The organism is Mycolicibacterium sp. XJ1819 (genome assembly GCF_053483675.1).
On record NZ_JBEFST010000016.1, the window covers coordinates 57,672 to 113,794 of the forward strand.

The 56,123-nt window shown below is 67.8% G+C and carries 59 protein-coding genes, 1 pseudogene and 2 riboswitches (2 of these 62 cut by a window edge); of the genes and pseudogenes, 18 read left to right on the forward strand and 42 right to left on the reverse strand.

What is annotated here, in order from left to right; all coding sequences use genetic code 11:
• The 18 genes from gcvP to ABQE89_RS18405 form a co-directional block, all read right to left on the reverse strand.
• Window positions 1-2,354 carry the 5' portion of an aminomethyl-transferring glycine dehydrogenase gene (gene gcvP, locus ABQE89_RS18320; RefSeq protein WP_448419160.1) on the reverse strand. 493 nt of this gene lie to the left of the window's left edge, so 2,354 of the gene's 2,847 nt are visible here — the first part of the coding sequence; the start codon lies at window positions 2,352-2,354; its stop codon lies beyond the left edge, outside the window.
• 51 nt (window positions 2,355-2,405) lie between these two features.
• Window positions 2,406-2,518: riboswitch (glycine riboswitch) on the reverse strand.
• Window positions 2,519-2,617, reverse strand: a riboswitch (glycine riboswitch).
• A gap of 41 nt (window positions 2,618-2,658) precedes the next feature.
• Window positions 2,659-3,282 (reverse strand): MerR family transcriptional regulator, encoded by a 624-nt coding sequence (locus ABQE89_RS18325; protein ID WP_448419162.1) that lies wholly within the window; start codon window positions 3,280-3,282, stop codon window positions 2,659-2,661.
• Window positions 3,283-3,507: 225 nt separating this feature from the next.
• A complete protein-coding gene (locus ABQE89_RS18330) occupies window positions 3,508-4,002 on the reverse strand; it encodes a bifunctional nuclease family protein (RefSeq protein ID WP_448419164.1) in 495 nt (164 codons plus the stop codon).
• A 60-nt stretch (window positions 4,003-4,062) separates the two neighbouring features.
• Complete coding sequence (ftsR, locus tag ABQE89_RS18335) at window positions 4,063-4,824, reverse strand: transcriptional regulator FtsR (protein ID WP_448419166.1); 762 nt, start codon at window positions 4,822-4,824, stop codon at window positions 4,063-4,065.
• Window positions 4,825-4,849: 25 nt separating this feature from the next.
• The gene (gene garA / locus ABQE89_RS18340) at window positions 4,850-5,329 is read right to left on the reverse strand and encodes a glycogen accumulation regulator GarA (RefSeq protein ID WP_448419168.1); all 480 of its coding nucleotides are present in this window, start codon (window positions 5,327-5,329) and stop codon (window positions 4,850-4,852) included.
• 153 nt (window positions 5,330-5,482) lie between these two features.
• On the reverse strand, window positions 5,483-5,878 hold the full coding sequence (gcvH, locus tag ABQE89_RS18345; protein ID WP_448419170.1) for a glycine cleavage system protein GcvH: 396 nt from the start codon (window positions 5,876-5,878) through the stop codon (window positions 5,483-5,485).
• Between the two features lie 22 nt (window positions 5,879-5,900).
• A complete protein-coding gene (locus tag ABQE89_RS18350) occupies window positions 5,901-6,734 on the reverse strand; it encodes a DUF881 domain-containing protein (protein ID WP_448419172.1) in 834 nt (277 codons plus the stop codon).
• Between the two features lie 3 nt (window positions 6,735-6,737).
• Window positions 6,738-7,070, reverse strand: a complete 333-nt coding sequence (locus ABQE89_RS18355) for a small basic family protein (protein WP_448419174.1) — start codon at window positions 7,068-7,070, stop codon at window positions 6,738-6,740.
• Window positions 7,071-7,081: 11 nt separating this feature from the next.
• Entirely contained in the window at window positions 7,082-7,981 is a 900-nt protein-coding gene (locus tag ABQE89_RS18360) for a DUF881 domain-containing protein (protein WP_448419176.1), read from the reverse strand.
• On the reverse strand, window positions 7,978-8,559 hold the full coding sequence (locus ABQE89_RS18365; protein WP_448419178.1) for a CDP-alcohol phosphatidyltransferase family protein: 582 nt from the start codon (window positions 8,557-8,559) through the stop codon (window positions 7,978-7,980). The genes ABQE89_RS18360 and ABQE89_RS18365 overlap by 4 nt, the downstream gene beginning before the upstream one ends.
• Before the next feature lie 9 nt (window positions 8,560-8,568).
• Complete coding sequence (gene secA2 / locus ABQE89_RS18370) at window positions 8,569-10,905, reverse strand: accessory Sec system translocase SecA2 (protein ID WP_448419180.1); 2,337 nt, start codon at window positions 10,903-10,905, stop codon at window positions 8,569-8,571.
• A gap of 142 nt (window positions 10,906-11,047) precedes the next feature.
• On the reverse strand, window positions 11,048-12,472 hold the full coding sequence (locus ABQE89_RS18375; protein ID WP_448419182.1) for a class I adenylate-forming enzyme family protein: 1,425 nt from the start codon (window positions 12,470-12,472) through the stop codon (window positions 11,048-11,050).
• On the reverse strand, window positions 12,469-13,092 hold the full coding sequence (locus ABQE89_RS18380; RefSeq protein WP_448419184.1) for a thiamine pyrophosphate-dependent enzyme: 624 nt from the start codon (window positions 13,090-13,092) through the stop codon (window positions 12,469-12,471). The genes ABQE89_RS18375 and ABQE89_RS18380 overlap by 4 nt, the downstream gene beginning before the upstream one ends.
• 170 nt (window positions 13,093-13,262) lie before the next feature.
• A complete protein-coding gene (locus ABQE89_RS18385) occupies window positions 13,263-14,387 on the reverse strand; it encodes a thiamine pyrophosphate-binding protein (protein ID WP_448419186.1) in 1,125 nt (374 codons plus the stop codon).
• Window positions 14,336-14,566, reverse strand: coding sequence for a 4Fe-4S dicluster domain-containing protein (locus ABQE89_RS18390; protein ID WP_448419188.1), 231 nt, complete (start codon window positions 14,564-14,566; stop codon window positions 14,336-14,338). The genes ABQE89_RS18385 and ABQE89_RS18390 overlap by 52 nt, the downstream gene beginning before the upstream one ends.
• On the reverse strand, window positions 14,563-15,156 hold the full coding sequence (locus ABQE89_RS18395) for a 2-oxoacid:ferredoxin oxidoreductase subunit gamma family protein (RefSeq protein WP_448419190.1): 594 nt from the start codon (window positions 15,154-15,156) through the stop codon (window positions 14,563-14,565). The genes ABQE89_RS18390 and ABQE89_RS18395 overlap by 4 nt, the downstream gene beginning before the upstream one ends.
• A 164-nt stretch (window positions 15,157-15,320) precedes the next feature.
• Window positions 15,321-15,974, reverse strand: coding sequence for a TetR/AcrR family transcriptional regulator (locus tag ABQE89_RS18400; protein ID WP_448419192.1), 654 nt, complete (start codon window positions 15,972-15,974; stop codon window positions 15,321-15,323).
• A 90-nt stretch (window positions 15,975-16,064) separates the two neighbouring features.
• Window positions 16,065-16,898 (reverse strand): sugar phosphate isomerase/epimerase family protein, encoded by an 834-nt coding sequence (locus tag ABQE89_RS18405; RefSeq protein WP_448419194.1) that lies wholly within the window; start codon window positions 16,896-16,898, stop codon window positions 16,065-16,067.
• A gap of 202 nt (window positions 16,899-17,100) precedes the next feature.
• On the opposite strand from ABQE89_RS18405, the gene ABQE89_RS18410 reads away from it, so the two are divergent.
• Window positions 17,101-19,014: an ABC transporter ATP-binding protein/permease gene (locus ABQE89_RS18410; RefSeq protein ID WP_448419346.1), complete on the forward strand. Its 1,914-nt coding sequence runs from the start codon at window positions 17,101-17,103 to the stop codon at window positions 19,012-19,014.
• A 71-nt stretch (window positions 19,015-19,085) separates the two neighbouring features.
• Here the strand turns inward: ABQE89_RS18410 and ABQE89_RS18415 are convergent, their stop codons facing one another.
• From ABQE89_RS18415 to ABQE89_RS18445, 7 genes are all read right to left on the reverse strand, one after another.
• A complete protein-coding gene (locus tag ABQE89_RS18415) occupies window positions 19,086-20,579 on the reverse strand; it encodes an FAD-binding protein (RefSeq protein WP_448419196.1) in 1,494 nt (497 codons plus the stop codon).
• A gap of 105 nt (window positions 20,580-20,684) precedes the next feature.
• Window positions 20,685-21,329 (reverse strand): SRPBCC family protein, encoded by a 645-nt coding sequence (locus ABQE89_RS18420; RefSeq protein ID WP_448419198.1) that lies wholly within the window; start codon window positions 21,327-21,329, stop codon window positions 20,685-20,687.
• Entirely contained in the window at window positions 21,326-21,664 is a 339-nt protein-coding gene (locus ABQE89_RS18425; RefSeq protein WP_448419200.1) for an ArsR/SmtB family transcription factor, read from the reverse strand. The genes ABQE89_RS18420 and ABQE89_RS18425 overlap by 4 nt, the downstream gene beginning before the upstream one ends.
• Before the next feature lie 39 nt (window positions 21,665-21,703).
• Window positions 21,704-22,408, reverse strand: a complete 705-nt coding sequence (locus ABQE89_RS18430) for an Rv1815 family serine proteinase (RefSeq protein WP_448419202.1) — start codon at window positions 22,406-22,408, stop codon at window positions 21,704-21,706.
• A 270-nt stretch (window positions 22,409-22,678) separates the two neighbouring features.
• Window positions 22,679-23,563, reverse strand: a complete 885-nt coding sequence (locus ABQE89_RS18435) for a sterol desaturase family protein (protein WP_448419348.1) — start codon at window positions 23,561-23,563, stop codon at window positions 22,679-22,681.
• A 103-nt stretch (window positions 23,564-23,666) separates the two neighbouring features.
• Window positions 23,667-25,220 (reverse strand): carboxylesterase/lipase family protein, encoded by a 1,554-nt coding sequence (locus ABQE89_RS18440; protein WP_448419204.1) that lies wholly within the window; start codon window positions 25,218-25,220, stop codon window positions 23,667-23,669.
• Window positions 25,217-25,861: a vWA domain-containing protein gene (locus ABQE89_RS18445; RefSeq protein ID WP_448419206.1), complete on the reverse strand. Its 645-nt coding sequence runs from the start codon at window positions 25,859-25,861 to the stop codon at window positions 25,217-25,219. Before ABQE89_RS18445 ends, ABQE89_RS18440 begins: the two co-directional genes overlap by 4 nt.
• 99 nt (window positions 25,862-25,960) lie before the next feature.
• Here ABQE89_RS18445 and ABQE89_RS18450 point away from each other — a divergent pair, with 99 nt between their 5' ends.
• Window positions 25,961-26,299: a DMT family transporter gene (locus tag ABQE89_RS18450; protein ID WP_448419208.1), complete on the forward strand. Its 339-nt coding sequence runs from the start codon at window positions 25,961-25,963 to the stop codon at window positions 26,297-26,299.
• Complete coding sequence (locus ABQE89_RS18455; RefSeq protein ID WP_448419210.1) at window positions 26,299-26,622, forward strand: DMT family transporter; 324 nt, start codon at window positions 26,299-26,301, stop codon at window positions 26,620-26,622. Before ABQE89_RS18450 ends, ABQE89_RS18455 begins: the two co-directional genes overlap by 1 nt.
• On the opposite strand, the gene ABQE89_RS18460 is transcribed toward ABQE89_RS18455, so the two are convergent.
• Complete coding sequence (locus tag ABQE89_RS18460) at window positions 26,591-27,784, reverse strand: MFS transporter (RefSeq protein ID WP_448419212.1); 1,194 nt, start codon at window positions 27,782-27,784, stop codon at window positions 26,591-26,593. The two genes, ABQE89_RS18455 and ABQE89_RS18460, sit on opposite strands and share 32 nt — an antisense overlap.
• 54 nt (window positions 27,785-27,838) lie before the next feature.
• Between ABQE89_RS18460 and malQ the strand changes: the two genes are divergently transcribed.
• The gene (gene malQ, locus ABQE89_RS18465) at window positions 27,839-29,968 is read left to right on the forward strand and encodes a 4-alpha-glucanotransferase (RefSeq protein WP_448419214.1); all 2,130 of its coding nucleotides are present in this window, start codon (window positions 27,839-27,841) and stop codon (window positions 29,966-29,968) included.
• Between the two features lie 79 nt (window positions 29,969-30,047).
• Window positions 30,048-30,455 (forward strand): hypothetical protein, encoded by a 408-nt coding sequence (locus tag ABQE89_RS18470; RefSeq protein WP_448419216.1) that lies wholly within the window; start codon window positions 30,048-30,050, stop codon window positions 30,453-30,455.
• Between the two features lie 4 nt (window positions 30,456-30,459).
• Here the strand turns inward: ABQE89_RS18470 and ABQE89_RS18475 are convergent, their stop codons facing one another.
• Both ABQE89_RS18475 and ABQE89_RS18480 read right to left on the reverse strand, forming a co-directional pair.
• Complete coding sequence (locus tag ABQE89_RS18475) at window positions 30,460-30,894, reverse strand: SRPBCC family protein (protein WP_448419218.1); 435 nt, start codon at window positions 30,892-30,894, stop codon at window positions 30,460-30,462.
• 3 nt (window positions 30,895-30,897) lie between these two features.
• Window positions 30,898-31,743 (reverse strand): lysophospholipid acyltransferase family protein, encoded by an 846-nt coding sequence (locus ABQE89_RS18480; protein WP_448419350.1) that lies wholly within the window; start codon window positions 31,741-31,743, stop codon window positions 30,898-30,900.
• Window positions 31,744-31,835: 92 nt separating this feature from the next.
• On the opposite strand from ABQE89_RS18480, the gene ABQE89_RS18485 reads away from it, so the two are divergent.
• The 5 genes and pseudogenes from ABQE89_RS18485 to ABQE89_RS18505 form a co-directional block, all read left to right on the forward strand.
• A complete protein-coding gene (locus ABQE89_RS18485; RefSeq protein ID WP_448419220.1) occupies window positions 31,836-32,753 on the forward strand; it encodes a metal-dependent hydrolase in 918 nt (305 codons plus the stop codon).
• Window positions 32,753-33,859, forward strand: a complete 1,107-nt coding sequence (locus tag ABQE89_RS18490; protein WP_448419222.1) for a PDR/VanB family oxidoreductase — start codon at window positions 32,753-32,755, stop codon at window positions 33,857-33,859. The genes ABQE89_RS18485 and ABQE89_RS18490 overlap by 1 nt, the downstream gene beginning before the upstream one ends.
• Before the next feature lie 22 nt (window positions 33,860-33,881).
• Window positions 33,882-35,261: a serine/threonine-protein kinase gene (locus ABQE89_RS18495; protein ID WP_448419224.1), complete on the forward strand. Its 1,380-nt coding sequence runs from the start codon at window positions 33,882-33,884 to the stop codon at window positions 35,259-35,261.
• Window positions 35,258-36,133: an LLM class F420-dependent oxidoreductase gene (locus ABQE89_RS18500; protein WP_448419226.1), complete on the forward strand. Its 876-nt coding sequence runs from the start codon at window positions 35,258-35,260 to the stop codon at window positions 36,131-36,133. The genes ABQE89_RS18495 and ABQE89_RS18500 overlap by 4 nt, the downstream gene beginning before the upstream one ends.
• A pseudogene (locus ABQE89_RS18505) lies at window positions 36,130-36,522 on the forward strand (nuclear transport factor 2 family protein); the annotation flags it as partial. The gene ABQE89_RS18500 and the pseudogene ABQE89_RS18505, both read left to right, overlap by 4 nt.
• 22 nt (window positions 36,523-36,544) lie before the next feature.
• On the opposite strand, the gene ABQE89_RS18510 reads toward ABQE89_RS18505, so the two are convergent.
• From ABQE89_RS18510 to ABQE89_RS18520, 3 genes are read right to left on the reverse strand one after another with little or no spacing between them, the layout of a single operon-like run.
• Window positions 36,545-37,036, reverse strand: a complete 492-nt coding sequence (locus tag ABQE89_RS18510) for an NUDIX hydrolase (protein WP_448419228.1) — start codon at window positions 37,034-37,036, stop codon at window positions 36,545-36,547.
• 12 nt (window positions 37,037-37,048) lie between these two features.
• Entirely contained in the window at window positions 37,049-37,240 is a 192-nt protein-coding gene (locus ABQE89_RS18515) for a hypothetical protein (RefSeq protein WP_448419230.1), read from the reverse strand.
• 33 nt (window positions 37,241-37,273) lie between these two features.
• Window positions 37,274-38,584 carry an NAD(P)/FAD-dependent oxidoreductase gene (locus tag ABQE89_RS18520; protein WP_448419232.1) on the reverse strand — a complete coding sequence of 437 codons (1,311 nt, stop codon included), beginning with the start codon at window positions 38,582-38,584 and terminating at the stop codon, window positions 37,274-37,276.
• A 125-nt stretch (window positions 38,585-38,709) separates the two neighbouring features.
• Between ABQE89_RS18520 and ABQE89_RS18525 the strand changes: the two genes are divergently transcribed.
• Together ABQE89_RS18525 and ABQE89_RS18530 are read left to right on the forward strand one after the other, a co-directional pair.
• Window positions 38,710-39,516: a hypothetical protein gene (locus tag ABQE89_RS18525; protein WP_448419234.1), complete on the forward strand. Its 807-nt coding sequence runs from the start codon at window positions 38,710-38,712 to the stop codon at window positions 39,514-39,516.
• Between the two features lie 154 nt (window positions 39,517-39,670).
• On the forward strand, window positions 39,671-39,979 hold the full coding sequence (locus ABQE89_RS18530; RefSeq protein ID WP_448419236.1) for a hypothetical protein: 309 nt from the start codon (window positions 39,671-39,673) through the stop codon (window positions 39,977-39,979).
• 67 nt (window positions 39,980-40,046) lie between these two features.
• Here the strand turns inward: ABQE89_RS18530 and ABQE89_RS18535 are convergent, their stop codons facing one another.
• The 4 genes from ABQE89_RS18535 to ABQE89_RS18550 all read right to left on the reverse strand — a co-directional run bounded on the left by ABQE89_RS18535 (window position 40,047) and on the right by ABQE89_RS18550 (window position 42,102).
• Entirely contained in the window at window positions 40,047-40,415 is a 369-nt protein-coding gene (locus tag ABQE89_RS18535) for a DUF732 domain-containing protein (RefSeq protein ID WP_448419238.1), read from the reverse strand.
• Window positions 40,416-40,444: 29 nt separating this feature from the next.
• Window positions 40,445-41,008, reverse strand: coding sequence for a hypothetical protein (locus tag ABQE89_RS18540; protein WP_448419240.1), 564 nt, complete (start codon window positions 41,006-41,008; stop codon window positions 40,445-40,447).
• 69 nt (window positions 41,009-41,077) lie between these two features.
• Entirely contained in the window at window positions 41,078-41,263 is a 186-nt protein-coding gene (locus ABQE89_RS18545; protein WP_448419242.1) for a hypothetical protein, read from the reverse strand.
• Window positions 41,264-41,292: 29 nt separating this feature from the next.
• Window positions 41,293-42,102, reverse strand: coding sequence for a nuclear transport factor 2 family protein (locus ABQE89_RS18550; protein WP_448419244.1), 810 nt, complete (start codon window positions 42,100-42,102; stop codon window positions 41,293-41,295).
• 102 nt (window positions 42,103-42,204) lie between these two features.
• Between ABQE89_RS18550 and ABQE89_RS18555 the strand changes: the two genes are divergently transcribed.
• The gene (locus ABQE89_RS18555; protein ID WP_448419246.1) at window positions 42,205-42,603 is read left to right on the forward strand and encodes an Rv0313 family protein; all 399 of its coding nucleotides are present in this window, start codon (window positions 42,205-42,207) and stop codon (window positions 42,601-42,603) included.
• Window position 42,604: 1 nt separating this feature from the next.
• On the opposite strand, the gene ABQE89_RS18560 is transcribed toward ABQE89_RS18555, so the two are convergent.
• The 3 genes from ABQE89_RS18560 to ABQE89_RS18570 form a co-directional block, all read right to left on the reverse strand.
• The gene (locus ABQE89_RS18560; RefSeq protein ID WP_448419248.1) at window positions 42,605-43,606 is read right to left on the reverse strand and encodes an esterase family protein; all 1,002 of its coding nucleotides are present in this window, start codon (window positions 43,604-43,606) and stop codon (window positions 42,605-42,607) included.
• Window positions 43,607-43,679: 73 nt separating this feature from the next.
• Window positions 43,680-45,026 carry a pyridoxal phosphate-dependent decarboxylase family protein gene (locus ABQE89_RS18565; RefSeq protein WP_448419250.1) on the reverse strand — a complete coding sequence of 449 codons (1,347 nt, stop codon included), beginning with the start codon at window positions 45,024-45,026 and terminating at the stop codon, window positions 43,680-43,682.
• Window positions 45,027-45,036: 10 nt separating this feature from the next.
• On the reverse strand, window positions 45,037-46,356 hold the full coding sequence (locus ABQE89_RS18570) for a lipocalin-like domain-containing protein (protein ID WP_448419252.1): 1,320 nt from the start codon (window positions 46,354-46,356) through the stop codon (window positions 45,037-45,039).
• Between the two features lie 57 nt (window positions 46,357-46,413).
• On the opposite strand from ABQE89_RS18570, the gene ABQE89_RS18575 reads away from it, so the two are divergent.
• A complete protein-coding gene (locus tag ABQE89_RS18575) occupies window positions 46,414-47,871 on the forward strand; it encodes an aldehyde dehydrogenase (protein WP_448419254.1) in 1,458 nt (485 codons plus the stop codon).
• A 7-nt stretch (window positions 47,872-47,878) separates the two neighbouring features.
• On the opposite strand, the gene ABQE89_RS18580 is transcribed toward ABQE89_RS18575, so the two are convergent.
• Both ABQE89_RS18580 and ABQE89_RS18585 read right to left on the reverse strand, forming a co-directional pair.
• Complete coding sequence (locus ABQE89_RS18580) at window positions 47,879-48,304, reverse strand: MaoC/PaaZ C-terminal domain-containing protein (protein WP_448419256.1); 426 nt, start codon at window positions 48,302-48,304, stop codon at window positions 47,879-47,881.
• Window positions 48,301-48,831, reverse strand: a complete 531-nt coding sequence (locus tag ABQE89_RS18585) for a MaoC family dehydratase (RefSeq protein WP_448419258.1) — start codon at window positions 48,829-48,831, stop codon at window positions 48,301-48,303. Before ABQE89_RS18585 ends, ABQE89_RS18580 begins: the two co-directional genes overlap by 4 nt.
• 231 nt (window positions 48,832-49,062) lie before the next feature.
• Here ABQE89_RS18585 and ABQE89_RS18590 point away from each other — a divergent pair, with 231 nt between their 5' ends.
• Complete coding sequence (locus tag ABQE89_RS18590) at window positions 49,063-50,301, forward strand: cytochrome P450 (RefSeq protein ID WP_448419260.1); 1,239 nt, start codon at window positions 49,063-49,065, stop codon at window positions 50,299-50,301.
• Window positions 50,302-50,309: 8 nt separating this feature from the next.
• Here ABQE89_RS18590 and ABQE89_RS18595 read toward each other — a convergent pair whose 3' ends face one another.
• Window positions 50,310-52,610, reverse strand: a complete 2,301-nt coding sequence (locus ABQE89_RS18595) for a CaiB/BaiF CoA-transferase family protein (RefSeq protein ID WP_448419262.1) — start codon at window positions 52,608-52,610, stop codon at window positions 50,310-50,312.
• Window positions 52,611-52,713: 103 nt separating this feature from the next.
• Between ABQE89_RS18595 and ABQE89_RS18600 the strand changes: the two genes are divergently transcribed.
• The 3 genes from ABQE89_RS18600 to fadD1 all read left to right on the forward strand — a co-directional run bounded on the left by ABQE89_RS18600 (window position 52,714) and on the right by fadD1 (window position 55,927).
• The gene (locus ABQE89_RS18600) at window positions 52,714-53,523 is read left to right on the forward strand and encodes a FadR/GntR family transcriptional regulator (RefSeq protein WP_448419264.1); all 810 of its coding nucleotides are present in this window, start codon (window positions 52,714-52,716) and stop codon (window positions 53,521-53,523) included.
• A 10-nt stretch (window positions 53,524-53,533) separates the two neighbouring features.
• On the forward strand, window positions 53,534-54,250 hold the full coding sequence (locus ABQE89_RS18605) for an SDR family NAD(P)-dependent oxidoreductase (RefSeq protein ID WP_448419266.1): 717 nt from the start codon (window positions 53,534-53,536) through the stop codon (window positions 54,248-54,250).
• A 96-nt stretch (window positions 54,251-54,346) separates the two neighbouring features.
• Complete coding sequence (fadD1, locus tag ABQE89_RS18610) at window positions 54,347-55,927, forward strand: fatty-acid--CoA ligase FadD1 (RefSeq protein ID WP_448419268.1); 1,581 nt, start codon at window positions 54,347-54,349, stop codon at window positions 55,925-55,927.
• A gap of 13 nt (window positions 55,928-55,940) precedes the next feature.
• Here the strand turns inward: fadD1 and ABQE89_RS18615 are convergent, their stop codons facing one another.
• Window positions 55,941-56,123 carry the 3' portion of a hypothetical protein gene (locus ABQE89_RS18615; protein ID WP_448419270.1) on the reverse strand. The gene runs 57 nt beyond the window's last position, so only the last 183 of its 240 coding nucleotides appear in the window; the start codon falls outside the window, past its right edge; it ends in the stop codon at window positions 55,941-55,943.

A 56,123-nucleotide genomic window follows, 5' to 3' on the forward strand; every position in this document is an offset into this window, starting at 1 on the left:
TCGAGACGGCGCGCGATGTAGTTGGCCGAGGCGATTGCGGTCAACGTCGCCGCACGCAACCCGTCGGCGCCCATCATGCGGATGTAGGCCCAGGTGATCGGCAGGATCGACGCCGATCCGTAAGGTGCCGACGACACGGTGTGCTCGTCGGGCAATTCGTCGGCCAACGGGTGACCGGGCAGATATTTCGCCAGGTGCTCGCGCACCGCCACCGGGCCGACGCCGGGACCGCCGCCACCGTGCGGGATGCAGAACGTCTTGTGCAGGTTCAAGTGGCTGACATCGCCACCGAAGCGGCCGGGCCGGGCCAGGCCCACCAGCGCGTTGAGGTTCGCGCCGTCGACGTACACCTGGCCGCCGACATCGTGTACGGCCGCGCAGATGTCGGCGATGTCGTGCTCGAAGACGCCGTGGGTGGACGGGTAGGTCACCATCAACGCCGACAACCGGTCGGCATGCTCGGCGACCTTGGCGCGCAGATCGTCCAGGTCGACGTCGCCGTTTTCCCGGCAGGCCACCACCACCACCCGCATGCCCGCCAGCGCGGCCGACGCCGCGTTGGTGCCGTGCGCGCTGGACGGGATCAGGCACACGTCGCGCTCGGCCTGGCCCCGCTCGGCGTGGTAGGCCTGTATTGCGAGCAGGCCCGCGTACTCACCCTGCGATCCCGCGTTGGGCTGCAGCGACACCGCGTCGTATCCGGTGATCGCGGTCAGCCACGACTCGAGGTCGGCGATCAGCTTGCGCAGTCCGGGCGCATCGGCCGCCGGAGCGAACGGATGCTGACGCGCGAACTCCGGCCAGGTGATGGGCTCCATCTCGGCGGCGGCATTGAGCTTCATCGTGCACGAGCCGAGCGGAATCATGCTGCGGTCCAGCGCGATGTCCTTGTCCGCCAACGACCGCAGATACCGCATCATCTCGGTTTCGGTGCGGTACCGGGTGAACGCGGGGTGGGTCAAGAACTCCGAACGGCGGGTGGCGATGTCGGGCCCGCTGAACTCGGCAGCGGCCGGCGAGGCGCCGAAGGCCGACAGCACCGCGTCGACGTGGTCGTCGGTGGTGACCTCGTCGCAGGACACCGACACGTGATCGTTGTCGACCACCCACACGTTGATGCCCCGCGCCTTGGCCTTGTCGCGGATCGCCGCGGCCTGACCGGGAACTCGGGCCAGCACGGTGTCGAAGAACGCGTCGTGCACCGGTTCGACACCGGCCGCTGCCAAGCCGGCCGCCACCGCGCGGGCGCGACCGTGCACCCGGCGCGCGATCCGGGTCAGCCCGTCGGCGCCGTGGTAACTGGCGTACATGGCCGCCATGACGGCCAACAGCACTTGGGCGGTGCAGATGTTGCTGGTGGCCTTGTCGCGGCGGATGTGCTGCTCACGGGTCTGCAGCGCCAACCGGTAGGCGGGCGCGCCGTCGGCGTCCACGGAAACCCCCACCAGTCGGCCGGGCAACTGCCGGGCGTGCTTGGTCTGCACGGCCAGGTATCCCGCGTGCGGACCCCCGAATCCCATTGGCACACCGAATCTCTGGGTGCTGCCGAAGGCGACGTCGGCGCCGATCTCGCCGGGCGGCGTGATCAACGTCAGCGCCAACAGGTCTGCGCCGACCGCGACCAGCGCCCCGCGTTCGTGCGCCTGGGCGGTCAACTCGCTCCAGTCGACGACCGCGCCGCTGGCCCCCGGCAGCTGGACGATGACGCCGAAGAAGTCACCCTCGGGCAGACCCTGCCGCAGGTCGGCAGTGACGATCTCGATGCCGAGCGGTTTGGCGCGGGTGGCCAGCACGGCGGCGCTCTGGCGGTAGAGGTCGGCGTCGACGGCCAACCGGTTCGACGATCCGCGGGTCGCCCGGTGCAGCAGCGTCATCGCCTCGGCCGCGGCGGTGCCCTCGTCGAGCATCGAGGCGTTGGCCACCTCGAGACCGGTCAGGTCGCTGACCATGGTCTGGAAGTTCAGCATCGCCTCCAACCGACCCTGGCTGATCTCGGGCTGATATGGCGTGTAGGCGGTGTACCAGGCGGGGTTCTCCAGGATGTTGCGGCGCAGCACGGCGGGGGTGTGCGTGTCGAAGTACCCCTGCCCGATCATCGACACCGCGACGGTGTTGGAGTCGGCCAGCGCACGCAGTTCGGCCAGCGCCTGCTCCTCGGTGGCGGCCGGCGGCAACTGGTCGAGGCCGGGCGCCACCCCGTCGGCGGACAACGGGTCGAGGATGCCCGCAGGCAGCGCCTTCTCGGCGAGTTCGTCGAGCGATGCGACACCGATCGTGGTGAGCATCGTCGCGACCGCGTCGGAGTCCGGTCCGATGTGCCGGTCGACGAAGGCGGGTTGGTCGGGATCGAACACTGGCGACTACTCCAGTCCGTAGAGGTCCCATGCCGGTGGGTACCGCTTGGTTCCTCTCCCTCTGTCGTCACCCACTACGGGCGCCTGAGAGATTCGGCGGCTCGAAAGTGCGCCTTTCCCCATGGGCGGGCAAGCGCTGAGCTCACCGCTTTCCAGAGGCATCGTGGCCTTACACGGTCCCGGGTGCCTGAGAGTTTGACGGAGAGGTGTTGCTCCTTCGGCGTCCGTGACTGGCGGTCACGGAACTCTCCCATGCAAGGGCGATGCGCGAGCGATTCTACCTGCGTGCGAACCCGGTGGGGAACTAGCCGATCTTGCGGTCGCGGTGCTTGCGGCGGGAGGCGAGTTCGTCCTCGGGGGCGGCGATGGATTCGCCGCCGTCGGCCCGCTCACCGGGGAAGTCGGCGATCGCGCCGGTCAGCTCCCGCATGGCGCCGGAGACAGCGATGCCGAACACGCCCTGGCCGCCCTGCAGCAGGTCCACCACTTCCTCGGCGGAGGTGCACTCGTAGACCGTGGTGCCGTCGGAGAACAACGTGATGTTGGCCAGATCGCGCACCCCGCGTTGGCGCAGGTGGTCCACCGCGACACGGATGTTGTGCAGCGAGATGCCGGTGTCCAGCAGGCGCTTGACGATCTTGAGCACCAGGATGTCTTTGAACGAGTACAGCCGCTGGCTGCCCGAGCCCGCGGCGCCGCGGATGGACGGCACCACCAGGGAGGTGCGCGCCCAGTAGTCCAACTGGCGATAGGTGATCCCGGCGATCTGGCAGGCGCTCGGCCCGCGGTAGCCGACGAGTTCGTCGGGCACCGAGTCATCAGGGAACAGACCCGCCTGGATGGGTTCGCTGGGAGCCGTCAGGTCCGAATCTGCGGGGCCACCGCCGGACGACAGGTCCAGCTGCTCTTGACGTGGCGTGTCTCCCACTTTCGAATCCTCTCGCCGTCCAACACGCGTCTGTGACCTGCGTGGGCGCACCTTTGCCAAAGCCCGAGTATGTCGAGCATACGCTTTCCGCCGAGCCTGCGACTGTCCATCGATCGGTCCGGCACGTCAAAGTATGGCTGCCCGGGCCACCGTTGGATGAAACCCACCCCGCGTGTCGGCGTCGACGAGACGCATCCGTGACAAAACGGCAGTTGCCGGCGGTTGTCAGGTCGCCTTGAAATCGTCGGGCGACACGCTGTCGAGAAACTCCTTGAACTTCTCCACCTCGTCCTCGCGGACCGCGCCGGAGGCCTCGTCGTCGCTCTCGTCGGGGATCAGCAGACCGGCTTCGGCCAGCACAGCCTCCTCGACGTAGATCGGCACGCCCACGCGCAGCGCGATGGCCACCGAATCCGACGGCCGCGCCGACACCCTGATGTCGCGGTCGAAGATCAGATCCGCGTAGAAGGTGCCTTCCTGCAGGTCGACGATACGCACTTCCTTGAGCGAATGACCAAGCGCGGCAATGAGATCTCGGATCAGGTCGTGGGTCAGCGGCCGCGCGGGCTCCACCCCCTGCTGTTCCAGTGCGATCGCGGCGGCCTCCGACTGGCCGATCCAGATCGGCAGATAGCGGTCGCCATTCGACTCTCGGAGCAGCAACACCGGCTGGTTCTGGGGCTGCTCCACGCGAATGCCGACCACACGAACCTCACCCATCTGTGTCTGCCCTCCGCACGAAAGAAGCCTGCCAAAAAGCCTTGATTTCGAGTCTAATCCTCACCGGTCCAGTACGTCGCGCACAGCGGACTTGATCAACGACGTATGCAACGTGATCGCCAGCGCGGCCACCTCGCGGGCCAGGTCGTCGGCGCGGTCGCGCGCCCCCGCCTTCCCCGCCTTGACCACCGGCCCGGCGATCTGGGCGATCAGGTCGGACTGGCGGTCGGCGGCCGACCGGAACGCGCGCAGATGCCGGGGTTCCACCCCGTAGTCCGCGAGCGCCCGCGCGCACTGTGCGATGACCACCGAATGCTCGTCGTAGAACGCCGCGCCGGGCCCCTTGAAGGCCGGCGTGATCACCCCGGCCTTCACCAAGGCGTTGAGCAGATCCTCGTCGACACCCGAGCGGGCCAGCAGGTCCTCGCGGGACAACCGGACCTGCGTGCGGGCCACCCCGGCCTCGGCGGCCTCCGAACCCGAGGACTCCGAGGTGGCCGTCACCGGAACCAAACGCGGTACGCCGTAAGCGGATCCGCTTTCGGGAAGTTCCCCGTCGGGCTGAGCGTCGAGTTGGGCCTTGATCACCTTCAACGGCAGGTAGTGGTCGCGCTGCGCGGTGAGAATGAACCGCAGGCGGGCGCAGTCGTAGGCGGTGAACCGGCGATATCCCGACGCGGTGCGCTCCGGGGTGACCAGCCCCTCGGCCTCCAGGAACCGGATCTTGGAGATGGTCACGTCCGGGAAGTCCGGTCGCAGCAGATCCAGGACTGCGCCGATCGACATTCCCGACAGCGGGGTGTGGACGCCGGGTTGTGTCATCTACTCTTCCCGCGCGCGCTCACTGCTAGCTGCCCGGACCGCTGTCGTCGCTCTTGGGTCCGGTGAGGAACACCAGCCGGAACTTGCCGATCTGCACCTCGTCGCCGTTGGCCAGCACCGCGGAGTCCACCGGCTCACGGTTGACGTAGGTGCCGTTGAGGCTGCCGACGTCGACCACCTGGAACTCGCCGCCTTCGAGGCGGAACTCGGCGTGCCTGCGGCTCACCGTGACATCGTCGAGGAAGATGTCGCTGTCGGGGTGGCGTCCGGCCGACGTGATCGGCTGGTCCAGAAGAAACCGCGAACCGGCGTTGGGGCCGCGCTTGACGACGAGCAGGGCCGAGCCCGCCGGCAGGCCCTCGACGCCCGAGACCGTGCCCTCGGTGCCCGCCGCCGCCGGGGCGTCCAGCTCGTTGAGGAAGTCGGCGCGGAAAACCGAAGTCGTCTCCACGGTGACTTCGTCAGACGTCTGGTCAGCCCCAGAGTTCTGGTCGTTTTGCGTCACCCGCTGCTCCTAACTGGCTGCTGTGGCGATACAGGCCTGGCCTCCGGCGTACACCGTCTAGCTTCGACCGTACCGCGCAGTAGACGTCGTTGTGCCCACCACCGCCGGATCTGCCATCGGATTGGCGTCCGGTTTGCAAACCCTAACAACTTGTCATTCACCGACCGCGGCGCGGTAGCCGTCGGCGTCGAGCAAGCCGCCCAGGGCGTCGTCGAGTGCGGCGGCGTCGACCTGCAGGTCCACCAGCCACCCCTCGCCGTACGGATCGGAGTTGATCAGTTCCGGCGCACCTTCCAGATCACCGTTGACGGCAACAACTTTCGCGCTGACAGGTGCGTAAAGGTCCGAAACCGACTTGGTGGACTCCACCTCCCCGAACGACTCCCCCGCGGTCACCTCGGCGCCGACGTCGGGTAGCTGCACGAACACGACGTCGCCCAGTGCGGACTGGGCGTAGTCGGTGATGCCGACACGCACCGTGTCGTCACCGGTGCGCTTCACCCACTCGTGCTCATCGGTGTAGGTCAGGTCGGCTGGGATTTCGCTCACGGCGCTCCTTGGCTGCAAGAAATCATTTGACTGGCTGAGCGTATTGGCGCGGTTTCGGTTGCCGCAAGGCGGTCACGTCCACGCGCTCGGACTGCTCGACTACCATCGTGCCGCCCACGCGTTCGACACTGTCCACCGCACCCCCGGGAATGTTCATCGCCGCAGCCAGGGTGGGCGGATCCCCAATGGCCAGAATCGAATACGGGGGGTGAAGGGTCGCGTTGTCGACGATCAGGGCGCCCGGCGAGCCGACCACCCAGGTATCCACCCCGACGCGCACCGAGATTTGTCTGTCGCCGTCGCTACCCCGGACCTCCATGGCCTCGGCGCCTGCGTTGCGCAGTTCGTTGATCACGTCAAGCAGGCTTTCCGCAGGTACCCCCGGGGTGGTGTCGGTGATCGTCAGCGTCACCCCCGGCCCGGTCGCGGGCACCGTGCCGATCAAGATCGCGAGCGCGGCCAGCCGGGCCTGGGCGTTCTCGATGGCGGCTTGGTCGCTGGTGCCGGAGGCCTGTAGCTGAGCCAACGTGCGCTGCAGTTCGGTCACCTCGGTGTTCAGCGCTGCCTCACGTTGCTGCAGCGAGTCCAACAGCACCAGCAGGTCCGCGGGCCGGGCGGTGTCCAGCGTGTCACCCGACTCGTTCTGGCGGACCTGGGTGACGATGGCGACGCCGAGCAGCAGGCACAGCAGCACCGCGAGCGCGCCGAACACCAGCTGCGAGCGGCTGCGCCCCCGCAGACCCGCCAGTCCCCCGCCGCGCAGTCGGCCGATCTCGGGTGCGGGTTCGTCGGGCGCCAGTTGGTGGCGGCCCCCGTGTTTGGGTCCGGTGGGTTGCTCGGGTGTGTGTTCAGCCACGGGTCACGCGCCGAATAGCCTGCGCCGCAAGGCGGCCGCGTTGCCGAAGATGCGGATGCCCAGCACCACGACGATGGCGGTGGACAGCTGTGTGCCGACGCCGAGCTGGTCCCCGAGATAGACGATGAGCGCGGCCACCAGCACGTTGAACACAAACGACACCACGAACACCTTGGAGTCGAAAATCCGCTCCAGGTAGGCCCGCAGCCCGCCGAACACCGCGTCGAGGGCCGCGACCACGGCGATGGGCAGATACGGCTGGACGAATTCGGGCACGTCGGGGCTGAACACCAGCCCCAACACGATCCCGATGACGAGTGCGGCGATTCCGATCATCTGTGTGGACCTTACTGCCCAATCTGTTTGGCGAAATTGATCTCTCGAACTGAGCCGGCGGGCAGCGTCAGCGAGTCGGTGGCGCTCACCTCGGCCCCCACCCCGTATGACGCCTCCAGTAGCCGCAGGCGCTGCAGGCCGGGGCTGCGGTCGAAGACGTCCTGCATCGCGTTCGGTGGTCCGATCGCGAGGATGGTGTACGGGCTGCTGATGGGTTGATTGTCGACCAGGATGCCGCCCCCCGCCTGCCGGATGGTCACGTTGGGCCCGACGCGCACGCCACCGACCGAGATCGCCTCGGCGCCTGCGACCCACAGCGAGTTGACCACGAGCTGAAGGTCGCGGTCGAGGATCGTCTGCCGGCTGCCCGCCACCCGCTCCTTGGACACGTCGCTGAGGTTCCCGGTGACGCCTGGATCGGTGACGGTGACCGTCAGGCCGGGTCCGCGTACCGGGGCCGCCGCCGCGGCGAAGCCCGCCTCGTCGAGTTGCTCGAGCAGTTGCTGGCCGCGGGCGTCGCCCTCGAGGCGTTGCCGCCGCAGGGCGTCGACTTCCAGCGACAGCGCGTCACGGCGCGAATTGCTCTCGGCCGTAGCGTCTTCGGCCGAACGCACGCTGGCCACCAGCGCCCGCTGAGTCTCTGAGATGCCCGGTGCGGTGCTGCGGGCCTGAGCCACCGCGCCGGCGAACACCGCCGCGATCAGCAGCGCCCCGCACAGTTGCCAGGCCCACGACTGCCACCGTTTGCGGCGCCGCCCGCCTGCCTTCGCCTCGGCGGCCGCCGCGTAGCCGGGGTCGAGGTGTTCGGACAACAGCGAGCGCAGCAGCGAGGGCACCGGGATCAGCGTCGGCCGGTCCGCCCGGTGGGCGTTGCGACCGGCCTGCGGATCGAAGCCGCCCAGCATGTTCATCGTTGCCGCACCGGCGGCAGTTCACGCATCACCATCGCCACCTGGATCAGGTACAGCACACCCGACCACACATACATCGCCAGGCCCCAGATCAGAAAGCCCCAACCGCAGGCACCGATCACCCGGCTCCACAGGGCGTCCCACTGCCCCAGAAGGATCAGCGGAAGCCCGGACATCAGGGCGAAGGTCGCCGCTTTGCCGATGTAGGTGACCGGCAGCGCGGTGAGCCCGCGGCTGCGCAGCAGCGGCAGCGTGGCGGCGAGCACCACGTCGCGGCCGATCAACGTGAGCACGATCCACCACGGCAGCGAGCCGTGGATCGCCATCGCGACCGGGATGACGACCATGTAGATGCGGTCGACGGCCGGGTCGAGCAACTCACCGAGCCGGGACGACTGGTTGTCGACCAGCCGGGCGATCTTGCCGTCGGCCCAGTCGGAGAACCCGCTGAACATCAGCACCGCCACCGCCCACCCGGTCGCGTCGGCCACCAACAACAGCCACAGGAACACCGGGACCAGCAGCAGGCGCAGCGCGCTGAGCACGTTGGGCACCGTGAGCACCCGCCCGTCCGCCATGGCGCTAACCTAGCGGAACACTCCCGGCAGGCTCAGCGCCGACATCGTGTCGTCGGCCAGCGGGTTGTCGTGCACCATGTATGTCCACGTCGAGGTCGGTCGTGCCAGCTTGGACAGGTCCACGCCCGGCTCGTCTTCGATCGACGGCGCGGTGTCGAACGTCTGCTGCGCGGCCTCGATGGCGTCGGCGGCCAGCGAGGCGAACGCGTCGACGGCCATCCGGTGGAACTCGTCGAGCGGATTCTGCCTGCCCAGCGCCCGCAGATGGATGCTCTCCCGGATGTCGGACAGGAACGCCAGGTGATCGGCCCAGCCACGGTCGAGGTGATAAAGCATGATCAGCCGGCAGATCTTCTCCAGCTTCTCCTCGCCCAGTTCGGCCTCCAGTTCCCGGTAGCGCTGCGGGGACAGTTCGGCCAGCTCCTCGCGGGCGGTCGGGGTGCGCAGCAGCGTGTTGCGGCGCTCCACCAGGATGGCCCGCTGCTGCGCGATGAGCTGGTTGTAGCGCCACGTCATGGCGTGGATGTCGAGCATCTTGCCCTCGGCGATGCGCTGGGCGTGTTCGAGCATGCTGGCCGCCTTGGGGCTGAGCACCCGGCCGTTCTCGTCGGTCTGGGTCGGCAGCTTGCCCTGTTCGAGGTGGGCCGCGACCACGTCGTCCTCCCAACTCGAGAAGAACACCGACGATCCGGGATCGCCCTGGCGCCCGGCGCGCCCGCGCAACTGGTTGTCCAGCCGTTCGGTGTGGTGCCGACCGGTGCCGATGACGTGCAGTCCGCCCAGCTCGGCGACCTGCTTCTTCTGGGTGGACTCGTCGTCGACGTCGGACCCGCCGAGCCGGATGTCGGTGCCGCGCCCGGCCATCTGGGTGGACACCGTGACGGTGCGAAGCTTGCCGGCCTCGGCGATCACCGCGGCCTCCTCGGCGTCGTTCTTCGCATTGAGCACGACCGCGGGCACACCGGCCTTGACCAGTTTCTCGTGCAGATCCTCGGATTCGGCCACGTCGCGGGTGCCCACCAGCACCGGCTGCCCGGTCGCATGCACTTCCTTGATGTGCTCGACGATCGCGGCGTTCTTCGCCGCCGCGGTGACATACACCCGGTCGGGCTCGTCCTCCCGGATGTTGGGCGTGTTCGGCGGTATCGGAGACACGCCGAGTTTGTAGAACTGGCGCAGCTGCTCACCGGCGGCCAGCGCGGTGCCCGTCATGCCGCACACCGTCGGATAGCGGTTGACCAGCGCCTGCACGGTGATGGTGTCCAGGACTTCACCGGTCTCGGTCGTCTCGATGCCCTCCTTGGCCTCCACCGCGGCCTGCAGGCCGTCGGGCCACCGCTGCAGTTGGGCGATGCGGCCGCGGGAGGCGTTGATCAGGTGGACGGCGTCGTCGCGGACGATGTAGTGCACGTCGCGTTGCAGCAGGACGTGCGCGTGCAGCGCGACGTTGATCTCGGTCAGCGTGGTGCCGACGTGTTCCTCGGAGTACAGGTCGATGCCGCCGAGCTTGGCCTCCATCTTCTTGGCGCCGGACTCGGTCAGGTGGACGTTACGGCTCTCGGCGTCGGTGTCGTAGTCCTTACCGGGGTCGAGTTCGCCCACCATGCGGATGATCTCGACCTTCGGGGTCTCCCGGTGCGACGTGCCGGCCAGCACCAGCGGCACCAGCGCCTCGTCGACGAGCACCGAGTCGGCCTCGTCGATCAGGCCCACGTCCGGATTGGGCGACACCAGGTCGGCGACGTCGGTGACGAGTTGGTCGCGCAACACGTCGAACCCGATCTCGTTGACCGAGGCGTAGGTGACGTCGCGGGTGTAGGCCGCGCGCCGCTGCTCGGCGGTGGAGTCGGCGGTGATCCAGCCGACGGTCAGGCCCAGCGCCTCCAGCAGGGGCCGCATCCATTCGGCGTCGCGGCGGGCCAGGTAGTCGTTGATGGTGATGACGTGCACGCTGCGGCCCGCGATCGCGTAGCCCGCGGCGGCGATTGCGCCCGACAGCGTCTTGCCCTCGCCGGTGGCCATCTCGACGACGTCGCCGGCCAGCATCCGCAACGCGCCCTGCAACTGCACGTCGAAGGGCCGCAGCGAGGTGGTGCGCTCGGCGGCCTCCCTGGCGATCGCCAGGAACTGCGGGATGTCGTCGGAGTCGGTGAGGTCGTCGAGGTTCAGCAGTTGCGCGGCCTTGAGCAGCTGCTCGTCGTCGAGGCCCGCGGCCTTGTCGGCGAACTCCGCCGACGCGCGAACCTGCGCCAACGAGCGCGCCTGATCCCGTTCGGCGCTGGCGCCGAGCAGTTTCCAGAACCGATTACTCACCCGACCTGAGGTGCGGGTCTTCGTCTTCGCCACAGCTTTACGGTACGCGGCCCCCGATTTCCGGCGAGCGGGCGTGTCAGAGGACGACACGCCGGGCAAACACCAGAGTTTGCGCACGCTCACAGCAGCACCGTCGACGCTTTCCCCACGGCTCGGTCTCTGCCCGATCACTGCCTCAGCGCTCCATCAACTCGCCACTCTGCAGCACCTGACTCAGCAGCGCCTTTCGCTGGACCTGTTGAGTCGATGCGGTCCGGGGGATACCGGGCATCGCCAGCACCCGCCGCGGATGCTTGTGCCTGGAGAGCCGGCCGGCACAGTGGTTGCGCAGCTCGTCGACCGCAGGCGTGGGGCCGTTGGTGACGACCACCGCTGTCACGATCTCACCCCAGTCTGGATCGGGTAGACCGATCACGGCCACGTCGTCGATTCCCGGATAGGACCGCAGCACCGCCTCGACTTCGCTTGGACTGACCGTCTCGGCACCCGTGCGGATGATCTCGGTGGCCCGGCCGCGGATCGTGAGGTAGCCGTCATCGCTGATCTCGCCGAGTTCCCCGGTGCGATACCAGCCGTCGTGAAGCACCTTCGAGGTAGCCACCGAGTCGTCGATGTAGCGCGTGAAAAGCGCTGGCGTGCGGACCCACAACTCCTCATCGGCCAGTCGTGCCTCGACTCCCGGCAGCGGCGGACCGACGCTGGAGTACCGCCGAGCCACGTCGTGCGGCGGCAGCACACTGACCACACCTGCTTCGGTGGAACCGTAGGCAATCGAGGTCTGACAGTTCGGAAAGCATTGCCACAGCATGGTGATCAGGTCGCGGGCTATCGACGAGCTACCGGTGTCGAGGGTGGTGAGCGAAGGCATCGTCGCTGCATCGGCCCCGGATTCCAGGATGCGGCGCAGCACCGGAGGGACGACATAGGTGCGTTCGACGGCGTGGGTCTGCACCGCGTCGATGATCGCGTCGGTGTCTCCACCGTCGGCGAAAACTACGGTCGTGCCGACCATCCAGGAGGCCTGAGACAGCGTCCAGCCGGCCATGTGGAAGAAGGGGAACAAGCACAGAAACGGACCGCGCGGATAGGCCGGCGCCAGCGATCGGCTGCGAATCCAGCTCGCTCGTTGCGAGATCTCGACGCCCTTTGGCGCGCCTGTGGTACCGCTGGTGAGAAACACCACGTGAGTCAGGCGTTCGTCGGCCTCATGGGTCGGAGCGTCGGTGGACTGGCTGTCGAGCAGGTCGCCGATCGCGACCGTGCTCTCCGACCCGTCGTAGCTCAGCGTCATCGCCGGCGCGATCAGATCCAAACAGGCTTGGCGTTCGCCGGTGCTGGCTGCCGGATTGAGTGGGGCCAGCATGGCACCGAGGCGAGACACCGCGAAGCCGAGGACAACGGCTTCGATGCCCGTCGAGCCGATGAAGGCAACCCGGTCACCCGTCCCGATGCCCCGCCTCGCCAGGGTACCGGCCAATCGCGCACTGCTGTCTGCGATCTGACGGAAGGTTGCGGTACGCCCCTCGTGGATCACCGCCACCCGATCCGGAAATGCCCGCGCGGGTGCGTCGATGATCGAGTGGAACGTCAGGTCGGTCATCGCGAGTGCTCTCGCAATACACCGAGCTTGTGGGTGGCGGCCAGTGACGAATCGAGGTAGTCGGTGGCATCCACAGGTTCGGTGAACCACCCGGTCGGGCACATCGTGAGGATCTCGACCAGACTGAAGCCCTGCCCGGCGATCTGTGATTGAAAGGCCCGCTTGAGGATTCGTCGGGTCTTCGTGATGTTGACAGGGTTGTTGACCGCACCGCGTGCCACGAAGGCGACGCCCTGCAGCGGTGCCAACATCTCCGCGAGGCCGATCGGATATCCATGCGCGGCGCTATCCCGCCCATCCAGCGTGTTCTTGGTGCGCTGACCCAGAACGGTGGTGCTGGTCATGTGCCCCCCGGTTTCGCCGAAGACTCCGTTGTTCAGCAAGATGCAGGTCACGGATTCGCCGCGGGCAGCGGTGTGAATGACCTCCTGCAGGCCCTCGTTGACCATGTCGCCGTCGCCCTGCACGGTGAACACCAAACGGTCGGTGTGGACTCGTTTGACACCGGTGGCTACCGACGGTGCCCGACCGTGCAAGGCCTGCAGGATTTCGATATCGAAGGCGGGCCCCAGGCTCAAGTAACAGCCCACGCCGAAGACTGCAATGGTGCGCTGCGCCATGCCGAGTTCGGTTATCAGTTCGGCGACGTTGTGCATGACCAACGGCTCACCGCAGCCCGGGCACAAGTTGTGCTGGCCGGTCAACTGGAGTTCCGGGAGGAAATCCCGCGTGCGACGGGCAGGTCGGTCAGGGGTGGTGTTCTTGATGCTGGATTTCGTCATTGACGACGTCACCTGTCTTTCTCAGCGTCGAAATGGGCGAGCACCTTCTGCTCGAGAACGGCGACGTCGAGGTCCGGTGCGATGCCGAAACCGTCGTCGTCGAAGCTAGTCCGTCCGATGAAGGTCACCGGACGTTCACCCTGGATCGAGAGCCTGACGTCCTCGATCATCTGGCCGGAGTTGAGTTCATAGACTGCGACTGCGCGCGCCTGCCGAGCGGCGCGTGCGAGCGCACTGGACGGAAACGGCCACAACGTGATCGGGCGGAAGAAGCCGACCGGATATCCTTGGGCGCGTAGGCGATCCACTACATACCGCATGAATCGCGCCGCCACACCCTGCGCGACGATCAACAGTTCGCAATCGTCATCCACCAGGCATTCGGACAACGGTTCGACGCCACGTGCCATCATCGCATTGAGATCATCGCTCAGCTCCAACTTCCGACCGTACGAAATCTCTTGCACATCACCGAACTTCGTCTCATGGATGGGCGACAGGATTTTCGCGTGTCCGGTGCCGCCGGAGGAACCGTCGAGGGCCCACGGCTTATCAGCTGGTGACAGCGCGGTGACTGGATTGACCTCGACGGCTTCCTGGACGTGCGCAAGGTAGTAATCGCCCATGACGACGACCGGGGTGCGCCAGTGGTCAGCGAGGTCGAACGCCGACTGAATCAGCTTGCATCCCTCGGTCAAGTTGCTGGGCGCCAGCACGATCCGCCGTGCATCGCCGTGGCCGCCACGGGTCATCTGGAAGTAGTCGGAGGTGCGTGCCATATTGACGACGACGAGCGGAATTCGCGCAACCGCCATCTCGGTGATGGATTCCATCATCAGGGCAAGTCCCTGTCCCACCGATCCGGTCGCCGCGCGTGTTCCGGTAGCGGCCGCCCCCCAGGACATGCCGACGGCTTCCAGTTCGCTCTCGGCGTTGATACAAGTCCCGTCGACCGGCGGCAACAGCTTCGCCATGTGTTCAAGGAGCTCGGTGAACGGGGTCATCGGGTATCCGGTGAAGAACCGGCATCCGGCGGCGACCATCGCCTCGGCCAGGGCTTCGGAGCCTTCCAGCAGTCGTTTCATGTGAATCTCCAAACCTGGAATACCGTGTCCGGGCAGATCTGCGCGCACAATCCGCAGGCGATGCAGCCCTCTAGCAATCGCGGATAGCGATATCCCTGCTCGTTGTGCTCCTCGGCCATCTCCAGCACCCGGGGCGGGCACACGACCACACACAGTTCGCAGCCCTTGCAGGCCGGGATATCGATGACCACGGTGCCCAGCGTCCCGCGCTGCGTGCTTGCGCTCATGCCGTCGCCTGCGCCGAGAACCACTGCGGTGCTACACGCTGGTGAGCAAGGTAGGAGTCGTATCCCGCGCGTAGCGCGACCTGGATTGCTTCGGCGTGTTGAGATCGATACGGAGGCAGCACATTCAACGCGGCGTGCTCCAGCGAGCCGACGGAAACGATCCCGGTGATCGCCACCAGCGCACCCAGCGCCACCATCGAACTCGACCGCGGATTGCCCAGCTGCGTTGCCATCTTGGTGGCGGGCACCCCCGTCAGAGACCAGCCCGCCGGCTCGACTTCGCGGGTGAAGACGTCGGCGTCGATGACGACGACGCCGCCGCTTCGGACCCGCCCACCGGTATCGGCCCAGTAGCGGTCATGGAGCGCCAGCGCAAACCAGACCGCCGGCACGGTGGGCGGGCTGGTGATGGGCCGATCCGAAATGACAACAGTGGCCCGGGTGTCCCCGCCACGCATGCTGCCCCCGTATCGACCGAAGACCATCGTTTCGCGGCCTTCGGCGGCCGCGCTCGTCGCCAGGACCTTGGCGGCCAATTGGATGCCCTGACCACCTATTCCGACTAGCACGATTTCAAGTTCCACGTCCACCTCAAAACAATGTTCTGCTCAGGCACATCAATGTTCTCTGAACGTAACACTGGTTTATGGTGAGGTCCAGTAGGTAGCGAGCGACGGGCCAATTGGCATGTGGGTCAGCGGGTAATGCCGACTTCTCAGCCGGCTGGGCGTTGCGACGAGCAGCCGCTCCGCGCTCAGCGGTTCCCTTCGATGGCGCGCAAGCAGAAGCTGACCAGCTCGTCGACGAACTCGCGCGGCGGCGCCTCGTCGAGGAAGGCATATTCAGTCATGACCGACAGCGCGGTATGGAACACGAACTCGGCGTCGGCGCGTCCGCCGGCCGGCCTGCGGGGTCGACTCGGCGAGGTGATGGCATCCTCCAGCAGCGCCACCAGTGCGTCTTTGCTGGAGGTGAGCAGTTGCGGATATTTCGGGTCCACGAGGAAGGGTCTGGTGCGGGTTCGCGCCTCTGCGTCGATGACCTGGGCCATAACCCCTTCGATCCAGGCCGCCACCTTTTCTGCCGGGGTATGGCCGCCCGCAATTCGACGTCGCAGGTAGTCGACGAGGATGCGTTGGCCCTCCTCCAGCAGGGCGGCCACCAGATGTCCTTTGCTGGGAAAGTAGCGGTAGAAGCCCTGGGTGGACAATCCGGCCTCGGCCAGCAGGTCGCGCATCGTGAAATCCAATGTGCCCGTGCGGCCGATCACTCGGTATGCCGCGGCCATGATCCGCGTCACGTCCGACTGCGCTGAAGCCAGGTGGCGCTCTGCACCGCGCAATACCGCGGTTTCGACCAACGGCTCCGGCTGCGTCAGCGGACTCCGCCTGGCCGGGGCATCACTCATGTGGCCATGGTCCGTCTCACGATTGTGACCCTACTCGGCGGGGAAAGTGTCGGCCGGAACAAGAACCCGAATCCTGCGCTCGTGCGGACGTTACCTGCGCGCGGAGTCCAGGACTCGGCGCGTCGAAGCGTACAGGTCCGCCGCGACATCGGCCGGTAACCGGCCGTCGGAATCGGCTCGAAACATTTCGGGCCCGACCCTGGCGCGCACGCCCCGGCGCGACAATGCGGAGATCAGCGTCGCCAGATCGAACTCGCCTGTTCCCGGCAATGCGCGGTGGTACTGCGTCTCCAACAGCAAATCCTCCGGCGCACAAGCTGGGCCGTCGGCGAGCTGGATGGCGCGAATGTATTCCGGCGGAATGTCACCCAACACATCATCGTCAAATCCGCCCCGGATCAGATGACACATGTCGATGGTCAATGCGGCGTTGGGCCGGCCCGCCTCGCGCACGATGCGCCATCCGGTCGCCAGGTTCGGAATTGCGGTGAACGGGACGAACTCCAACGACACCCGCAGACCGAAGGCCGACGCGTCGTCACACAATTCGGCAAAGCCCTGGGTCGCTATGTCGATCGACAACGGGCCGTCATCCGCCACGGCTGAGATGGTGTCGGCGCCAAGCGCGGCGGCCGCGGCGAAGAAATCCAAACGCCGCCACCGGGAGTCGGCACCGGACGCGGGCCGGGACCTCCGGGTCCAATCATCACAACCCTCGATCTCCGAGCAGGTTATGCCGGCGTCGTCGAGTGCCTGTCTCATCCGGCCGGGCGTCATCCCCTCGCGCGAGATTGCTCGCCGAAAGACCAACGGCCACACACTGATCGAATCGAATCCGGCCGATGCCGCCGCGCTGACGAAGTCGACAAATGCGGTGCGGACCAAACATCCGTTGTAGAGGACAAGGTCGGAGGCAATGCTCACCATCCCAACGGTGTCTTTCGATGCCTCAACGATGCACCACCACCGCCACCAAGGGCTGGGAATACACGTCGACTCCGCACTGCGCTCCTCACCGTCGCCACGGCTTCATGTATAGCAGCGGTGGCGACCGAAACCGGATAGTTGAGCACTCCACTGCCCCGACTGCGATCTGGGAGGGTACCTTGCCGGAGTGAATGAGGGAATGTTCGCCCCGACGCTGGACTGGGGCCATGAGCTCTGGACGTCACTGATCTGGGTCGCACGCGCCTGGGTGATCGCGGCGATCGCCACGTTGATCATCGTGGTGCTCATCGCCCGGTTCACCACGTGGGGTCGCCAGTTCTGGCGGATCACCGGCGACTACTTCAAGGGCCCCGAGAGCATCAAGGTCTGGCTGTGGCTGGCGGCGATCCTGCTGTCGGTGATCGTGGGTGTTCGGCTCTCGGTGTTGTTCACCTATCAGGGCAACGACATGCTGACCAGCTTCCAGGTGGTGGCGTCGGGCCTGGGCACCGGCGACGACGCGGTCAAGGACTCCGGCAGGGACGGCTTCTGGCTGTCGATGGTCGTCTTCGCCGTGCTCGCGGTCTTGCATGTCAGCCGAATCATGCTGGACCTGTTCATCACCCAGCGCTTCATGCTGGCGTGGCGCATTTGGCTCACCAACCGGCTCACCGATGACTGGCTCGACGACAAGGCCTACTACCGCGGCCGGTTCATCGGCGAGACCATCGACAACCCGGATCAGCGCATCCAGCAGGACATCGACATCTTCACCGCCGGGGTGGGGGGTCTGCCCAACACCCCCAACAACACCTCGACCTCCACGCTGCTGTTCGGCGCGGTCAATGCGATCGTTTCGATGATCTCGTTCACCGTGATCCTGTGGAATCTCGCGGGGGCCCTGACGCTGCCGGTTGTCGGCGATGTGCCCAAGGCGATGTTCTGGATCCTGTTGGGCTACGTGCTGTTCGCGTCGGTGTTCGCGTTCTGGATCGGCAGGCCGATCATCTGGCTGTCGTTCAACAACGAGAAGTTCAACGCCGCCTTCCGGTACGCGCTGGTGCGGTTGCGTGACGCGTCCGAGGCGGTCGCCTTCTACCGCGGCGAGATCGCCGAGCGCACCGGTCTGCGGCGGCTCTTCGCGCCCGTCGTCGACAACTACAAGCGCTACATCAACCGGATGATGGGGTTCATCGGGTGGAACCTGTCCATGAACCAGATCATCGTCGTGCCGCCCTACCTGCTGCAGTTCCCGCGGTTCTTCAGCGGCGAGATCACGTTGGGCGCGGTGAATCAGTCCGCGGCCGCGTTCGGCAACATCGAGCAGGGGCTCTCGTTCTTCCGCAACGTCTACGACCAGTTCGCCGGGTACCGTGCGGCGATCATCCGACTCCATGGCCTGGTGGTCGCCAACGACGAGGGCCGAGCGCTGCCGGAGTTGACCACCAACCCGTGCGCCGACGGCACCGTGGAACTCGACGACGTGGAGGTGCGCACGCCCGACGGCACGCAGCTGATCAAACCGCTCGACATGCGGTTGGAGGTCGGCGACACGCTGGTGATCACCGGACCGTCCGGCAGTGGCAAGACCACTCTGCTGCGCAGCCTGGCGCAGTTGTGGCCGTTCACGTCCGGGTCGTTGACGCGCCCGTGCGGACCCAACGAGACGATGTTCCTCTCGCAGCTGCCCTACGTTCCGCTGGGTGATCTGCGTACCGTAGTGAGCTACCCGAACGAAGTCGGAACCATCGACGACCAAACATTGCGCGACATGCTGGCCAAGGTCGCGTTGCCGCATCTGGTGGATCGTCTCGACGAGGTCGATGACTGGGCCAAGGTGCTCTCACCGGGTGAGCAGCAGCGCATCGCGTTCGCCCGGATCCTGTTGACCAAGCCCAAGGCGGCCTTCCTCGACGAGTCCACCTCGGCGCTCGACGAGGGGCTGGAGTTTCTGCTCTACGACCTGGTGCGCACCGAACTTCCCGACACCATCCTGGTCAGCGTCAGCCACCGCAGCACCGTCGAACAGCACCACACTCATGAACTCGAACTGCTCGGGGACGGCGAATGGCGGCTCGGACGGGTGGAGGGCGACGAGCCGGCCCGGGTGTAATTCCTCCCCGCGAGCAGACGCAAAGTGCGCGCGACACGCCGTGATGGCGTGGAATTAGCGTCTGCTCGCGGTTAAGAGGATGCAGACACCTGGGCGGCGTGGACGCCCGCGCGGCGGCCGAAGAACGACCCCTCACCCAACTGGGTGCCGCTGGCGTAACCCTTGCCGTCCTGGGCGATGTTCGACGCGCAGGCCCCCGCCGCGTACAGACCCGCGACGACGCTGCCGTCCTCGCGAAGCACCTGCCCGTCGAGCGACACCGTCAATCCGCCCATCGTGAAGCCGGAGTACATCGCCCGGCCGAGCGACAGATCGAACGCCGCCCATGGCCCCTTGTCTTGTGCAGCAACGTATTCGGCCTGCTTGTGGAAGTCGGGGTCTTCGCCGCGGGCGGCGTTCTCGTTGTACCGGTCCAGCGTCGCGGCCAAGTTTCCTTCCGGAATGCCAAGGGCGGCTTCCATTTCCGCGACGGTTTCCCAACCGTCGATGAACTTGATCAGCGGCATCTCGGGCATCTCCATGTGCGCCTCGTCGACGATCAGGTAGGCCGTCTGATCGGGCTGCTCCAGGACGAACGCCGATGTGCGGGAGTGATAGGAGTCCTCGGCGACGAAGCGCTTGCCGTCCTTGTTGACGATGACCCCGGTCAGCAGAATTTCCGGCGGATATGCCGCTGCGGTGATGAAAAGTCCGTCCAGGTTCTGCGCGACCCCGCCGGCCGAGATGCCCAACCGGATACCCAGGCCGTCGTCGTTGGGGTTGCCAAGGATGTACGGTTCGACCTCACCGTGGTGCCGGGTGCGCCGCTTGTGCGCCAAGGCGGGCGTGTGCCGGGCCACCATCTCTGCGTTCATCGCGAATCCGCCCGCCGCGATGACCACACTGTCGGCCCGAATATGGCCGGTGTCACCGAAGTGCTTCCAGCGCACGCCCACCACCCGATCACCGTCGACCACCAAATTGGTCACCCCGGTCTCGTAGCGAATCTGCACACCGAGATCGGCGGCCCGCTTGACCAGCAGGTCGATGACCACCGCCGCGCCGCCCAACTCGCCGGGCACCGGCACCGAATGCCCACGCGGTGCGGGCTTGGCCTTCTCGCAGAACGGCCACACCTTCTCGTTGCCGGTGTATGACAGCCCCTCGGTGCCCGGTGGCACCACCACCTTGCCCGGATAGAAGGTGCGCTCGAACTGAAAGCCCAAGTCCTCCAACCAGTTGAAGTGCTCCACGCTGCCCTCGCAGTAGGCACGGATCTTGTCGTGGTCGGGATCCGGTGACACCGCGACGAGGTACTTGTACATCTCCTCGGCGCTGTCGTCGTGACCGGTGGCCTGCTGTACGGCGGTGCCGCCGCCGAGGTAGAAGTGGCCGCCGGCCATCGAACTGGTTCCGCCGGCTGCGGCCGCCTTCTCCAGCACCAGCACCCGCGCGCCGGCGGCCGCTGCGCTGACCGCCGCGCAGCCACCCGCGATGCCGAAGCCCACCACCACGACGTCGAACTCGTCGGACCACGACGTCAGCTCGGCGGCGTCGATGGTGTCGGGGATGTCGGTTGCGCTCACTGTTGCTCCTGATCTGGGATTTGCGCCGGCCACGCGATCTGGACAGGTGTCCGGGCAGGCATCGTCGAGGATATCCCCGGCCTGCCCGATTGGCTAGAACGTGTTCTAGTTCGGCGGCTCGCCCAGGTAGGCGCCGACGCATCGCTGCGCCAGCGCGTGCGCCCGCGACGGCTCTTCACCGCAGGCGACGTGCGCCGCCTGCCACGCCTGCCCCGACCGACGAAGAAAGCGCCTGCCCTCCTCGGTGCCGACCCACTGCTGCCCGAACGACGGGTCGATGCTCTGCCCGCTACTGGTGTGCAGGGCAAGGCCCAACAGCATGGAGTCCCAGCCCATCCCGACTGCCCCCGGCCCGAAGTCGCGCCACATCTGGTCGTCGACGCCGATGATGTGGTCGAGCACCAACCGTGACGATCCCGCGTCGGCGGCGACGATGCTGACCTCGATCCAGCTCATGTTGCCGCCGTACTCCCAGGTGGCGGTGAAATTTCGCGGCGGGTCGCAGGTCAGGATCGTGCCGTGGGCATGCCCCTCCAACTGGTAGGAACCGCCGACGGCCAGGTCGCCGGTGATCGGAAACAGCCAGCGCGGGATGCGCTCGATGTTGGTGCAGGCGTCCCACAGGTCGTCGACGTCGGTCGCGTAGGACTGGCTGATCGTGACGACGTGGGCGTCCCCGGCGTCGATCGTGCGTGCGCCGACCTTGCGTTCGACCGCGTTGATCTGATGGTCGACGTCGATCTCCGTCATTTGGCGCTCCCTCGTCGTTGTCGTTTACCCCGCGCGACTTCGGTGCCGAGCGCATCCAGCCGCGGTGACCAGAAGCGCCGGAACGCATCGAGCCATTCGTCGACGTCGCGCAGAGCGGCACCGTTGACGGCGTAGAGCCGTCGCTGCCCGTCCGGCCGTACCGAGGTGAATCCGTTGTCCCGCAGCACTTTGAGGTGCTGCGACACCGCCGGTTGAGTGATCGCGAACTCGTCCTTGATCACCGAGCTGATGGCACCGGCGGGCATCTCCCCGTCGGCGAGCAACTCGAGAATGCGGCGCCGCACCGGATCTCCGAGGACGTCGAACGCGTGCACACCCCAGAGATTAAAGTTTCAGCTTATATAAGTCAAGACTTATGGATGAGGAATCGATGCCGGCACCGCACGGGTCTCCGCAGAGGCCGCGGAAATCACGTCTTCGCGGGCCTGCTGGCTGGCGACCTGCCAGGACACCGCCGCCGGGAACTGCCCCCAGGTGCTGTTGAACATGCCGACAATCGCGGCCCGGCCGTCCGGGGTGATGGCGTAGACCGGTCCGCCCGAATCGCCCTTCTGGCTGACGATGCCGTTGGCCATCGTGAACCAGCCGTTGTGCACGGCCTCGATGGTCCCGCAGCTCTCCTTGGTGATGACGCCGTAGTGACAGACCGGCAGACCCGGTGCGGGCAGGGTCGCGGGATCGGAGACCAGCACCCTGCCGCCGGGAAGAATGTCGTTGACCATCACATCCGGGGCCAGGCTGATGGCCTGCCAGTCGGTGATCTGATGGTTGGTGTCGATGGTGGCACCGTCGGGCGTGTTGTCGCGGAAGGACGCCTGGCTGCCGACGAACTTGCCGCCGTTGTCCCGCACCGTTCCGTCTCCGCGGCAGTGCCCCGCGGTGTAGGCGACCCGGGCTTGGATGTCGACGAAACCCAGCGTGCAGACGTTGGTGCCCTGGATGACCTCCATGCCCGGATGTACCAGCACACCCGGGTCGGCCTGGGTCGCCGACGGCGCGATGAGCGCCAACATCGGCGCGACGGCTGCCGCCAGCACACGTCCCCAACGTCGGCGCACGGTCGCTCCGATCTCTCGCGGTGGCACGGTCGCGGTTGCCGCCGCGCCGACTGCTATACCCGGGTCATCGACCCGGCAATCGCGCGTGAAACGAAGCGACCTTGCCTCATTGGTAGCCACACTTGCCCATCGGCCAAGATCACAGGGACGTTACAGCCACGACTCGGGGTCGCATCGGCGCTGGGCCATCGCGACCCGGCGAACCGGTGTGCCGAGAGTCGCAAAGTTGCGGGGTCCGCCCCCGGTGGGCGTCATCTTCCCGACTCTGGGTTAGACCGAGACGGCGGTGGCCCGTTCCGCACGGGGCCGCTGTTGAGCCGGCTGCCAGCCTGGGGGGCCGAAGATGTAGCCGAGGCGGTCGCGCCAGCGGCCGGCAGCGCGGGCGTCGCGGAACATCGCGACGTACTCGTGGGTCTGCAGCTTCCAAATGTTGTAGGTGTCGACCTGCTTGGTCAGCCCGTAGTTGGGGCGCACGGTTTCGGCCTGGAAGGTGCCGAACAGCCGATCCCACAGGATGAAGATGCCGCCGTAGTTCTTGTCGAGGTACTGCTGGTCCATGCCGTGGTGCACCCGATGATGCGACGGCGTGTTGAACACGAACTCGATGGGCCGCCACAGCTTTCCGATGCGCTCGGTGTGGATCCAGAACTGGTAGATGAGGTTGATCGAGAAGCTGGCGAACACGATCCACGGCGGCACACCGAACAACGGCAGCAGTGCTCGCAGGAAGACGTCGCCGCTGATGTTCCACTTCTGCCGCAACGCCGTGGCGAAGTTGAAGTACTGGCTGGAGTGGTGGGCCTGGTGCGTCGCCCAGAACAGCCGCACCCGGTGGGCGATCCGGTGGTAGGCGTAATAGAGCAGATCCACGCCGACGATCGCGATCACCCACGTGTACCAGGCGTTCGCAGGCAGTTGCCAGGGCGCCACGTACACATACAGCGCGGCGTAGCCGATCAGCGCGATCGCGTTGAGGACACCGCTGGTCCCCACCGACACCACGCCCATCCAGATACTCGCCCACGCATCGGACCTGGAGTAGGCGCCCGCGGGTGCGCGCTGCGCCTCGGTGTGGGCCAGTCGGCGAGCGGCGGCCCATTCGATGATCAGCAGAAGCAGGAAGAACGGGATGGCGAACGCCACCGGATCATGCATCAGCGGCGGGAGCACATGCGAGAACACACCCGACCAATCCACCGGTCACACCTTTCGGGCCAACGTCAACGATCGGCCCAAGTCTACGGCCTGCGAAAAAGCCCTAGCGGAAGCTGAGCACCTCGTCACCCCAGGCCGCGCGCACATGTCGGTCCGGGTCCTCGACCACCCTGTCGTCGGCGTTGATCACCAGCGTGGCGCGGTCCTCGCGGTAGGGCCGCCACGGTGGCGACCCGGGCGGCCCGGACGGCGACCCGTCGGCGGCGAAGTTCACCCAGCGCGTCCGGATCCGCTCCGACACCCGTTTGCCCACCTTGAGCCCGCCGAGCCGAAACGTCGGGTCTTTCGGCCCGGCGACGAGGTTGCCCCACACGTAGGGCAACTCGGTGGCGTGTGCTGCGCCCAGCCGCAGCAGCCGCAGCATCGGGGTGGTGAAATCGAATCGGTACAGGTAGACCGGGGCCACCTCGCGATGGCCCTCGGCGAACCAGATCGACGGCATCCGGAACCCGACGTCGCGGGCCACCCGCATGCCGGGGATCCTGCCGCGGCCGCGGTACACCTCGCGGATCTGTTGCTCGGACGGCAGCCGCAGATCCGGTTGCTCGGCGGCGATCTCGTTGAACATCGCCCTGATCGCCTGCGGCGTGATGGGCATCAGTGGCGACTTGATCCAGCGGAACAGCGCGGCCTCGTGCCGGTTGGTGCCGATGATGAGCGGGACGCGGTGGGTGCGACCCTCACGGGCCAGCTTGACCGGATGGGCGGGGACGATGTCGCCGTCGATGATCGGCGCGAACGCCAGCGTGCCCGGCGTGCGCGCGGGTACCTCGTCGAACACCCGGCTGGAGGCGTCGAGGACCGCGCCGAGCGGGACGTCGGGCAGGCGCTGGGCCGCGTCGGCCTCCAGACCCAACGCGTCGAGGAACAGTTCGGCCACGCGACGGCCCCGCTCGCTGTCGTAGATCGAGGTGGCCGGTGAACTCTGCGCGATCGCGGCGTGGAACAGCCCCTCGGCCGCGGGGCTGCTGAGCAGCGTGGTGATGATGCCCGCGCCCGCGGACTCCCCGAACAGCGTGACCCGGTTCGGGTCGCCACCGAATCCGGCGATGTTGTCGCGCACCCACTGCAACGCGAACAGCACGTCGCGAAGGCCGGGATTGCTGTGGAATGGCTCCCCGAATGACGACAGGTCCATGAACCCGAGGGCGCCCAGCCGGTAGTTGACGGTGACGATCAGCGCCTGGCCGCCGGAGGCCAGTACCCCGCCGTGATACAGCGGCTGTGCCGCCGAACCGAGGACGTAGGCGCCGCCGTGCACCCACACCATGACGGGCTTACCGTCGCCGGCCTCGGTGTCCGAGGACGCCCAGACGTTCAGCGTGAGGAAGTCCTCGCCTTGTGGCGCGCCGAGATCGATCGGGATCTTCGGATCGGTGGGCTGCGGACAGACCGGCCCCACCCTGGTGGCGTCGGCAGGCTCCGACCAGCGCTGCGGGGGCTCGGGCGCGCGCCATCGAAGCGAGCCGACGGGCGGCGCTGCGTATCGGACTCCCTTCCACGCCTTGACCGTTCCGTTGTCGACACCCCGGACCGGCCCGTAGGTGGTGTCCACGACGAGCCGGTCGTCGGACAACCGCCGGGTCTCGGCCGTCATCGGCTGCCCCGGGCCGCGGCGCGCTCCCGGTCTGAGAAACCGGCGACCGGTGCGGCGTCCGGGGCGGCGTTTCTGCGGGCGACGTAGTCGGTGGTGGCGGCCCATGCCGCCTGCACCCCGTCCGCCTCGGCCGCGTAGGTCATCGACCTGTCGGCGGCGAAGCCGAGTCGGCGCCCGATGGCCACCGCGTCCATGTTCGCGCCGAGGAACACGAACTCCCATGAGTAGTCCTGTTCCTGGCGCCGGATGGCGGCGCTGACCGCGTCGTGTGTCCACTCCTTGCTGGAGTTCTCGTGTCCGTCGGTCAGTACGACGACGGTGACCTTGCCGGGCCGCTGATCCTCGGGCAGCGCGGCGAGTTCGGCGCCTACATCGGTGACCAGGCGGCCCACGGCGTCATACAGGGCGGTGGCGCCGCGCGGCTGAAGCTGCAGCGGCGGCACGTCGGCGACCGGGCGGCCGCCGTAGACCACCTCATACTCGGTGTCGAACTGCGCCAACGTCACCCGGATGTCGAGCGGTTGGTCGCGCTGTCCGTCGATGAACGCGTTGAAGCCGCCTTCGGTGTCGGTCCTGATGGCCTCCATCGATCCGGAGCGGTCGAGAAGAACAGCGATGAGGCAGCGCCGAGGGTCCGTCACGGGGGCTCCTTGTCTCGATGGGACACAACTTTTTCAGGCTACGCCCGGCCCCTGACAATCCTTTTGTTCAGCGGGTTCGCGGTCGGTTAACTTGATCGCGTGACGAAGTGGCTGCTGTTGGCGGGGGCGATCGTGGTGGAGGTGGCCGCAACACTGTCTTTGCGTGCCTCCCAAGATCATTCCGCCTGGCTGGCGGTGGTCGTCACCGGCTATCTCGGGGCGTTCGTGCTGCTGGCGATGGTGCTGCGCACCGGGATGCCCGTGGGCGTCGCCTACGGCATCTGGGGGGCCGTGGGCACGGCGGGAACCGCGGTGCTGGCCGCGGTGTTCTTCGGCGACCCGTTCACCTGGCCGATCGTGGCCGGTATCGGGCTGATCGTCGTCGGCGTCCTGTTGGTCGAGATCGGGTCGCAGCGGGCCGGCGCGGTCGAGGCGTGATGTGGTGGTCGCTGGCGGGCGCGATCGTCGTGGAGGTGATGGCCACGCTGTCGCTGCGCGCCTCCGACGGCTTCCGTAAGAAGGCGTGGATCGGTCCGGTGGTGGTCGGTTATCTCGTGTCGTTCTACCTGCTGTGGTTGACGCTGGCGCTGGGCATGCCCGTCGGCATCGCCTACGGCGTGTGGACGGCGTGCGGTGTGGCGCTGGTCGCACTCCTCGCGCGGTACCTCTTCCAGGAACCGATGACGTGGGTGATGGCGCTGGGCATCGCGCTGATCGTGGGCGGGGTGCTCACCATCGAGACGGCCGGGGGCGTGCACTGAGCGCACCGGCCAGCGCCATCGCGAGCACCCCGGCGACCGGAACCGACAGCAACCCGACGCGCAGGCTCGTCGCGTCGGCGATCACGCCGACGATCAGCGGCGCCCCGAAGAAGCCGATCCGCATCAACCAGGTCACCACGGTCAGCCCGCTTCCGGCCCGCAGCCCGGGCAACTGGTCGGCCCGGTGCATGGCCGCCGGGATCAGCGTCGCCACGCCCAGTCCGGCGGCGCCGAACCCCGCGATCGTGCCGGCGACAGAGGGAAACGCCAGCGCAGCGCCCATGCCCACAGCTGTGAGCAGCCCGCCCGCCCTGACCACCGCGCGTTCGCCGAACCTGTCGACGAGCCGGTCCCCTACCAGTCGGCCGACGAACATGCAGCCGACCAACGCGACGTAACCGAACACCGCAACCGCGCCCGGGGTGCCGATGCTGTCGCGCAGATACAATGTGGCCCAAGAACTTCCGGCATCCTCGACGGTGGCGCCCGCCACCGCGATCACCACCAGTGCCAGCAGCGTCGCGTAGACCGCCGCTCCCGCTACTGCCCTGCGACCCGGAGGCGAGGACGGGCGGCCGTGGTCGTCGGGCCCCTTCAGCAGACGCGGATAGGCGAGCGCGGCGACGGCGCTGAACACCACGGCGGCCACCGACAGATGCACCGCCCGGGAGACGCCGAGCGCGATGGCCGCGGCGCCCATCAGGCCGCCGATGATGGCCCCGGCCGCCCAGACGGCGTGAAACGAGTTGATGATCGAACGGCCGTAGATGCGTTGCACCCGCAGCCCGTGGGCGTTCTGGGCCACGTCGGTGACCGCGTCGGACGCGCCTGCGACGAACAACGCCACGGCCAGCAGCAGCGGGGAGGTGGCCAGCCCCGCGGCCACGACGAACGCCGCGATGCCGAACGTTCCGGCCACCGCCACGCGCGACGAGCGGCAGCGGCGGATTAGCGTGGCGGCAAAGGGTCCCGCTACCAGGGCACCCGCGGAGAACGCCGCGACCGCCGCACCGTAGACGACGTTGGACAGGTGCAGGTCGGTCTTGATCTCGGGATATCGGGGCAACAGGTTGGCGAAGATCGCGCCGTTGCTCAAGAACAGCGCCGCCACCGCGAGCCGGGCCCGCCGGTTTCGCGTCTCCGCGAGCCGTTCGAGCGCCATCGGCGCGACCCTACCGCAGTTTGAGGCGCGCATCGCCCGGGCAAGATGAGGGGCATGATGGAGCTGCCCGAGTCAGTTGTCGAGCTGGCGCGGCGCTACGGCGTGGCAACCGAATACGTGGACTGGACCGGAGGGCACGTCACCGTCGCCGAGACCACCTTGATCGCGGTGCTCGACGCGCTGGGGGTGTCCGCTGCCACCGAGTACCGCCGCAGCGCGGCGCTGGCCGCACACGACCGCGACTACTGGTCGCGACCGTTGCCCCCGACCGTCGTGGGCCGATCCGGTGCCACCTCGTCGTTCTGGGTGCACGTGTCACACGGCGGCCCGGCGCATCCGTGGCTGCGGTTGGAGGACGGCACCGCGCGCACCGATCTGCGTCAGCTGGAAAACAACAGGGCACCTTACGATCTCGACGGCCGCCTGGTGGGTGAGGCCAGCTTCGAGCTGCCCGCCGACCTACCTGCCGGCTACCACCGGCTCCACCTGTCACTGGACTCGCGCGAGGTCGTCACCCCGGTCATCGTCGCGCCCGCCGCCCTGCCGGCGCCGGCGGGCAGGCAATGGGGCCTGGCCGCTCAGCTCTACAGTGTGCGCTCGCGATGGTCCTGGGGCACAGGCGATCTGACGGATCTGACGGATCTTGCGGTGTGGGCCGCGACGCACGGCGCGGGTTTTGTTCTGGTCAATCCGCTGCACGCGGCCGCGCCGACCGCCCCGATGGAGCCGTCGCCGTACCTGCCGACCTCGCGCCGTTTCGTCAACCCGCTGTATCTGAGGGTGGAGGCCATCCCGGAATTCGCCTACGTACGCGGTCGCGCCCGCATCCGCAGGGCCCGCAAGACGATCCAGGCGCGCGCCGACGCGGCCGATCGGATCGACCGAGACGCGGCGTGGCAGGCCAAGCGAGTGGCGCTGGAGGCCGTCTACCGCGTGCCGCGCTCGGCGGGCCGTGACCTGGCCTACGCGGCCTATCGCAAGCGCGAGGGCCGCAGTCTCGACGACTTCGCAACCTGGTGCGCGCTTGCCGAGCGCTACGGCAGCGACTGGCACGAGTGGCCGCCGGAACTGCAGCATCCCGGCAATCCGGCGGTCACCGCGTTCGCCGACGCCAACGCCGACGTCGTCGATTTTCACCGCTGGCTGCAATGGCAACTCGAAGATCAGCTGACCGCCACGCAGGCCAGCGCCGTCAACGCCGGCATGGGGCTGGGTGTCATGCATGACCTCGCGGTCGGCGTCGACCCCGACGGGGCCGACGCGTGGGCGCTGCAGGACGTACTCGCCCTCGGCGTCACCGCAGGCGCACCCCCGGACGAGTTCAACCAGCTCGGCCAGGACTGGTCGCAGCCGCCACTGCGGCCCGACCAACTCGTCGACCGCGGCTACGAACCGTTTCGCGCCCTGGTCAACGCCGTACTGCGGCATGCGGGCGGGATACGCATCGACCACATCATCGGGTTGTTCCGGCTGTGGTGGATCCCGAAGGGCGCGCAGCCCACCGAGGGCACCTACGTGCGCTACGACCACGAGGCGATGGTCGGAATCGTGGCGCTGGAAGCGCACCGGGCGGGTGCCGTCGTCGTCGGCGAGGACCTCGGCACCGTCGAGCCGTGGGTGCGCGACTACCTGCGCGACCGCGGGGTGTTCGGCACCTCCATCCTCTGGTTCGAACTGGACCGCGAGAACACCGGCGGACCGCTGCCCGCCGAACGGTGGCGCGAGTACTGCCTGTCCTCGGTCACCACCCACGACCTGCCCCCGACAGCCGGCTACCTGGCCGGTGAGCACGTGCGACTGCGCGAACAACTCGGCCTGCTGACCCGGCCCGCCGAGGACGAGTTGGCCGCCGACCGCCGACAGCAGCAGGCCTGGCTGGCCGAACTGCGCCGGGTCGGGCTGTTGCGCGACGACCCCGAAACCCCCGACGTCGATGACGTGGTCACCGCCCTGCACCGCTATCTGGGCCGGACACCGTCGCGTCTGCTCGCGCTGTCGCTGGCCGACGCGGTCGGGGACAGACGTACCCAGAACCAGCCGGGCACCACCGACGAATATCCGAACTGGCGGATTCCGCTGGCCGGCCCGGACGGCGGAAAAATGCTGCTCGAGGACGTGTTCACCGATCCCCGCGCGACCGGGTTGGCCGAGGTCATGCGGGCCGCGGTCAACGCTTCGGTGTAACGCCGGGCGGGCCGTCAGCGGTTTCACAATTGTCACGCCTGCGATATGTTCGCACCGCACCGACCAAGGGAGACGTTTCGTGAAGAAGCTCGTTGTGCTCAGCACTGGGCTGGTCGGCGTGGGTTCAGCCGCCCTCGTCGGCGCAGGCATCGCGATGTCGCAGCCGGTCAACAGCCTCAATGTCGTCGGTGAGCCGTACAACAAGGCCCTGCAGATCCTCAAGAGTCAGGGCGTCAAGGCCTCGTTCGGCGGTTCGTTCGGCAGCGCCCTGTCGCAGGCCGAGTGCCTGGTCGACACGCAGAAGATCACCTCGGGAGGACGGGTGCTGCTGATGCTGGACTGCAGCCAGGCCGCGGCCGACAAACTCGAGCGGATGCGCCCGTCGGGCGGACCCAGGGTCGGCGCCAACGGCGTCACCACGGTGACACCCACGCCCGTCGTCCCGATCCAGGGGGCACCGGGGCCGGCCGCCCCGCCGCCTGCCTAGCGGGTCAGCCCTCGATCATCCGGCGCAGGTTCTTCAGCGTCTCCCCCATGGCGCGGCCCACCTGACGGGCCGCGACCCGGTCTGCGATCAACCCGAGCAGATTGCCCGCCGACTCGTAGGCCAGCCGGAACGTCACCTTGGTGCGGCCGTCGTCGGTCTCACGCAGCCGGAAGCGGCCGCGCTGTGAGACACCGGTCAGGCCGACCCAGGCCAGTTCGGCCGGCGGTTCGAACTCGACGACTTCGACGACGCCGCCGATGGGCACCGAGCCGATCCTCAAGTGCACGGTGTAGCGGGCCCCCCGCCGGGGCGGGCCTTCGGTCTGGACCTCCCAGCGCTCCAGGCTGGCCATGAACTGCGGATAACAGGCCGGATCGGCCACGACCTTCCACACGGCATCCCGGTCGGCGTCGATCACGCACTGGCGCTGAACCCGCATCGGCTAGCCGATCACCGGGAATCGCCGTTGGGCCGCCAACCGGTCCACCGCGGACTGCAGGCTGGCGGTCACCTTCTCGTGCACCGCGTCGTCGTCGCCGTCGCGGACATCCTCGGCCGAAATGGGTTCTTGGGCTTCGACGACGATCTTGGCGGGGAGCGGGATGTGCCCGGCCAGGTCGCTGATCACCAACCCCCACGGCGGCGCGATCGCGATCGGCACGCTCTTGATCCGTAACAACTTGTCCACCATCAACAACCGGGCCAACCACTGGCCCCGGCTGACGAACAGCACGCTCTCCTGACCGCCGACGCTGGCGATCGGCACGATCGGCACGCCGGCGTCCCTGGCCAGTCGGACATAGCCGGTGCGCCCGCCGAAGTCGACCTTGTTGCGCTCCCAGAACGGCCGGAACACCTCATAGTCACCGCCGGGGTAGACCAGCAGGGCCGCCCCCGATTCCAACGCCAGCTTCGCGTTCTCGTGGTTGGCGGCCACGGTGCCGAACTTGCGCAGCGAGGCCAACGGCGGCGCCGACACGACGAGGTTGTGCGCGAGTTGGTAAAACGGGCGCTCCACCCCGAAGTACGAACAGAACGCCAGCGTGAACACGAAGGTGTCGGGTGGGACGTTGCCGCCGCTGTGGTTGCCGACGAGAAGCACCGGCCCGTCGGCGGGGATGCAGTCCAGTCCCCGCACATCGGCGCGGAAATACAGTGACGCCACCAGCCACAGGCCCGGCAGTTGTTCACGGATGTAGTCGGGATCGCGATGGTCGAGGTTGGCCTTCGGGACGCGGGAGGTGACTTGCGCCCTGGCCCAGTCCAGGATGTCGCCGAAACCCGCCATGGCGGTCATATTTCCACCACGGAAGAACCTGAAACCCCTGTGCTGACCGCATCGGTAAACTGCGGGACACGGTTTCGCCAGGAGGAGCCTCTATGCATCAATCACCCGCGGTGTTGCGTCCACGCCGCTTCGAACGTGAAGTCGACCCGGGACCAGTGCAGATCCAGGCCCGTAAGGTGCACTTCGACCTGTCCGGCATCCCGCTGGAGTGGATACCGGGTCACCCCGTGGCGTCCACGATGATCAACCTGTTCAACGTCGTGCTGCCCGCCGGTGAGCACTGGTTCGTCAAGACGTTCAACGAGGCGCTACCACTGGTGAGAGATTCCCGGCTGGCCGACGACATCCGCGGATTCATCGGACAGGAGGCCACGCACGCGGCCGCGCACGACGACGTGGTACGCGACTTTCTGGTCGGCAATGGAGTCGACCCGTCGCCCATGCTGGCACTCATCGAGTACATGTTCGAAAAAGTTTTGGCTCCAACGGATTCCACCGATCCGGAGCGACGGCTGAACAACCTCTGCGAGCGGCTGTGGCTGATCGCCGCGATCGAGCACTACACGGCGGTACTCGGCGACTTCGCCCTCAACTCCGCGTGGGATGACCACGGCGCCGACCCGACCATGGTCGACCTGTTCCGCTGGCACGGAAGCGAGGAAGTCGAACACCGAAGCGTCGCCTACGACGTCGCGAGATACTTCCACGACAGCTATCTCGACCGGATCAGGGCGATGGCGCTGGCGGCGACGGCGATTTTCGCGTTCTTCCAACGCGGGACCTGGTACCTGCTCAAGACGGACCCGGCCTATGACATCGGTTGGTGGCAGATGCAGCGGCTGCGGATGCGCGATTCCGAACTCGGGCTGTTGCCCAAGTTCCGCACTCTGTTCGGGTCCAACACGATGAGCTATTTCCGGCCCGGGTTCACTCCCGACCAGATGGGTTCCACCGCGCAGGCCGTCGCCTACCTGGCGGCCTCGCCCGCGGCACGCGCCGCCCAGCGCTGATGGGCCTGCGCGAACGCTACCGCCACCTGCCGGCCCACCCGCTGCGTGCGCAGCGCCGCGACCTGCTGGTCGGCCTGGCGGGCGTCGTCATCGCCGGGATGGAACGCGTGGCCGGCGCCACCCGCCGGGTGCGGTTGCCCGCCGAGACGGACCGGACCCGGGTGCTGCGTGTGGTGGACCGGCGCCTGGTGGCCCGCGACGAAGACGTCGTCGCGCTCACCCTCGCCGCCGCCGACGGCAAACCGCTGCCCGGTTGGCATCCCGGCGCCCACATCGACGTGCACCTGCCCAGCGGGCGGCTTCGTCAGTACTCGCTGTGCGGTGATCCCGACAATCGAGCCGACTACCGCATCGCCGTGCGGCGCATCCCCGACGGCGGTGGCGGCTCCGTCGAGGTGCACGACGCGTTGACCGTCGGTGCCACGATCACGACGCACGGCCCGCGCAACGGGTTTCCGATGACCGTGCCCGGCCACGGATCTCCGACGCGGCGGTTCCGGTTCGTCGCCGGCGGCATCGGGATCACCCCGATTCTGTCGATGATCCGACGGGCACAACGGCTGGATGTCGACTGGTCGATGGTCTACGCCGGCCGCAGCCGCGACAGCCTGCCGTTCCTCGACGAGCTCGTTCAGTACGGCGATCGGGTGCGCGTGCACACCGACGACGAGGGCGGCCTGCCGACCGCGGCCGACCTACTCGGTGACTGCCCGGGGGGCACCGCCGTGTACGCCTGCGGGCCCGCGCCGATGCTGACCGCAATCCGGTCGCAGCTGATCGGTCGCGACGACGTCGAACTGCATTTCGAACGGTTCGCCGCACCACCGGTGGTCGACGGTCGACAGTTCGCCGTGACCGTGGCCTCGACTGGTGAGCGCATCGAGGTCGGCGCGGAGGAGACCCTGTTGGCCGCGTTGGCCCGGTCCGGTGTGCACGCGTCGTATTCCTGCCGGCAGGGCTTCTGCGGCACCTGCCGCACCAAGGTGCTCGACGGCGCCGTCGACCACCGCGACTCGCTGCTGACCGATCCGGAGCGGGAGAACCAGATGATGCTGATCTGCGTATCGCGCGCCGGTGACGGATCGCATCTCACGCTCGACCTGTAGCCACGTCTCGTACTATTCGCCCATGCCGTTGGCCGAGGGTGCGACGTTCGCCGGTTACACCATCGTGCGGATGCTCGGCGTCGGCGGTATGGGCGAGGTCTATCTTGCGCAGCACCCGAGGCTGCCGCGCCGCGACGCGCTCAAGGTGCTGCCGGCGTCGGTGTCGGCCGACCCCGAGTACCGGCAACGGTTTCACCGGGAGGCCGACATCGCGGCCACGCTGTGGCATCCGCACATCGTCGGCGTGCACGACCGCGGTGAGTTCGACGGCCAGATCTGGATTTCGATGGACTACGTCGAGGGCACCGACGCGGCACACCTGCTGCGCGAACGACATCCCGACGGGATGCCGGCGGCCGAAGTGGTCCAGATCGTCACCGCCGTCGCCGACGCGTTGGACTATGCGCACCAACGTAACCTGCTGCACCGCGACGTCAAACCCGCCAACATCCTGCTTGCCCACCCGGAGGCCGGTGATCAACGAACACTGTTGGCGGACTTCGGGATCGCCCGATGGTCGAACGACATCAGCGGCCTGACCGCCACCAACATGACCGTCGGCACGGTGTCCTACGCGGCGCCCGAACAGTTGATGGGTGAGCGTCTCGACGGCCGCGCTGACCAATATGCGTTGGCGGCCACCGCCTTTCATTTGTTGACGGGCTCTCCCCCGTTTGAGCACTCGAATCCGGCTGTGGTCATCGGCCAGCACCTTTCCGGTTCACCGCCGACGGTCGCCCCGCACCGGCCGGACCTGGCCGCGCTCGACCCCGTGTTCGCCAAGGCGCTGGCGAAGGCCCCGCAGGACCGCTTCGATCGGTGCGCCGACTTCGCGCGAGCGCTCGGCGACCGACTCGGGTCTGCCCCCACCACCGCCCACCGCAGACCGCCGAAGGAGTCGGCGCTGCGGGCCGGCGTCGTCGTGCCCGCGGTGCTGGCCGTGCTGCTGATCGCCGCGATCGCCGTCGCGGTCGTCGAGACCCGCCGCGCCGACCGCCCCCAAGCCCAACCCGCATCGCCGACCACAGAAACCACGACGACCACACCGCCGAGCACACCGCCGACGACGACAGCGGCGACGACCCCGGTGACGACGCCGCCGCCATCCCCCGCCGCCACCGTCGCGACCATCGGCGCGAACTGCTCACCGGTCGGAAGCACCGGCACCACCGAAAACGGATCGGTCGCCTACTGCTCGACACTGCAGTCCACCGGCGCCTCGATCTGGTCGCTGACCGCGGGCGACATCGCCAGCCCCACCGTGACCGCCGAGCCGACCGACGAGCCGCTGCCCGTTGCCGAAGACCACCCGGTGCGGGTGTGCATGCAGCAGACCGGTCAGACCCGACGCGAATGTCGCCGTGACATCCGCGAAAGCAACGGATTGCCGGTGCTGCCATGAAGTTCGCCGTCGTCGCCCCCGTCGCGGCCGGAGTCACCGCCGACCCGGAGTTCATGGTTCCGTTCGCCCGGCATCTCGAGGAGTGCGGCTTCGAGTCCATCGTCGTCGTCGAACACACCGTGCTGATGTCGCAGTACGCAAGCGTCTACCCGTATGACCCGTCCGGGCGCGTGGAGCTGGCCGCGGACTGCCCGGTGCCCGACCCGCTGGACCTGCTGGCCTTTCTCGCCGGGCACACCCGGGGGCTGGGGCTGGCCACCGGCGTGCTGGTGCTGCCCAACCACCACCCCGTGGTGCTGGCCAAACGGGTGGCCACCATCGATGGCCTGTCCCGGGGCAGGCTGCGGCTGTGCGTCGGCGTCGGTTGGCTCAAGGAGGAGATCGAGGCGTGTGGCGCCGACTTCGCCGGCCGCGGCCGCCGCGCCGACGAACAGCTCGAGGTGATGCGGCTGCTCTGGGAGCACCCGCCGCAGGGCGCGAGCCATCGCGGTGAGTTCTTCGGCTTCGACCACGCGATGTGTCACCCGCAGCCCACCCGGCGGATCCCGGTGCACATCGGGGGCCACAGCAGGGCCGCGGCGCGGCGCGCGGGCCGGCTCGGGGACGGGTTCCAGCCGCTGGGCGTCGGCGGCGCCGAACTCGTCGACCTGGTCGGGGTCATGCGCGAGGCGGCATCCGCGGCGGGCCGCGACCCCGACGCGCTGGAGCTGTCGCTGGGCCACCTCGTGACCAAGATCGACGCCGAACGCGCCGAGCGGCTGGCAGCGCTGGGGGCCCACCGCCTCGTGCTCGCCATGCCGCCCACTGCCGACATCGACGAGGCCCGCGACCAGCTGTCGGCGTGCGCGCAGAGGTTGTCGCTGACGCCATGAACCTCGATGTCGCCGACCGGTTGGCGCTGGCCGACCTGGTGCACCTCTACGCTTCCGCGGTCGACGACCGCCGGTTCGACGACGTCGTCGAACTGTTCACGGAGACAGCCGAATTGCGACTGCCCGACCCACCGCGGGCACTGGAACCGGTGCGGCACCTACACGGACGCGACGGCGTGCGGGCGGCGATGGCGACGCTGGGAGCGGTGGCCCGCACCGAACACGCGATCGTCGGTGAGGTGTACGCCGTGGGCGGCGACCCCGACTACGCGTTGGGCCGGATCACCTGCGTCGCGCACCACTGGAGCGTCGCCGACGGTCACATCACCGACCTGGTGTGGCATCTGCGCTATGACGACGAGTACCTGCGCACCCCGAAGGGCTGGCGCATCCACGGCCGCGCGCTGACCATCAACGCGATCGAGACCCGTCCGACGCGTCGTCTGCGAGCGCCGCAAGCAACTGGTCGAGCAACGGACGCTGGCCTTTCAGCAGCTTCGACCGAGCCTGTGCCACGGAGAACCACCCGACGCGGTCCACCTCGGGGTACTCCCTGACCGTGCCCGACCCCTTCGGCCACTCCAGGGTGAACGTGTTGGAGAAGGTGCCCTCGAGATCGAGGTCGGCGCGCACGGCAAAGGCCGTGATCACCTTGCCGCTGGGCTGACGCAGCGGCGCGAACTCGATGCGCGGGCCGTCGGGCGCCTGCTTACCCAACTCCTCTTCGAACTCGCGTCGCGCGACGGTCCACGGGTCTTCTCCGTCGGTGTACTCGCCCTTGGGAATCGACCAGGCGCCGGCGTCCTTGCGTGCCCAGAACGGGCCGCCGGGATGGGCGATGAGTACCTCGAGTTCACCGTCGACCTGCCGGTACAGCAGCAGCCCCGCGCTGAGTTTGGGCATCCGTCTCCAGGGTCAGTACTTGCGGTCGCCTTCGCTGCTGTCGAAGAACGCCCAGTCTCCGTCATCGGACTTGACCTCCATGCGCCAGCCCAGTTCGGGTTCGGCCTTCTGGTCGACGAACCAGGCGTGCGCGTCATCGGCGCTCTCGATGTCCTTGGTGTCGACGACCTCGCCCTTCGGGTTCAACACGCGGTATGTAGCCATGCCGGTAGCTTTCCCCCGCCGCGCGACTTTGAATCAGTGGCCGCTGGCCATCGGAATGCCCTCGCTGGCCGAGAACTGCGCATCCTCCCGCGACGACAGGCCCATCGAGACCACCGACCGGTCGAAGAAGGCGTCGGTCAGATAAGCCAGTGACACCGCCCACCGGTTGACGAACCGCGGAATGGCGTACAGGTGGTAGGCGCGGGTGACGAACTTCGCGGGGAACCCGGACAGCGCGATGTTGAGCGGGTTGGCCACCGCATAGCGCGGCCCGAGGTCGACGACCAGGCCCATGTTGCGGTGTTTGTAAATTTTCGGCTTTCCGTGGCCCAGGCTGGCTGCGACGTTGCGGGCCAACACCTTTCCCTGCCGCGTGGCGTGCTGTGCGGTGGGCGGCGTGATCTTGCCGGGCTGCGTCACATCGGGGACGGCCGCGGCGTCGCCGGCGGCGAACACGTCGGGATGGCCGGGCACCTGCAGCTGTGTGGTGACCTTCAGCCGGCCCTTCTCGGTGGGCAGTCCGAGCTTCTCGATGAGCGGCGCGGCGGTGACACCGGTCACCCACGCGACGGTGTGGGTGCGGATCAGCGAATCATCACTGAGCACCACGTGCTCGGAGTGGACCTCCTTGAGGGTGACGCCCAGCCGCACGTCCACACCGCGCGACTCGAGCACCCGCATCGCCGCCGTGCCGAGGCGTTCACCGACCTCGGGCATCACCTGCTCGGCGAGGTCGAGCAGGACGAATGTGACATCCTGCGGATCGAAACCGAGCTGCTTGGCCGCGGAGTCGGCCAGCGCCCGCAACTGGGCGGCCAGCTCGGTGCCCGAGTACGACGCGCCGACCACCACGATGGTGCGCCGTGCGGCGGCGCGTCCCGGATCGTCGTCGACGCACGCCAGTTCCAACTGCTCGAGCACGTGGTCGCGGAGGTACAACGCCTCGGCGGTGGACTTCAGCCCGCGGGCGTGTTCGGCCAGCCCCGGCACGTCGAACAGTCGGGTGACCGAGCCGGGTGTGAGCACCAGCCGGTCCCAGCACATGCTGCGTGAGCGCTCTTCGGGGTCGGTGAAGGTGACGGTGCGCCCGGTCAGGTCGACCTCGTCGACGCGACCGCGGATCGCCTGCACCCCGCGCAGCGCGTTGGCCAGTGGAATCGCGACGAAGCGGGCGTCGACCACACCGCCCGCGACATCCGGCAACAGCGGCGTGTACAGCATGTAGTCGACCGGCGAGATGATCGAGACCTCGACCGACGGGTCGCTGCTGCGGAGCTTCCGGGAGAGCTGGCGGGCGCATTCGAAGCCCGTGAATCCACTGCCGACGATCACCACGGAGGTCATTGGCACCCACTGTACGGAAGCGGCGCCGCCGCCATCGCGAGTCGGACGCTGGGGGAATCGGCCGATATTCGTCAACTATCCGACGCTGCGCCCGATCGCGCCGTGATGGGAGGATGCTTGATGAGATGACGAGCCCGCTTCGCCGGTTCGACCCGTTCCGGCCGATCGACATGTTGACGGCGCTGTGGTCGACGACGGCGGCGGCCCCGGTCAGCACCGGAGCGGCCGTCGCGTACCGGACGTTGTTCACCACCGTGCGACGGATGGTGGTGGGGCGCAAGCTCGCGATCCAACTCGACGATGGTGAGCTCACGCTGACCGTCACCGAATTCGACTCCCGGCTGGACGTGCGCCGGTTATCGGTCGGTCAGCTCGACGACGTCCGGTTGGCCGCGCGTGACATCCGTTGGCAGGGCCACCGATTCGACCACGCGACGGCGGTGTTGCACAACGTGCACATCCGGCCGACCGTCCCGCCGGTTTTGGTGGCCGCCCCGGTGGAGTTGACGTTGGAGGTGCCCGCGGTGGCCATCGACGAGCTGTTCCGGTGGGTGGCGCCGCGATGGGCCGGTGAGGTCGGCGGTGACGGCGTGGCCCGGCTGCGTCGCGCCCGACGCCCCGGCCTGGGGCACGTCGAGGTCGAGGCCCGGCTCGACGGTACGACGGTGTGGCTCAGGCCACGTGCCCTGGTCGTACGGCAGTGGCGCAGACCACTTCCCGCGCGCATCCCGGCCTACCCGGTGCAGCTGCCACCGCTACCGCACGGCGTGCAGCTGACCGGAGTCGAATTCGGCCCCGACATGGTCGCGCTATCGGGTGTGGCCTCCGAATGGCGGATGGACATGCCGCGAAAGCGCTTGGAGGACATTTTTACTCAGCTCAGTGGGGTCGGAATGCCACTGAACATGACGCGACTGACGCGGCTGTTCTAGCCGAAATCTTCTGTGTGCTCCCGGATTACGGGACACAACGATCATTTACTGCCAAGAACGATCAAAAGCTGCCAACGGAATTAAACCGCTGACCTGCTGGTTCTACGTGGTGGAGCTCTCGTTAGAGCCCCGACGATAGAAGGAAGGCAGCACGATGAGAAAGCTTGGAATCGGCACCGCCATCGCAGGCGCGTTGGCCACCGCAGTCATCGGCCTGGCCGCAACCGCAGGAGCGGCGCCCACCGGCCCCGCCAACGCCCAGGACACGATCAACAACTTGCGGTCACAGGGCTACACGGTGATCGTCAACCGGATCGGAAACGCTCCGCTGGACCAGGCCCAGGTGATCGCAGTTCGCCCCGGCACCACCTATGAGCGCATCGACGCTGGCCAGCACGTGCTGGGCAGCCAGCGCAACTTCGTGACGGTCAAGGAGAACACGATCTACGTCGACGTGAAGTGATGCGTAAGCGAACAGCCGAAAATGACCGAGGGGCGTCCAACAGGACGCCCCTCGTTGGCATTTCGGGCTACCAGCCCGGGATCGACAGTGGGATCGGGAACGGTAGGGCGCCGTTGCCGATCGACGACACCATCGCCGGGCAGAACATCGAGATGGCGATCCCGGTGAACATCGTCGCAGGGCCCAGCGACATACCGCCCACCTCGGCGACCCTGGAGGTGACGTCGGCCGCGGTCTGACCGGGCTCGGACAACATCGGGCACACCTGCTCGCCGAGCATGACGGCGCGGCCGGGATCGCCCATGACGACGCCCGCCTCGGTCACCGCCGCCAGAAAGGCGTCGTCGACGGGGTCGGCATGCGCGGATGCCGAGACGGCGGTGGCGGTGCTGAGCAACGCGGCGCTCAGCGCGAAGACAGAAGCAGTTCGAAGCACCCGGGAATGGTACCCGGGGCCTCAGCCGGTCACATTCCGGTCCAGGCGACGTCGATGCTGGTGGCCACGTCGATGATCTTGGCCTTCTGTGAGGCCGGGCTGTCGATCTCGCCGGCGACATGAGCGGCGATGAACCGTTTGATCTCGGCGTCGATGCCCGCCAGGATCCGCAGCACCTCCCCGCGCAGCGACTGCGATGTGACGTGAATGGAGATGTCGGAGGCCCGCGGCTTGCTGACGTCGATGACGATCAGCAGCGGTTCGGCCGCGCGGGCGGTCGCCCGCAGCGCGATCTCGCCGAACACCATGAACTTCGGCCGGTCGATGCGCAGGTCGACGACCATGTCGATCTCCAACGGGATGCGTATCGAGAAAGTGATCTGGTCGCCCAGCTCGCGCGTCACGCGCGGCTGCTGGACCCTGACTTTCGCGGTGACCTTGGCGATCTTGCCGGGGCCCTGGGCGATCGGCCCGATCTGGAACTCGTCGCCCGCGATCTGGCCGATCGCGCTGCCGACCCGCGCCTCGGTCACCGCGACCTCGAAGAACTTGCGACCGAACTCTTCGTAGGTCAGTTCGTCATCGGCGTGCATGGTGCTTATACCGTCTCACGTCCGCACGTCCGAGCGGCACAACGCGACCGAATCGAGACAACGCCGCAGCTAACGACGGTTTTCCTGGCCGCGCGCCTCGGCACCCGTCTCGCCGGTGTCGATCGCGTCGTCGGACGCGGTCTGCCCGACGTAGGTGCCGTCGCCGCCACCCGTCTTGCCCGCCCGGGATCCGGCGACATGCTCGTCGGTGCCGACGTCGGCCTCGGAATCGTCGCCGTCTCTGCCCGGATTCATGCGCCCCGGTTTACCGGTTCACAGCGCGCTCAAACTACGTCGTCGGGCGTCCCCGGAAAGTAGCGGATTTTCCTGATCGCGAACGGCTTGGCGCTCACGTCGGCGAACAGGATGTCGCGGCGGCCATCGTGGTCGATGCCCGCGACCAGGGCGGAGCCCGCAGCGATCACCTTGCGCGGAACGCCACCAGCAAGCCGGGACCGCAATTCGGCGCTGGTGATCGGGGTGCCGTCGCCCCCGGTGAGCTGTGTTCCCTTGGCGAGTCGACGGCGGATCGCGACCTCGTCGCCGTTCTGTGCGTCGGCGAGGAACTCGCCGAACTGCCGCTTGCCCGCCGACCCGGCACCGCGGAAGCCGCCGAGGAAGCCCCACGTGCCGAGGACGCCCTGGTTGGCGAGTAGCAGACCGGACAGTTGTAGCCCGGCGGGCACCCCGGCGACGCCGCCGCGCAGGAACTGCCCCACCATCGCGGGCAGTTCCCAAAACGCCGACAGGGCAGCGATCTTCAGCTCGCCGTCGGATTCCTGGAGGACGTAGCGGATGTAGATCGGGACGTCCAGGGTCACGGCGCCCAGACCGGCGCGCAGCACACCGTCCCGTATCACCGTCAGACCGGCGACGAGGTCCACGTCCGGCAGATATTCGACGTCGCGCGGGCCGATGAACGTGTCGTAGAAGTGCCCGATCGCCACCGGACCCCAGTGCGGTCGCGACCCCACCGGATCCTCGACACGGGCGCCCGGGGTGAACAGGCCCACCCAGCCGTCGCGGTCGCGCGCGCTCGCCGCCGCGGGTGAGCGCGCCGCCGTCGCCAGCACATCCGCGCGAGAGAAGGCCATAAGGTTCCCTACCACCTGCAACGGCCGCAGTCGACTAGACACCCACCTGCGGGCACACTGGACGCAGGACCGTGCAGGGGCACCGGCCGAAGGAGGAACCCCATGAGCAGCAACGGACCTTTCGGGTTCGATCCCGACGATTTCGATCGCGTGGTGCGTGAAGCCGGAGAGGGGTTGCGCGACGCGTTCGAGGGACTCGGCAGGTTACTCAACACCCAGGGCGAACGCGCGGGCTGGGCCAACCTGGTCGACGAGTTCACCGGGTACTCACGACCACGGCACGAACCCGAGACCACCGGTGAGACCGGCGACGGCGTCTGGGTGATCTACACCGTCGACGACGACGGCGGCGCCCACATCGAGCAGGTGTACCCCACCGAACTGGACGCGCTGCGGGCCAACAAGAACAACACGGACCCGACCCGCAGAGTGCGGTTCCTGCCGTACGGCATCGCGGTGAGCGTGCTCGACGCGGCCGAGGCCGCACCCGAAGAGGACTGACCTAACCCGGAATCCCCGAGACCCCCAGCACCCTTTGCATGTCCGGCTTCATCTGCCGGAGTTGCTGACCGGCGTGACCCCAGCTGTGGATGCCGTCCGGAAAGTTGAAGACGCCGTTGTTGCCACCCGCGGCGATGTAGGCGTCGACGAACGCGCGATTGGACTCGACCGCGAACCCCTCCAGAAAGCCCAGGCCGGCGATCGGGGCGTCGGGGCTGGCCAGGGCGGGGTCCGACGAGGTGCCGTTGCCGCAGTAGACCCAGATGCGGGTGCCGTTGGCGGCCAGCCTGCCGGCCTGGACGGTCGGGTCGTTGCGGGCCCAGGCCGGATCGCCGGGCGGACCCCACATGGCCGCCGGGTCGAAGCCGCCGTTCCACATCATCGCGACCCGCACCTGGCCGCTCCAGTTCGGGGCGGAGAGGTTCAAAAAGCCCGACAGCGACCCCGCGTAGACGAACTGCCGGGGGTGAAACGCCGCCAGGATCAGCGCGGCCGACCCGCCCATCGAGAAGCCGACGACGGCATTGCCCGTCGGCCGGACCTCTTTGTTGGCCGCCAGCCAGGCCGGGAGCTCCTCGGTGAGGAAGGTCTCCCACTTGTAGGTGTAGGTCCGGCCGTTGCCGACGGCCGGGGCATACCAGTCGCTGTAGAAACTCGACGCCCCGCCGACGGGCATGACGACCGAGATCCCCGATCCGTCATACCAGTCGAACGCCTGCGTGTTGATGTCCCAGCCGTTGAGGTCCTCCCCCGCCTCCATGCTGTCGAGCAGATACAGCGCGGGCGTATCGGGTCCCGCGGACAGGAACTCGACGCGGATGTCGCGGCCCATCCCCGCCGACGGCACGGCGAGGTGCTCGACGGGCAGCGCCGGATCCGAGAACGCGGTCGCCATGGCCGACCCGCCGGACCCGGCGACCAGCGCGGGCAGCACGGCGGCCACGGTTGCCGCAGCTACCAGGCGTTTTGACCAGCAGGCTGACACCATCCCCACGACCGTCATCGACGCCCTCCATCGCGACCTCGGTCCCGACCTCTCCGGACGATACGCCCGCCGGGGGTGATGGCGCGGTGGTTCAGGCGTCGCGGGCGATGCGGTTGACCGCGCGCAGACTGCGTTCGACGTCCTCGTCGGTGGTGGCCCACGACGACACGCTGATCCGCATGGCGGTCCGGCCCTGCCATACCGTGCTGCCGAACCAGCAGGTGCCGTCGGCCTGGATCGCCTCGATCACCCGACGGGTCCGCTCGTCGTCGCCGAACGACACCAACGCCTGGTTGAGCACCACGTCGTTCAAGATCTCGTACCCCGCCCCGCGCAACCCCTCTGCGAACCGGGCCGCGTGCCTGCAACACGAGTCGATCAGGTCGGCCAGGCCGGTCCGCCCCAGCGACCGCAGCGCTGCCCAGATCTCGACTCCGCGCGCCCGCCGGGACATGTCGGGGGTGAAGTGAGAGGGTTCGCGCGCGGATCCGGCGATGAGATAGGCCGCGCCGACGGTCATCGCCGCCCGCAGGTGTGCCGCGTCGCGGACAAACGCGATACCGCTGTCGTAGGGCACGTTGAGCCACTTGTGGGCGTCGACGGCCCACGAGTCGGCTTCGGCGTATCCGTCGGCCAGCGGTGCCAGTCTCGGCGCCGCGGCCGCCCACAGCCCGAACGCGCCGTCGACGTGTACCCAGGCACCCGCGTCGCGGGCGGCCGCGCACACCTCGGCGGCCGGGTCGAAGGCGCCGGTGTTCACGTTGCCCGCCTGAATGCACACGACGGTGTCGCCGGACAACTGCGGCAGCGCGGCGGCTCGGATGCGGCCCTGATCATCCACGGGAACCCGCTCGACGCGCGAGCGGCCCAGCCCGAGCAGCGACAGAGCCTTGAGCATGCTCGCGTGCACTTCGTCGCCCACCACGACGCGGATCGACGGTGCGCCGAACAGCCCGTCCTCCTCGACGTCCCATCCCGACTTCTGCAGCAGCGCATGCCGGGCCGCCGCGAGGCACGCGAGGTTGGCCATGGTCGCGCCGGTGGTGAATCCGGCTCCCGCGGCCGCGGGCAGTCCCAGGACGTCGCGCAACCATTCGGCGCTGACATCCTCGAGATGGGCGGCGGTCGGCGACATCACCCGGTAAGCGCCGTTTTGATCCCACACGCCGGCCAGCAGGTTCGCCGCGAGGGCGGCGGGGTGTGAGCCGCCGGTGACGAAGCCGAAATATCTCGCGCCTGCGGTGGCCACCGTCGCCGGCGAGCCGATCTCGTCGAGCATCTGCAATACCTCGCGCGGCGCGGTCGGCCCGTCGGGCATCGGCTCGTCGAACCGGCCGAGTCCGTCGACGGCCGCGGCGGTGGGCGCCACCGGCCGCGAGTCGAGCCCGTCGAGGTAGCCCAGTGCGCGCTCGGTGACGTCGGCGAATAATCGGTGCATCTCTCCCACGCTACTTTCCGAGCGCTGTCAGCAGATCGTCGACGATCGTGTCGGCTCCGGCGTCGCGTGCCACCCGGGAGTCCAGGTGTACGACGGCCTCGTCTCGGTGGCCGGCGTCGATCAGGCTGCGCAGCTTGGCAACTCGCGACTCCCCCAACACGCTGCCCAACACGTCGACCAGCTCCCAGTCCCGGTACAGGGCCAGGGACCGCTCGTAGAAAGCGAACGCGGTGACGGGTTGTCCGCGCAGGCTGCCGTGATACCGGTACGGGCCCTCCATGTACTCCAGGGGCAGCCCGTGGGCCGGTGCGGGCACCAACGGCTCACCGGTGAGGTCGAGGTCGAGCCGGTGTGACGTCAGCCGGTGGCGATCCGGCAGATAGCGCGCGACGGCGGGCGGACGCGTCAACGTGCGCACCGACTCCGGCCAGCGCACGTAGCTCTCGACGGTCACCTCGATGTCGTCGACGTAGTCGGGTTCCGCACTGTCGTGCGGATAGCTCACGGTGGCACCCGAGAAGGGTTGTGGGGCATTGCGGTTGGCCCGGTCGTACTGGTGCCAGATACTCATGTCGATCCCGTTGTCCAGGTTGATCGTTCGCCATTCGTGGGCGCGCCATCGGATATCGCCGTCCGTGCCGCCTACGTTGGCGATCAACGGAAACCACTGCCGGTCGACGTGCCCGGCGTGCCCGGTCACGGGTTCGCGGTGGGTGCCCCAGGCCAGCATCCCCGTCATCGTCATCCCGGTCTGAAAGTAGGAGTGGGTGTCCTTCTGACCGAAGCACTCGATCCGGCCGTTTTGGGTCGCCGCGCCCAGCGGCACCGGGGCTCGCGACGGGGTGAGGTGCAGGTCCAGTCGCATCGCGGCACCGGCCGCGTCGGTTCCCGCGAGGCTGACGTCGTAGGTGTAGGGCAGCAGCCGGCCGTTGCCGTCGCGGCAGGTCCGCCACACCGAAGTTCCTGCGTCGCTGCGGTATGCGAGGTCGAGACGGTCATCGGCCAGCGACATCTTCGGCCTGGCGCCCGGCGCCATGTTGGCAGGCGGCATGTCGTAGTCGGTGAAGGTGCCGTAGGTGCCCGCGTCGATGTCGAACAGCGCGAAGGTGTGGAAGTCGGCCACGATCGACTGTGCGGGCCGGTTCTTGTTGAAGATCGTCAGAAACGCGAACCGGCGACCGCCCTCGGCGGTGAGTTCGCCCGCCAGAAACCACGTGTCGGATTCGCAATCGGAGTGGTTGGCCTCGGCGGCGGGGAAATCGAGTTGGTGGTCGGCACCTACGAGTTGAAACGGGTAACGACGCCAGCCGGCCGGCCGCGGTTCGGTCACGGAGCTCCACCTTTTTGACTATGTTTGCATTGATAGCGACTTTAGGCGGGAGACAGCGTGAGATCGCTCGATTACGATGAGTTGTTCATCGGTGGCCGGTGGCAGAGTCCGTCGAGCGGCCAACGGCTCTCGGTCGTCTCACCGCATTCCGAGGAGACGATCGGCGGCACGCCGGAAGCCTCGCCCGAGGATGTCGACCGAGCCGTCACCGCGGCGCGCGAGGCGTTCGACGACGGTCCGTGGCCGCGGCTCAGCGTCGATGACCGGCTGGCGAAGATCGAGAAACTCGCCGCGATCTACGCCGCGGAGACCGACGCGATCGCCGACCTCATCACCGCCGAGATGGGCTCGCCGAAGGCCTTCAGCAGGTTGGGCCAGGGTGTGGGCGCGGTGGCCCAGATGCACGTGAACATGGCCACCGCGCGGGAGTTCCCCTGGGTCGAGCGGCGCCCGGGACTGTTCGGCGACGTGCACGTGCGGCGCGCACCGGTCGGCGTGGTCGGGGCGATCGTGCCGTGGAACGTCCCGCAGTTCCTGATCATGCCGAAGATGATTCCTGCGCTGATCGCCGGCTGCACTGTGGTGGTCAAACCCGCACCCGAAACCCCGTTGAACGCCATGTGGTTGGCCGAGATGCTCGAGGAGATCGAGCTGCCCGAAGGTGTGGTGTCGATCGTGCCCGGCGGCCGGGAGACCGGCGAGAGTCTGGTGCGTCATCCCGGCGTGGACAAGATCTCGTTCACCGGTTCCTCGGCGACCGGCAGGCATATCGCCGCGCTCTGCGGCCAGCAACTCAAGCGGGTCAGCCTCGAATTGGGCGGCAAGTCCGCGGCGATCATCCTCGACGACGCCGACATCGCCGACACCGTCGGCCAGTTGAAGACCGCCAGCTTGATGAACAACGGCCAGGCGTGCGTCGCGCAGACCCGGATCCTGGTCAGCCAACGCAAACACGACGAGGTCGTCGATGCCCTCGCGGAGATGATGAGCGGGCTGCAGGTCGGCGATCCCACCGACGAGTCCACCGACATCGGGCCGCTGGTCGCGCAGCGCCAACAGCACCGGGTGCAGGGCTACATCCAGGCCGGCCTCGACGAGGGTGCGCGAATCGTGCTGGGCGGCACCGAGAAACCTCACGACCGCGGCTGGTATGTACAGCCCACGCTGTTCACCGACGCGACCAACGACATGACGATCGCCCGCGAGGAGATCTTCGGGCCGGTGCTGACCGTGTTGACGTACTCCGATGAGGCCGACGCCATCCGCATCGCCAACGACACCGACTACGGGTTGGCCGGCTCGGTATGGACCTCCGATGTCGCGCACGGACTGGAGATCGCGGCCGCGGTTCGCGCCGGCACCTACGGCATCAACATGTACACCCTCGACACCACCGCCCCGTTCGGCGGTTTCAAGCAGTCCGGTATCGGCCGCGAGTTCGGCGTCGAGGGGCTGTCCGCCTACGTCGAATTGCAGTCCACGGTGAGCGCGGGAAAATTGCCCGACCTGGCATGAGCCGTGGTCAGCGGCGCACCTGCAAGGTGACCTCGGCGGGACAGCACAGTTCGTCGCGCTGGTTGTACACGGCCACCTCGAGGTCCACCAGGTATCGACGATTTCCGCCCGCCGCATCCACCCGTTTTCCGACCACCGAACCGCGCGCCACCATGAAATCGCCCGCGTAGATCGAGCCGAGCAAGGACACCTTGCGCCGCACCACCCGGCTGTGGGGTCCGGCCCAGTCGGTCGCGACCCGGTCGACGAACCCGGCGATGTGCATGGTGTTGACGAAGATCGTCGGGTGCCCGTGCCGGCGTGCGTATTCCGGGTCGTAGTGCCCGGGGAAGTAATCCCACGTCGCCCCCGGATTCATCACGACACGCTGATAGTCGACCGGGTCGACCACCTCCGCGAGTTCGGTCGGGACCATTACGTCATCCCATGTCATGACCGGCCCGCCGGAGTGAAGCGAAACAGGGTGTTGCGGTTGACGGCCATCAACGTGTCGTCGGCGCGGTAGAACTCGTCACAGGTCTGCACGAAATGTCCGGTCCCCAGACGTGTCGTCTTCTCCGGGGACACCGAGACCACCTCCTCGATGACATGCAGTCGGTCGCCCTCGCGGATGGGTTCGAGAAACTCGGCCTCGTTGCCGGCGTTGATGAACGTCGTACCGGGCAGCGGTACCCGGATCGCGATCGACGGACGAGGCGCTTCGGTGGTCGGCAACCACGGCGGCGGAATCAGCCAGCCCATCACCATCGCGGGCGGAGCGAGCAGCCCGCCCCAGGTGTCGCGGGCGAACGCGTCGTCCCAGTAGGCCGGGTTGGCGTCGCGGACCATGGCCGCGAAATGCTGGATGCGCGCCGCGCTGACCGCGCTGCCCGCGTGTCTGGGTGCGGTGCGGGTGCCGACCATGCGCAGCGCGTCCGCATAGGTGCCGAACGCGAACTCATAGCCGATGTCCCCGCTCACCGCCGGCTCACCGGGCCCTGCCGGACGCGGGCGGCACATACCCCTCGGTGATGACATGCGTTGTCCGCGCCCGGCAGGTGATCGCAGAGATACCCGTTCCCAGGTCGTCGGAAACCGCGCGGATCGATGCCGAGGTCTTCAACCTAACCAGCCATGCCTCTCGTCCGCGCACGCGTTGCCTATTTTTACTATTTTAGGCATTCTAGGTCAACAAGGCGAAGGAGCTTGCCCGTGCCCACCACAATCCCGGTCGACCTGTCGGATTCATCCCTGTGGCACAATGGGTTTCCCGACGAACTGTTCGCCGAGTTGCGGCGGCATCAGCCGATCTTTCATCACGAGCTGACCGAAGGCGTCGCCAGGACCGTCCAGCGGGACTTCTGGATGACCACCAAGCTGCGACACGCCCAGCGGATCCACCGCGACACCGAATCGTTCACCGCGGTAGACGGCCCGCTCATCCAGGGCATCGGGCCTGCCGGCGCGTTCCCCAACATCATCAACATGGACCCGCCCGAACAGACCAAACGTCGGCGGGTGATGTCACACGCGTTCACCCCCCGCGCCATCGGCAAACTCGAGAACGGCATCCGCGCAAGGGCTACCGCGCTGGTCGACCGCCTGCTTGCCGCCGGCGGTGGCGATTGGATCCACGACGTGGCCGACGAGTTGCCGATGTCGGTCATCGGCGACATCATCGGCATTCCGGACGGGGACCGCCCCGAAATCTTCGCCACGTTGGACCGGATCCTGAAGGCGGGTTCGGACGACACCGACTTGACCGCGAAGGACCAGCTCGAGGCGTTCGGCAGGATCTTCGAGTATGCCGTCGAACTCACCGCCGAGAAGCGACGCCACCCGGTCGACGACATCTGGAGCACGCTGTCGACGGCCACCATCACCGACGAGTCCGGTGAGCAGTTGTCGATCCCGCAGACCGAACTCGAGACGTTCTTCTTCGTGATCGCGTTCGCAGGCAGCGACACCACCAAGAACGCGTTGGCCCGCGGGCTGCAGGCATTCGTCGCGTCACCGGATCAGCTCGACCGCTACCGCGCCGACGAAGCCGTCCGCGCGAGCGCCGTCGAGGAGGTGCTGCGCTGGTCGACACCCGTCGCGTTCTGGACCCGCACCACCAAAGTCGAGGTGCAGATGGACGATGTGACGATCCCGGCCGAACAGCGTGTCGTCGCGATGCTGCGCTCCGCGAACCGCGACGAAGAGGTCTTCGCCGATCCGTTCGACTTCGATATCGGCCGGGCGGACAACCCCCACGTCGCATTCGGCGGTGGTGGGGCGCACTACTGCCTCGGGGCGATGCTCGCTCGCGCCGAGTTGCGGGCGGTGTTCGACGAACTCCTCTGTCGCGCAGAAGAGATCAGCCTCGGCCCGGCGACGGTGACCCATCCCACGCTGGCCAACAACATGACCGTCTACGACGCGATGGCGATCTCGGTGACACCCCGATAGCCGGGATGTCACAGTCCCTTCGGTCTGGTGCCGACCACGCCGTCGGCGGCCAGCCGATCGAGTTCGGCGTCGGTCAATGCGCACAGTTCGGAAAGGACCTCGCCGGTGTGCTGCCCCAGGGTGGGTGGCGGGCGGCGCAGCCACTTCTCGGCACCGGTCAGCCGGGTGAACGGCGGACACGGGTAGAGCGCGGCGCCGGTGCTCGGATGCTCGAGCCCCTCGAAGAATCCGCGGTGGATCAGCTGAGGGTTCTCGGTCACCAGCGACGGCGAAACCACAACGGCGGCAGGAATTCCGGTGTCGGCAAGACGGTCGGCAACCGTGGCGGCGTGCTGCGTTGCGAACCACTTCGCGGGGTCGACATCTCGGCCGCCCATCAACTCGGTCAACGCGCGCCACTCGTCGTCGGTGCGGACGGTGACCGCGATCCAGTCGTCGTCACCGCTGCACCGGTAGACATCTTGTCGCAAGCCAGAGTGGCCCTGGTTGCCGCGCCGTTCCATCACCGACCCGAAGACCTCGAATTCCATTGTCTGAACGGCGGTCACGTTGAGCACCGACTCGATCATCGGGACCTCGACGAGCTGGCCGCGACCTGTCCGCTCGGTGAACTCGAGCGCCGCGAGAAGCGCGAACGCAGCGTGGGCACCGGCCAACGGATCACAGGCACCGCGCGGTGCGACCGGTAGGCCGTCGGGTCGGCCGGTGACCCAGGCCAGCCCGGCGATCTGCTCCATCGTCGGCGCGAACCCGACACGGTCGCGCCACGGGCCGTCCAGCCCGAACGCGGGCATCCGCACCACGACCAGGCGCGGATTGAGCGTGAGCAGCACCTCGGCGTCCAGACCGAACTGCTCCATCACCCGGGGCGAGAAGTTCTCGATCACCACGTCGGCCTGGCCGATGAGTTCTTTGACCAGGCGAAGACCCTCCGCGGTCTGCAGATCGAGGGTGACCGAGCGCTTGTTGGTGTTCATCGCGTGGAACAGCCAGCCGTACTCCCACCAGTCGTCGACATCCTGGCGCATGCCACCCGAGTAGCGGATGCCGTCGGGCCGCTGGATCGACTCGATCTTGACCACGTCCGCGCCGAAAGCGGCCAGCGCATGCGTGGCCGCCGGACCCGCCCAGAACGCGGTGAAGTCGACCACCCGCACACCGTCGAGCGGCGGCCCGGGGTTGGCTTCGGCGGAAGGGTGATCCCTTGGCGCCCAGAGCGCTTCGTCGTCCGCCTCACCCACCGCCGGTGCGCGACGGACCGGCGCCGGTCTGGCCGACGACATCAGCCACGGCGGGCGTGGCTGCCGGAAGCCCGACGGGTTGTCGACGTAGACGCCGCGCTGACGCAGATGGTCCATCTCGGGGATGCTCGAGCCGTTTCCGATCGGGGCGAGCGGTAACCGGAACAGTTCGCCGAGTTCGACGATCTCGGCGACCGTGCGGGACCGCATCCACGGACCGATGCGCTCGCGAATCCAGTCGCGATAGTCCCATCGGCCGAGTTGGAACTGCAACTGCGTGACCTCGGTCAGCTCGGGACACTCGACCATCGCGGCGAAGTCCAGCCACTGCTGCCCGGTGACCATGCTGATGCCGACGAAGCCGTCCTTGGCGGGCTCGATCGAGGGCACCTCCACCGATCGCGTGATCGGCGGCACCTGCAGCAGTTGCGAGTGCAGCCACTCGCTGCTCTGCATCAGCGTGATCGCCTCGAGCATCGACATGTCCAGGTGCACACCGCCCGCGCCCGCACGCGAAGCACGGTGCGCGGCGAGCGCGCCGTAGGCCGCCCACACCCCGCCCATGTACTCCCCGAGGTCGCCGCCGATCGAGATCGGCGGGCCGGCCGGGTCCCCGCGGAACCCGGTCAGCCCCGAAGCTGCCTGCAGGGTGAACTCGGTCGCGGGCCGCTGGGCCCACGGTCCGGTCCAGCCGAAGTCGGAGATGGTGACGACGACGGTGTGCGGCGCGCCGTCGAGTATCCGCCGCGGGTCAATGCCCTGTTCGGCAGCGGCCGACGCCGTGGCGGTGACGACGACGACATCGGCGCCAGCGAGTAGATCTTCGGAAAGCGCTGTCACACTTCGCTTCCCGGCATTGAGATAGCTGAACAACGGCGCGTCCGCGCCGTCAGGCGGCACGGCGCCGGTCGCGGTGTGACGCCGCAGCGGGTGCCCGGTGACCGGTTCCACCTTCACGACGTCGGCGCCTGCGTCGGTCAGGAGCTTGCCGCAGTAGTCGCCGGCGATCCGGTCGCTGACTTCCACGATGCGCAGATCAGACAGCGGAGTAAGCGCTGCGTCGCTCACGCGTAGGACCTCCGGGGTTTCTTTGTCATCTTAGTAACTATTGACCGATTGCGGGGCGGTGGGCCGCAGGTAGCGGGCTTGGCGCTGTTAGCATTGTGCCGACATGACCACGCTGGGAATCGGCCCGGAAGCTCGACGTCGGCTCGGTGCGCGCCGCACCGCCGAGATCGTTGCCGACGAACTTCGCCGCCAGATCATCGAGGGCGAGTTGGCCGACGGCGACCTGCTGCCGCGCCAGGAAGTGCTCGTCGAGCAGTTCCGGGTGAGCCTGGTGTCACTGCGTGAAGCCCTGCGGATTCTCGAGACCGAGGGGTTGGTCTCGGTCCGTCGCGGTAACCGCGGCGGCGCCGTCGTGCACGCCCCGGCCAAAGCCAGCGCGGCCTACATGCTCGGCCTGCTCCTGCAAAGCGATTACGTGCCGCTCAGCGATCTCGGCACCGCGCTGCAGGAACTCGAACCGATGTGCGCGGCGCTCGCCGCCCGCCGCGCCGACCGGGGAAAGACCCTGGTGCCCGAACTCAAGAAGATCAACGAGTCGATGGCAACCCACATCGAGGACGGCGCCCGGTTCACCGAGATCGGTGGCCAGTTCCACGACGCGTTGGTGCGCGGATGCGGCAACCACACCATGGTCGCGGTCGTCGGCAGCCTCGAGACACTGTGGACCGGGCATCTGAACTGGTGGGCCGCCGAGACCGCCGCCAGGGGAGAGTATCCGCCCCTGAGTAAACGGCGTATTGCGCTGTCGTTGCACAGGAAGCTGACCGACGCGATCGAGGCCGGTGAGGCCGAGCGGGCCCGCAAGCTGGCGACACGTCATCTCGCCGACACCCAGACCTACTTCCAGAGCGCCGACCCCGACCAACGCATCGTGGCGCTGTCCCCTCAGGCATTGGCACAGCGTAATCTTTGAAAGATGTGATATGCGTAGCGCTTTGGTGACCGGCGGCAGCGGCGGAATCGGTAAGGCGTGCGGCCGTAAGCTCGCCGACCTCGGGTATGACGTGGTGCTGACCGCTCGACGGGAGGCCCCACTACGCGAAGCGGCCGAGCAGATCGGCGCCCGATACGTCGTCGCCGACGCCAGCGAGCCCGAAAAGTTCCGACCGGCGGTGGAGGCGATCGCCGACATCGATCTGCTCGTGCACGCCGCGGGCGCCCTCGGCGGAACCTACGCGCGCAAGCAGACTTTCGAGCAGTGGCGCACGACGATGTCGGCGAACCTGGACTCCTGCTTCGTCGTCACCTCGGCCGCCCTGCCGAAAATGCGGCCGGGTTCGCGGTTCGTGTTCATCTCGTCGTCGGCCGCCCACGAGCCGATGCGCGCGCGGACGGCCTACTCGGCGTCGAAGGCGGGGATGAACGCGTTCGCCGGAGCACTGGCCCAGGAGGTCGACCGTGACGGCATCAACGTCCACGTCGTCACCCCCGGGCCGGTGGAAACCGACATGCTCCAGGAGGTGCCCTTCGAGATGTACGCGATCCGGGCGGCCGACGTCGCCGATGCGGTGGCGTGGCTGGACACCGTCGACTCCTCGGTAGACCTTCCCGAGATCAGGTTGCACGCCATCACCCGCGGCCCGAACGCGCCCACCCCGGTGGTGCCGCTGGAGGTCGAACGCCGAGCCGCCAGATCGTGATTTCGGCGTGATTTCCTGCGCTGTGAGAGCGCAGGTTTTCACGCCCCATTCGCCCGGCGGCGCTGGGAACCGACACCGGATGCTAGAACTAGCACCATGGCCGGCGAGACCATCCAACAGGTGCTGCGCGAACACGTGTCGTCGGACGCCGTCGCGGTCAAGTACGGCGACCGCCGCTGGACGTGGCGCGAACACCTGCACGAGGCGTCCGCCCGGGCCGCCGCCCTGCTGCGGATCGCCGACCCCTCCCGGCCCGTGCATGTCGGTGTGCTGATGGGCAACACCGCGGAGTTCCTCAACCAGATGGCCGCCGCCGGACTCGGCGGCTACGTGCTGTGCGGCATCAACTCGACCCGCCGCGGCGACGCGCTGGGCGCCGACATCCGCCGTGCCGACTGTCAGATCGTGGTGACCGACGCCGAACACCGGCCGCTGCTCGACGAAATCGACCTGGCCGGCGTGCAGGTGATCGACACCGACACAGACACCTGGGCGCAGATGGTCGCCACGGCAGGTGAATTGGTCCCGCTCCGCGAGGTCGAGCCGATGGACACCTACATGCTGATCTTCACCTCGGGTACCAGCGGTAACCCGAAACCCGTTCGGGTGTCGCACTTCATGGTGCTCATGTCGGGCAGTGCACTGGTCGAGCGGTTCGGGATCACCGCCCAGGACACCTGCTATCTGTCGATGCCGCTGTTTCACTCCAACGCGTTGGTCGGCGGCTGGGCAGTGGCCGTGGCGAGCGGCGCGGCGATGGCTCCCGCGAGGTTCTCGGCGTCGCGGTTGCTCGACGACATCCGCCGCTACGGCGCCACCTACATGAACTACGTCGGCAAACCGCTCGCCTATGTGCTGGCCACCCCCGAGCGCGCCGACGACTCGGACAACCCGCTGCGCATCGCGTTCGGTAACGAGGCCAGCGACCGCGACATCGAGGAGTTCCAGCGCCGGTTCGGCGCCACGGTATGGGACGGCTTCGGCTCCACCGAGAACGCGGTCATCATCACCCGCGAACCCGGCACCCCGAAAGGCTCTCTGGGCAAGGGCTTTCCGGGGGTGGCGATCTATGAGCCCGACACCGTGACCGAATGCCCGCCGGCGCGGTTCGACGCCACCGGTGCGCTGGTCAACGCCGACGAAGCCGTCGGCGAGTTGGTCAACACCGCGGGTGCCGGGTTCTTCACCGGCTATTACAACGCCGAGGACGCGACGGCAGAGCGCATGCGGCACGGCATGTACTGGTCGGGTGACCTGGCCTATCGCGACGCCGACGGCTGGATCTATCTGGCAGGCCGGAGCGGCGACTGGCTGCGCGTCGACGGCGAGAACATGGCCACCGCTCCGATCGAGCGCATCCTGATGCGCCGGGCCGACGTGGCGCTGGTCGCCGTCTACGCGGTGCCCGATGACGACGCGGTCGGCGACCAGATCATGGCCGCGATCGTGCTCGACGACGGCGCCGCGTTGCGCCCCGAACAGTTCGAGGAGTTCCTCGCCGCGCAGTCCGATCTGTCCCCCAAGGCGTGGCCCCGCTATGTGCGGATCGCCCGGCAACTGCCGACCACCGCCACCCACAAGATCCTCAAACGCGAACTGGCCGCGCAGGGCCCGACGGCGGGCGACGGCGAACTGTGGGTGCGCGAACCCCGCGGCAGGCGTTACCGCCGCGCATAGCCGACCGGACGGGCTACACCTGGCCGAGCGGCCGGCAGAGGTTCGACACCGGATTCCAGTACTCACCGGGTCCGCAGTTCAGCGGCACCGGCGACACCGGCGGCCTGCAGATGTTGGCGACCGGGTCCCACCACTGGCCGTTCTGGCAGTTGAGCGGTTGCGCCGACCCCGTCGCCGACATCACGACAGACAAGGC

Coding starts and splice junctions, on each gene's coding strand:
- ABQE89_RS18330 (WP_448419164.1), bottom strand. CDS start 4,002: ATGGGTGAGGTTCGTGTGGTCGGCATTCGCGTGGAGCAGCCCCAGAAC.
- ftsR (WP_448419166.1), bottom strand. CDS start 4,824: ATGACACAACCCGGCGTCCACACCCCGCTGTCGGGAATGTCGATCGGC.
- ABQE89_RS18355 (WP_448419174.1), bottom strand. CDS start 7,070: ATGATCGGAATCGCCGCACTCGTCATCGGGATCGTGTTGGGGCTGGTG.
- ABQE89_RS18360 (WP_448419176.1), bottom strand. CDS start 7,981: ATGAACATGCTGGGCGGCTTCGATCCGCAGGCCGGTCGCAACGCCCAC.
- ABQE89_RS18365 (WP_448419178.1), bottom strand. CDS start 8,559: ATGGCGGACGGGCGGGTGCTCACGGTGCCCAACGTGCTCAGCGCGCTG.
- ABQE89_RS18375 (WP_448419182.1), bottom strand. CDS start 12,472: ATGACCGACCTGACGTTCCACTCGATCATCGACGCACCCGCGCGGGCA.
- ABQE89_RS18380 (WP_448419184.1), bottom strand. CDS start 13,092: ATGGCGCAGCGCACCATTGCAGTCTTCGGCGTGGGCTGTTACTTGAGC.
- ABQE89_RS18390 (WP_448419188.1), bottom strand. CDS start 14,566: ATGAGCGCAAGCACGCAGCGCGGGACGCTGGGCACCGTGGTCATCGAT.
- ABQE89_RS18400 (WP_448419192.1), bottom strand. CDS start 15,974: ATGAGTGATGCCCCGGCCAGGCGGAGTCCGCTGACGCAGCCGGAGCCG.
- ABQE89_RS18410 (WP_448419346.1), top strand. CDS start 17,101: ATGTTCGCCCCGACGCTGGACTGGGGCCATGAGCTCTGGACGTCACTG.
- ABQE89_RS18420 (WP_448419198.1), bottom strand. CDS start 21,329: ATGACGGAGATCGACGTCGACCATCAGATCAACGCGGTCGAACGCAAG.
- ABQE89_RS18435 (WP_448419348.1), bottom strand. CDS start 23,563: ATGCATGATCCGGTGGCGTTCGCCATCCCGTTCTTCCTGCTTCTGCTG.
- ABQE89_RS18440 (WP_448419204.1), bottom strand. CDS start 25,220: ATGACGGCCGAGACCCGGCGGTTGTCCGACGACCGGCTCGTCGTGGAC.
- ABQE89_RS18455 (WP_448419210.1), top strand. CDS start 26,299: ATGTGGTGGTCGCTGGCGGGCGCGATCGTCGTGGAGGTGATGGCCACG.
- ABQE89_RS18460 (WP_448419212.1), bottom strand. CDS start 27,784: ATGGCGCTCGAACGGCTCGCGGAGACGCGAAACCGGCGGGCCCGGCTC.
- malQ (WP_448419214.1), top strand. CDS start 27,839: ATGATGGAGCTGCCCGAGTCAGTTGTCGAGCTGGCGCGGCGCTACGGC.
- ABQE89_RS18475 (WP_448419218.1), bottom strand. CDS start 30,894: ATGCGGGTTCAGCGCCAGTGCGTGATCGACGCCGACCGGGATGCCGTG.
- ABQE89_RS18480 (WP_448419350.1), bottom strand. CDS start 31,743: ATGGCGGGTTTCGGCGACATCCTGGACTGGGCCAGGGCGCAAGTCACC.
- ABQE89_RS18485 (WP_448419220.1), top strand. CDS start 31,836: ATGCATCAATCACCCGCGGTGTTGCGTCCACGCCGCTTCGAACGTGAA.
- ABQE89_RS18490 (WP_448419222.1), top strand. CDS start 32,753: ATGGGCCTGCGCGAACGCTACCGCCACCTGCCGGCCCACCCGCTGCGT.
- ABQE89_RS18495 (WP_448419224.1), top strand. CDS start 33,882: ATGCCGTTGGCCGAGGGTGCGACGTTCGCCGGTTACACCATCGTGCGG.
- ABQE89_RS18500 (WP_448419226.1), top strand. CDS start 35,258: ATGAAGTTCGCCGTCGTCGCCCCCGTCGCGGCCGGAGTCACCGCCGAC.
- ABQE89_RS18510 (WP_448419228.1), bottom strand. CDS start 37,036: ATGCCCAAACTCAGCGCGGGGCTGCTGCTGTACCGGCAGGTCGACGGT.
- ABQE89_RS18515 (WP_448419230.1), bottom strand. CDS start 37,240: ATGGCTACATACCGCGTGTTGAACCCGAAGGGCGAGGTCGTCGACACC.
- ABQE89_RS18520 (WP_448419232.1), bottom strand. CDS start 38,584: ATGACCTCCGTGGTGATCGTCGGCAGTGGATTCACGGGCTTCGAATGC.
- ABQE89_RS18525 (WP_448419234.1), top strand. CDS start 38,710: ATGACGAGCCCGCTTCGCCGGTTCGACCCGTTCCGGCCGATCGACATG.
- ABQE89_RS18530 (WP_448419236.1), top strand. CDS start 39,671: ATGAGAAAGCTTGGAATCGGCACCGCCATCGCAGGCGCGTTGGCCACC.
- ABQE89_RS18540 (WP_448419240.1), bottom strand. CDS start 41,008: ATGCACGCCGATGACGAACTGACCTACGAAGAGTTCGGTCGCAAGTTC.
- ABQE89_RS18545 (WP_448419242.1), bottom strand. CDS start 41,263: ATGAATCCGGGCAGAGACGGCGACGATTCCGAGGCCGACGTCGGCACC.
- ABQE89_RS18550 (WP_448419244.1), bottom strand. CDS start 42,102: ATGGCCTTCTCTCGCGCGGATGTGCTGGCGACGGCGGCGCGCTCACCC.
- ABQE89_RS18555 (WP_448419246.1), top strand. CDS start 42,205: ATGAGCAGCAACGGACCTTTCGGGTTCGATCCCGACGATTTCGATCGC.
- ABQE89_RS18560 (WP_448419248.1), bottom strand. CDS start 43,606: ATGACGGTCGTGGGGATGGTGTCAGCCTGCTGGTCAAAACGCCTGGTA.
- ABQE89_RS18565 (WP_448419250.1), bottom strand. CDS start 45,026: ATGCACCGATTATTCGCCGACGTCACCGAGCGCGCACTGGGCTACCTC.
- ABQE89_RS18580 (WP_448419256.1), bottom strand. CDS start 48,304: ATGACATGGGATGACGTAATGGTCCCGACCGAACTCGCGGAGGTGGTC.
- ABQE89_RS18600 (WP_448419264.1), top strand. CDS start 52,714: ATGACCACGCTGGGAATCGGCCCGGAAGCTCGACGTCGGCTCGGTGCG.
- ABQE89_RS18605 (WP_448419266.1), top strand. CDS start 53,534: ATGCGTAGCGCTTTGGTGACCGGCGGCAGCGGCGGAATCGGTAAGGCG.
- fadD1 (WP_448419268.1), top strand. CDS start 54,347: ATGGCCGGCGAGACCATCCAACAGGTGCTGCGCGAACACGTGTCGTCG.